General features: G+C 69.9%; 62 protein-coding genes and 1 pseudogene (2 of these 63 cut by a window edge). 29 read left to right on the top strand and 34 right to left on the bottom strand.

The annotated features are described in order from the left end of the window. A protein-coding gene (rfbB, locus tag FKR81_RS29050; RefSeq protein ID WP_146356553.1) for a dTDP-glucose 4,6-dehydratase crosses the window boundary here: on the bottom strand, nt 1-521 show its 5' portion. It extends 472 nt beyond the left edge of the window; only the first 521 of its 993 coding nucleotides appear in the window; it begins with the start codon at nt 519-521; its stop codon lies beyond the left edge, outside the window. A 200-nt stretch (nt 522-721) separates the two neighbouring features. On the opposite strand from rfbB, the gene FKR81_RS29045 reads away from it, so the two are divergent. From FKR81_RS29045 to FKR81_RS29035, 3 genes are all read left to right on the top strand, one after another. Further along, a complete protein-coding gene (locus FKR81_RS29045) occupies nt 722-2,197 on the top strand; it encodes an LCP family protein (protein ID WP_235921832.1) in 1,476 nt (491 codons plus the stop codon). A gap of 70 nt (nt 2,198-2,267) precedes the next feature. Continuing rightward, nucleotides 2,268-3,437, top strand: a complete 1,170-nt coding sequence (locus FKR81_RS29040; RefSeq protein WP_146356549.1) for an LCP family protein — start codon at nt 2,268-2,270, stop codon at nt 3,435-3,437. A 10-nt stretch (nt 3,438-3,447) separates the two neighbouring features. Beyond that, nucleotides 3,448-4,140, top strand: a complete 693-nt coding sequence (locus tag FKR81_RS29035) for a TIGR03089 family protein (protein WP_146356547.1) — start codon at nt 3,448-3,450, stop codon at nt 4,138-4,140. On the opposite strand, the gene FKR81_RS29030 is transcribed toward FKR81_RS29035, so the two are convergent. Next, nucleotides 4,112-4,540, bottom strand: coding sequence for a DoxX family protein (locus FKR81_RS29030; RefSeq protein WP_146356545.1), 429 nt, complete (start codon nt 4,538-4,540; stop codon nt 4,112-4,114). The two genes, FKR81_RS29035 and FKR81_RS29030, sit on opposite strands and share 29 nt — an antisense overlap. Before the next feature lie 131 nt (nt 4,541-4,671). Between FKR81_RS29030 and FKR81_RS29025 the strand changes: the two genes are divergently transcribed. The 5 genes from FKR81_RS29025 to FKR81_RS29005 are packed head-to-tail and all read left to right on the top strand — an operon-like array spanning nt 4,672 to nt 6,802. Beyond that, on the top strand, nt 4,672-5,007 hold the full coding sequence (locus tag FKR81_RS29025) for an ArsR/SmtB family transcription factor (RefSeq protein ID WP_146356543.1): 336 nt from the start codon (nt 4,672-4,674) through the stop codon (nt 5,005-5,007). Next, entirely contained in the window at nt 5,000-5,473 is a 474-nt protein-coding gene (locus tag FKR81_RS29020; protein ID WP_146356541.1) for an SRPBCC family protein, read from the top strand. The genes FKR81_RS29025 and FKR81_RS29020 overlap by 8 nt, the downstream gene beginning before the upstream one ends. Nucleotides 5,474-5,497: 24 nt before the next feature. Beyond that, complete coding sequence (locus FKR81_RS29015; RefSeq protein WP_146356539.1) at nt 5,498-5,686, top strand: hypothetical protein; 189 nt, start codon at nt 5,498-5,500, stop codon at nt 5,684-5,686. A gap of 37 nt (nt 5,687-5,723) precedes the next feature. Beyond that, a complete protein-coding gene (locus tag FKR81_RS29010) occupies nt 5,724-6,428 on the top strand; it encodes an arsenate reductase/protein-tyrosine-phosphatase family protein (protein WP_146356537.1) in 705 nt (234 codons plus the stop codon). Further along, the gene (locus tag FKR81_RS29005) at nt 6,425-6,802 is read left to right on the top strand and encodes a VOC family protein (protein ID WP_146356535.1); all 378 of its coding nucleotides are present in this window, start codon (nt 6,425-6,427) and stop codon (nt 6,800-6,802) included. The genes FKR81_RS29010 and FKR81_RS29005 overlap by 4 nt, the downstream gene beginning before the upstream one ends. A 4-nt stretch (nt 6,803-6,806) precedes the next feature. Here the strand turns inward: FKR81_RS29005 and FKR81_RS29000 are convergent, their stop codons facing one another. The 6 genes from FKR81_RS29000 to FKR81_RS28975 all read right to left on the bottom strand — a co-directional run bounded on the left by FKR81_RS29000 (nt 6,807) and on the right by FKR81_RS28975 (nt 13,073). Further along, entirely contained in the window at nt 6,807-7,625 is an 819-nt protein-coding gene (locus FKR81_RS29000) for a hypothetical protein (protein WP_146356533.1), read from the bottom strand. 98 nt (nt 7,626-7,723) lie between these two features. After that, nucleotides 7,724-8,887 (bottom strand): acyl-CoA dehydrogenase, encoded by a 1,164-nt coding sequence (locus FKR81_RS28995; RefSeq protein WP_146356531.1) that lies wholly within the window; start codon nt 8,885-8,887, stop codon nt 7,724-7,726. A 78-nt stretch (nt 8,888-8,965) separates the two neighbouring features. After that, a complete protein-coding gene (purE, locus tag FKR81_RS28990; protein WP_146356530.1) occupies nt 8,966-9,490 on the bottom strand; it encodes a 5-(carboxyamino)imidazole ribonucleotide mutase in 525 nt (174 codons plus the stop codon). After that, the gene (locus FKR81_RS28985; protein ID WP_146356527.1) at nt 9,451-10,638 is read right to left on the bottom strand and encodes a 5-(carboxyamino)imidazole ribonucleotide synthase; all 1,188 of its coding nucleotides are present in this window, start codon (nt 10,636-10,638) and stop codon (nt 9,451-9,453) included. The genes purE and FKR81_RS28985 overlap by 40 nt, the downstream gene beginning before the upstream one ends. Before the next feature lie 205 nt (nt 10,639-10,843). Further along, complete coding sequence (locus FKR81_RS28980; RefSeq protein WP_146356525.1) at nt 10,844-12,010, bottom strand: HNH endonuclease signature motif containing protein; 1,167 nt, start codon at nt 12,008-12,010, stop codon at nt 10,844-10,846. Between the two features lie 247 nt (nt 12,011-12,257). Continuing rightward, nucleotides 12,258-13,073, bottom strand: coding sequence for a helix-turn-helix transcriptional regulator (locus FKR81_RS28975; RefSeq protein WP_146356523.1), 816 nt, complete (start codon nt 13,071-13,073; stop codon nt 12,258-12,260). A gap of 67 nt (nt 13,074-13,140) precedes the next feature. Here FKR81_RS28975 and FKR81_RS45240 point away from each other — a divergent pair. Continuing rightward, nucleotides 13,141-13,725: pseudogene (locus FKR81_RS45240) on the top strand (NAD-dependent epimerase/dehydratase family protein); the annotation flags it as partial. Between the two features lie 55 nt (nt 13,726-13,780). Here the strand turns inward: FKR81_RS45240 and FKR81_RS44445 are convergent. From FKR81_RS44445 to FKR81_RS28935, 7 genes are all read right to left on the bottom strand, one after another. Next, a complete protein-coding gene (locus tag FKR81_RS44445; RefSeq protein WP_146356519.1) occupies nt 13,781-14,704 on the bottom strand; it encodes an ABC transporter permease in 924 nt (307 codons plus the stop codon). Further along, a complete protein-coding gene (locus tag FKR81_RS28960; RefSeq protein ID WP_146356517.1) occupies nt 14,701-15,498 on the bottom strand; it encodes an ATP-binding cassette domain-containing protein in 798 nt (265 codons plus the stop codon). Before FKR81_RS28960 ends, FKR81_RS44445 begins: the two co-directional genes overlap by 4 nt. Continuing rightward, the gene (locus tag FKR81_RS28955) at nt 15,499-16,044 is read right to left on the bottom strand and encodes a hypothetical protein (RefSeq protein WP_146356515.1); all 546 of its coding nucleotides are present in this window, start codon (nt 16,042-16,044) and stop codon (nt 15,499-15,501) included. It abuts the gene before it with no gap. Next, entirely contained in the window at nt 16,041-16,919 is an 879-nt protein-coding gene (locus FKR81_RS28950) for an ABC transporter permease subunit (protein ID WP_146356513.1), read from the bottom strand. Before FKR81_RS28950 ends, FKR81_RS28955 begins: the two co-directional genes overlap by 4 nt. After that, on the bottom strand, nt 16,916-17,713 hold the full coding sequence (locus tag FKR81_RS28945; protein ID WP_146356511.1) for an ABC transporter ATP-binding protein: 798 nt from the start codon (nt 17,711-17,713) through the stop codon (nt 16,916-16,918). The genes FKR81_RS28950 and FKR81_RS28945 overlap by 4 nt, the downstream gene beginning before the upstream one ends. A gap of 33 nt (nt 17,714-17,746) precedes the next feature. Further along, nucleotides 17,747-18,139: a GntR family transcriptional regulator gene (locus tag FKR81_RS28940; RefSeq protein WP_146356509.1), complete on the bottom strand. Its 393-nt coding sequence runs from the start codon at nt 18,137-18,139 to the stop codon at nt 17,747-17,749. Between the two features lie 87 nt (nt 18,140-18,226). Then, nucleotides 18,227-18,994 (bottom strand): GGDEF domain-containing protein, encoded by a 768-nt coding sequence (locus tag FKR81_RS28935; RefSeq protein WP_222598435.1) that lies wholly within the window; start codon nt 18,992-18,994, stop codon nt 18,227-18,229. Nucleotides 18,995-19,136: 142 nt separating this feature from the next. Between FKR81_RS28935 and FKR81_RS28930 the strand changes: the two genes are divergently transcribed. From FKR81_RS28930 to FKR81_RS28915, 4 genes are all read left to right on the top strand, one after another. Then, nucleotides 19,137-21,341, top strand: coding sequence for a sigma-70 family RNA polymerase sigma factor (locus FKR81_RS28930; RefSeq protein ID WP_222598434.1), 2,205 nt, complete (start codon nt 19,137-19,139; stop codon nt 21,339-21,341). A 33-nt stretch (nt 21,342-21,374) separates the two neighbouring features. Next, a complete protein-coding gene (locus FKR81_RS28925) occupies nt 21,375-21,974 on the top strand; it encodes a GtrA family protein (RefSeq protein WP_186763227.1) in 600 nt (199 codons plus the stop codon). Beyond that, the gene (locus FKR81_RS28920; protein ID WP_146356507.1) at nt 21,904-22,440 is read left to right on the top strand and encodes a GtrA family protein; all 537 of its coding nucleotides are present in this window, start codon (nt 21,904-21,906) and stop codon (nt 22,438-22,440) included. Before FKR81_RS28925 ends, FKR81_RS28920 begins: the two co-directional genes overlap by 71 nt. Before the next feature lie 319 nt (nt 22,441-22,759). Next, a complete protein-coding gene (locus FKR81_RS28915; protein WP_146356505.1) occupies nt 22,760-23,848 on the top strand; it encodes a hypothetical protein in 1,089 nt (362 codons plus the stop codon). On the opposite strand, the gene FKR81_RS28910 is transcribed toward FKR81_RS28915, so the two are convergent. Both FKR81_RS28910 and FKR81_RS28905 read right to left on the bottom strand, forming a co-directional pair. After that, complete coding sequence (locus tag FKR81_RS28910) at nt 23,845-25,119, bottom strand: ATP-binding protein (protein ID WP_146356503.1); 1,275 nt, start codon at nt 25,117-25,119, stop codon at nt 23,845-23,847. The genes FKR81_RS28915 and FKR81_RS28910 overlap by 4 nt on opposite strands. Nucleotide 25,120: 1 nt before the next feature. Then, nucleotides 25,121-25,795 (bottom strand): response regulator transcription factor, encoded by a 675-nt coding sequence (locus tag FKR81_RS28905; RefSeq protein WP_146356502.1) that lies wholly within the window; start codon nt 25,793-25,795, stop codon nt 25,121-25,123. Between the two features lie 32 nt (nt 25,796-25,827). Here FKR81_RS28905 and hisN point away from each other — a divergent pair, with 32 nt between their 5' ends. Beyond that, nucleotides 25,828-26,607: a histidinol-phosphatase gene (hisN, locus tag FKR81_RS28900; protein ID WP_146356500.1), complete on the top strand. Its 780-nt coding sequence runs from the start codon at nt 25,828-25,830 to the stop codon at nt 26,605-26,607. A gap of 4 nt (nt 26,608-26,611) precedes the next feature. Here the strand turns inward: hisN and FKR81_RS28895 are convergent, their stop codons facing one another. Genes FKR81_RS28895 through FKR81_RS28880 form a run of 4 tightly spaced genes read right to left on the bottom strand, consistent with a single transcriptional unit; the run spans nt 26,612 to nt 30,171 of the window. Continuing rightward, entirely contained in the window at nt 26,612-26,878 is a 267-nt protein-coding gene (locus FKR81_RS28895; RefSeq protein ID WP_146356497.1) for a hypothetical protein, read from the bottom strand. Continuing rightward, nucleotides 26,875-29,373, bottom strand: a complete 2,499-nt coding sequence (locus FKR81_RS28890) for a TNT domain-containing protein (protein WP_146356495.1) — start codon at nt 29,371-29,373, stop codon at nt 26,875-26,877. Before FKR81_RS28890 ends, FKR81_RS28895 begins: the two co-directional genes overlap by 4 nt. Before the next feature lies 1 nt (nt 29,374). Next, on the bottom strand, nt 29,375-29,689 hold the full coding sequence (locus FKR81_RS28885; RefSeq protein ID WP_146356493.1) for a WXG100 family type VII secretion target: 315 nt from the start codon (nt 29,687-29,689) through the stop codon (nt 29,375-29,377). Next, nucleotides 29,686-30,171 (bottom strand): YbaB/EbfC family nucleoid-associated protein, encoded by a 486-nt coding sequence (locus FKR81_RS28880; RefSeq protein WP_146356491.1) that lies wholly within the window; start codon nt 30,169-30,171, stop codon nt 29,686-29,688. The genes FKR81_RS28885 and FKR81_RS28880 overlap by 4 nt, the downstream gene beginning before the upstream one ends. Before the next feature lie 102 nt (nt 30,172-30,273). Between FKR81_RS28880 and FKR81_RS28875 the strand changes: the two genes are divergently transcribed. Then, nucleotides 30,274-30,711: a MaoC family dehydratase gene (locus FKR81_RS28875; protein ID WP_235921831.1), complete on the top strand. Its 438-nt coding sequence runs from the start codon at nt 30,274-30,276 to the stop codon at nt 30,709-30,711. On the opposite strand, the gene FKR81_RS28870 is transcribed toward FKR81_RS28875, so the two are convergent. From FKR81_RS28870 to FKR81_RS28855, 4 genes are read right to left on the bottom strand one after another with little or no spacing between them, the layout of a single operon-like run. Continuing rightward, nucleotides 30,695-31,240, bottom strand: coding sequence for a GNAT family N-acetyltransferase (locus FKR81_RS28870; RefSeq protein ID WP_235921830.1), 546 nt, complete (start codon nt 31,238-31,240; stop codon nt 30,695-30,697). The genes FKR81_RS28875 and FKR81_RS28870 overlap by 17 nt on opposite strands. Then, a complete protein-coding gene (locus tag FKR81_RS28865) occupies nt 31,237-32,163 on the bottom strand; it encodes a hydroxymethylglutaryl-CoA lyase (protein WP_146356489.1) in 927 nt (308 codons plus the stop codon). The genes FKR81_RS28870 and FKR81_RS28865 overlap by 4 nt, the downstream gene beginning before the upstream one ends. Beyond that, the gene (locus FKR81_RS28860) at nt 32,150-32,674 is read right to left on the bottom strand and encodes a PH domain-containing protein (protein ID WP_146356487.1); all 525 of its coding nucleotides are present in this window, start codon (nt 32,672-32,674) and stop codon (nt 32,150-32,152) included. The genes FKR81_RS28865 and FKR81_RS28860 overlap by 14 nt, the downstream gene beginning before the upstream one ends. 14 nt (nt 32,675-32,688) lie before the next feature. Continuing rightward, on the bottom strand, nt 32,689-33,504 hold the full coding sequence (locus tag FKR81_RS28855) for a biotin--[acetyl-CoA-carboxylase] ligase (RefSeq protein WP_235921829.1): 816 nt from the start codon (nt 33,502-33,504) through the stop codon (nt 32,689-32,691). A 117-nt stretch (nt 33,505-33,621) separates the two neighbouring features. On the opposite strand from FKR81_RS28855, the gene FKR81_RS28850 reads away from it, so the two are divergent. Together FKR81_RS28850 and FKR81_RS28845 are read left to right on the top strand one after the other, a co-directional pair. After that, nucleotides 33,622-35,259 carry an acyl-CoA carboxylase subunit beta gene (locus FKR81_RS28850; RefSeq protein WP_146356485.1) on the top strand — a complete coding sequence of 546 codons (1,638 nt, stop codon included), beginning with the start codon at nt 33,622-33,624 and terminating at the stop codon, nt 35,257-35,259. Further along, nucleotides 35,256-35,477: an acyl-CoA carboxylase subunit epsilon gene (locus FKR81_RS28845; protein ID WP_146356484.1), complete on the top strand. Its 222-nt coding sequence runs from the start codon at nt 35,256-35,258 to the stop codon at nt 35,475-35,477. Before FKR81_RS28850 ends, FKR81_RS28845 begins: the two co-directional genes overlap by 4 nt. A gap of 43 nt (nt 35,478-35,520) precedes the next feature. Here FKR81_RS28845 and FKR81_RS28840 read toward each other — a convergent pair whose 3' ends face one another. The 5 genes from FKR81_RS28840 to FKR81_RS28820 form a co-directional block, all read right to left on the bottom strand. Further along, nucleotides 35,521-37,911, bottom strand: a complete 2,391-nt coding sequence (locus FKR81_RS28840; RefSeq protein WP_146356482.1) for an ATP-binding cassette domain-containing protein — start codon at nt 37,909-37,911, stop codon at nt 35,521-35,523. Nucleotides 37,912-37,920: 9 nt separating this feature from the next. After that, complete coding sequence (locus tag FKR81_RS28835; RefSeq protein WP_146356481.1) at nt 37,921-38,331, bottom strand: VOC family protein; 411 nt, start codon at nt 38,329-38,331, stop codon at nt 37,921-37,923. A gap of 10 nt (nt 38,332-38,341) precedes the next feature. Then, the gene (locus FKR81_RS28830) at nt 38,342-38,785 is read right to left on the bottom strand and encodes a helix-turn-helix transcriptional regulator (RefSeq protein ID WP_146356480.1); all 444 of its coding nucleotides are present in this window, start codon (nt 38,783-38,785) and stop codon (nt 38,342-38,344) included. A 171-nt stretch (nt 38,786-38,956) separates the two neighbouring features. Continuing rightward, nucleotides 38,957-40,249 carry a dicarboxylate/amino acid:cation symporter gene (locus tag FKR81_RS28825; protein WP_146356478.1) on the bottom strand — a complete coding sequence of 431 codons (1,293 nt, stop codon included), beginning with the start codon at nt 40,247-40,249 and terminating at the stop codon, nt 38,957-38,959. A 178-nt stretch (nt 40,250-40,427) separates the two neighbouring features. Next, a complete protein-coding gene (locus FKR81_RS28820) occupies nt 40,428-41,033 on the bottom strand; it encodes a Maf family protein (RefSeq protein WP_146356476.1) in 606 nt (201 codons plus the stop codon). A gap of 69 nt (nt 41,034-41,102) precedes the next feature. Between FKR81_RS28820 and FKR81_RS28815 the strand changes: the two genes are divergently transcribed. After that, the gene (locus FKR81_RS28815) at nt 41,103-41,498 is read left to right on the top strand and encodes a hypothetical protein (RefSeq protein WP_146356474.1); all 396 of its coding nucleotides are present in this window, start codon (nt 41,103-41,105) and stop codon (nt 41,496-41,498) included. On the opposite strand, the gene FKR81_RS28810 is transcribed toward FKR81_RS28815, so the two are convergent. Further along, a complete protein-coding gene (locus FKR81_RS28810; protein WP_146356472.1) occupies nt 41,495-42,136 on the bottom strand; it encodes a hypothetical protein in 642 nt (213 codons plus the stop codon). The two genes, FKR81_RS28815 and FKR81_RS28810, sit on opposite strands and share 4 nt — an antisense overlap. Nucleotides 42,137-42,255: 119 nt before the next feature. Here FKR81_RS28810 and FKR81_RS28805 point away from each other — a divergent pair, with 119 nt between their 5' ends. The 8 genes from FKR81_RS28805 to FKR81_RS28770 all read left to right on the top strand — a co-directional run bounded on the left by FKR81_RS28805 (nt 42,256) and on the right by FKR81_RS28770 (nt 48,894). Then, entirely contained in the window at nt 42,256-44,025 is a 1,770-nt protein-coding gene (locus FKR81_RS28805) for an acetyl/propionyl/methylcrotonyl-CoA carboxylase subunit alpha (RefSeq protein WP_146356470.1), read from the top strand. A 40-nt stretch (nt 44,026-44,065) separates the two neighbouring features. Then, entirely contained in the window at nt 44,066-44,461 is a 396-nt protein-coding gene (locus FKR81_RS28800) for a DUF1707 SHOCT-like domain-containing protein (RefSeq protein WP_146356468.1), read from the top strand. 5 nt (nt 44,462-44,466) lie between these two features. After that, on the top strand, nt 44,467-45,237 hold the full coding sequence (locus FKR81_RS28795; protein WP_186763224.1) for an HAD-IA family hydrolase: 771 nt from the start codon (nt 44,467-44,469) through the stop codon (nt 45,235-45,237). Between the two features lie 10 nt (nt 45,238-45,247). Further along, complete coding sequence (locus FKR81_RS28790) at nt 45,248-45,814, top strand: GNAT family N-acetyltransferase (RefSeq protein ID WP_186763223.1); 567 nt, start codon at nt 45,248-45,250, stop codon at nt 45,812-45,814. A gap of 6 nt (nt 45,815-45,820) precedes the next feature. Further along, entirely contained in the window at nt 45,821-46,405 is a 585-nt protein-coding gene (locus tag FKR81_RS28785; RefSeq protein WP_146356462.1) for a DUF3558 domain-containing protein, read from the top strand. 97 nt (nt 46,406-46,502) lie between these two features. Next, nucleotides 46,503-46,868, top strand: a complete 366-nt coding sequence (locus FKR81_RS28780; RefSeq protein WP_146356460.1) for a transcriptional regulator — start codon at nt 46,503-46,505, stop codon at nt 46,866-46,868. Then, nucleotides 46,868-48,055, top strand: coding sequence for a PPE domain-containing protein (locus FKR81_RS28775; RefSeq protein WP_235921828.1), 1,188 nt, complete (start codon nt 46,868-46,870; stop codon nt 48,053-48,055). Before FKR81_RS28780 ends, FKR81_RS28775 begins: the two co-directional genes overlap by 1 nt. Beyond that, nucleotides 48,055-48,894 carry an ESX secretion-associated protein EspG gene (locus FKR81_RS28770; protein ID WP_146356456.1) on the top strand — a complete coding sequence of 280 codons (840 nt, stop codon included), beginning with the start codon at nt 48,055-48,057 and terminating at the stop codon, nt 48,892-48,894. Before FKR81_RS28775 ends, FKR81_RS28770 begins: the two co-directional genes overlap by 1 nt. 35 nt (nt 48,895-48,929) lie before the next feature. On the opposite strand, the gene glpD is transcribed toward FKR81_RS28770, so the two are convergent. After that, a complete protein-coding gene (glpD, locus tag FKR81_RS28765; protein WP_146356632.1) occupies nt 48,930-50,639 on the bottom strand; it encodes a glycerol-3-phosphate dehydrogenase in 1,710 nt (569 codons plus the stop codon). Between the two features lie 286 nt (nt 50,640-50,925). Here glpD and FKR81_RS28760 point away from each other — a divergent pair, with 286 nt between their 5' ends. Together FKR81_RS28760 and glpK are read left to right on the top strand one after the other, a co-directional pair. Further along, the gene (locus tag FKR81_RS28760; RefSeq protein WP_146356454.1) at nt 50,926-51,666 is read left to right on the top strand and encodes an MIP/aquaporin family protein; all 741 of its coding nucleotides are present in this window, start codon (nt 50,926-50,928) and stop codon (nt 51,664-51,666) included. 28 nt (nt 51,667-51,694) lie between these two features. After that, nucleotides 51,695-53,200: a glycerol kinase GlpK gene (gene glpK / locus FKR81_RS28755; protein ID WP_146356452.1), complete on the top strand. Its 1,506-nt coding sequence runs from the start codon at nt 51,695-51,697 to the stop codon at nt 53,198-53,200. 3 nt (nt 53,201-53,203) lie between these two features. Here glpK and FKR81_RS28750 read toward each other — a convergent pair whose 3' ends face one another. After that, nucleotides 53,204-54,607 carry an NAD(P)H-quinone dehydrogenase gene (locus FKR81_RS28750; protein WP_146356450.1) on the bottom strand — a complete coding sequence of 468 codons (1,404 nt, stop codon included), beginning with the start codon at nt 54,605-54,607 and terminating at the stop codon, nt 53,204-53,206. A gap of 120 nt (nt 54,608-54,727) precedes the next feature. Here FKR81_RS28750 and FKR81_RS28745 point away from each other — a divergent pair, with 120 nt between their 5' ends. Then, entirely contained in the window at nt 54,728-55,177 is a 450-nt protein-coding gene (locus tag FKR81_RS28745; protein ID WP_146356449.1) for a gamma-glutamylcyclotransferase, read from the top strand. Between the two features lie 63 nt (nt 55,178-55,240). Here FKR81_RS28745 and FKR81_RS28740 read toward each other — a convergent pair whose 3' ends face one another. After that, a protein-coding gene (locus FKR81_RS28740) for a M20 family metallopeptidase (RefSeq protein ID WP_146356448.1) crosses the window boundary here: on the bottom strand, nt 55,241-56,523 show its 3' portion. 22 nt of this gene lie beyond the right edge of the window; only the last 1,283 of its 1,305 coding nucleotides appear in the window; the start codon falls outside the window, past its right edge — the gene reads right to left on this strand; it ends in the stop codon at nt 55,241-55,243.

Raw genomic sequence — 56,523 nt, 5'->3', positions numbered from 1 at the left:
CTGACCGGCAGCCCGTGCGTGCGGTGGAACGCGCGCGCCAGCAGATCCGACGACGCCTTGGACGCCGAGTACGGGGAGTTCGGCTCGAGGATGTGGTCCTCGGTCCACGATCCCTCTTCGATGGAGCCGTACACCTCGTCCGTCGAGACGTGCACGAACTTCGAGACGCCCGCGTCGAACGCGCCCTGCAGCAGCGTCTGCGTGCCCAGCACGTTGGTCAGCACGAAGTCCGCGGAGCCGGTGATCGACCGGTCCACGTGCGACTCCGCGGCGAAGTGGACGACCGTGTCGACGCCCGCCATCAGTTCCTTGACCAGCGCACCGTCGCAGATGTCACCGCGCACGAAGCGCAGGGTGGGACTGTCCGCGACCGGGGCGAGGTTCTCCTCGCTGCCCGCGTAGGTGAGCTTGTCCAGTACGACGACCTCGGCGTCGGCGAGCGAGCTGTAAGCACCGCTCACCAACTGCCGCACGTAGTGCGAGCCGATGAAGCCGGCCCCGCCCGTCACCAGTACGCGCATACCCGTGTCCTCCTGTGTGGGTCGGTCGTCGCAGTCTGTCACGTGCACCATCGGTGCAACCCACCGCGACGTCACATCGTCTGTCATATAAAAGAGGTGCGACTAAGCTGAGGTATATGGGGGAGGAACGAAAGGTGGAAGACAGGAGTGGTCCTGTTCGCATCACAGCGACGCCGACCACTGCTTCGTTCCGCGCGTTCATGATCACGGCTCGCACCTTCGTGGCACTGCTGGCGACGGCAGTGCTCTTGGTCACGTGGTACGGGTGGGCGTTCCAGCGCGACCTGAACGCCGGCGTCGTGACGACGGACGTCTTCGGTTCGGACCAGGGCGCGGCCGGGCCCGCCCGCAAGCCGCTCGACGGCGCGGTCGACATCCTGCTCGTCGGCGTGGACAGCCGCACGGACGCGCAGGGCAACCCGCTGTCCCGAGAGGTGCTCGCGATGCTGAACGGCGGCATCGCGGACGGCGAGATGAACACCGACACGATGATCCTGGTGCACATCCCGGTCGACGGGACGCGTGCCGTCGCGATCTCCTTCCCCCGCGACGCGTACGTCGACATCGCCGACGGGTTCGGCAAACACAAGATCAACTCCGCGTTCGCGCGGCAGAAGAACCAGACGGACACCGACCTGCGCAACAAGGGCGTCACCGACGAGGCGCGGCTGCGCACCGAGTCGATGACCGCCGGGCGCAAGACGTTGATCAAGACGATCGAGAAGATGACCGGCGACGCCGTGAAGATCGACCGGTACGCCGAGGTCAACCTCGCCTCGTTCTACGAGGTCACCACCGCCATCGGCGGCGTCGACGTCTGCCTCAAGGAGGCGACCAGCGACTCCGACTCGGGCGCGAACTTCCAGGCGGGCAAGCAGACGATCGCGGGCGCGCAGGCGCTGTCGTTCGTGCGGCAGCGCAAGAACCTGCCGAACGGCGACCTCGACCGGATCGTGCGCCAGCAGGTGTTCATCGGCGCGCTGGCCAAGAAGGTGCTGTCGTCGGGCACGCTGACCGACACGGACAAGCTGAGCGGGCTGGTCGACGCGGTCAAGAAGTCGGTCGTGCTGAGCCAGGGCTGGGACATCGCCACGTTCGCCGAGCAGATGCAGGGCCTGGTGAGCGGCAACATCCAGTTCCGCACCATCCCGGTCGGCCCGCCGACCGACACCTACGGCGACGGCAACGTGCTTCCGGTCAACCCGGCGCAGGTGAAGAAGTTCATCACCGAGCTCGCGACCGACAAGCCGACCGGCAGCTCGTCGCCCGCGCCGACGTCGTCCTCCGTGCCCGCACCGCCGAACTCGTCGATCACGGTCGGCGTGAACAACGCGTCGGGCATCCAGGGCCTCGCGGCGCAAGTGCTGAACACGTTGACCGCCAAGGGTTTCGTCCGCGGTGCGGCCCGCACGGTCGCCGTCGCGGACACGACGGTCGTGCGGTACGGCGAGGGCGACGAGGCGAGCGCGCGCAAGGTCGCCGCCGAGGTCGGGCCGGACGTCCAGATCGAGGTCGACCCCGACGTGACCAAGGGGACCGTGCAGGTCGACATCGGCACGGACTACTCCGCTCCCAGCTCCGAGGACGTCGAGACCCAGAACGCGCCGGGATCGACGACACCCCCGTCGAGCTCCACCCCTCCCATCACCGCCGATGGTGTGGCCTGCATCAACTGACGCGGAAATGCCGGTGTGCGGCGTCCGCACTGGATAGCCTGGTCGCACACACCGTTCGTTGGAGGAACCGTTGAGCGCTGCCGCACGTGCGAAGAAGGCTCTGCTGATCACCAGCAGGGTGTTCGTCGCGCTGCTCGCGGTCGTCACGCTCGCGGTCTCCGGCTACAGCTGGACGACGCTGCGGCGGGTGCAGGAGAGCGTCAACACGACGAACATCCTGAACGTGCTGGAGGACATCCCGAACTCACCGTCCGCAGAGGACGGTGCGACGGACATCCTGCTGGTCGGCAGCGACAGCAGGCACGACGCGCAGGGCAGGCTGCTGCCCGCCGACGTGCTGAAGGCGTTGCGCACCGAGGCGACCGACGGCGTCAGCACGGACACGCTCATCCTGATCCGCATCCCGCACAACGGCGGCAAGGCGAACGCGATCTCCATCCCGCGCGACACCTACGTGCCGATCGCGGGCTTCCGCGAGGACAAGATCAACTCTGCGTACGGCGCGGTGAAGTTCCTGACCGCGGAACGCCTGCAGGCCGAGGGCGTCTCGGACCTGGCCGAGCGGGAGAAGAAGTCGGACGAGGCGGGCCGCAAGGCGCTGGTGCAGGCCGTCCAGGAGCTGACGGGCCTGCGCGTCGACCACTACGCCGAGGTCAACCTGTACGGCTTCTACCTGCTGACCGAGGTGATCGGCGGCGTGCCGGTGTGCCTCAAGGCCGCGACGTCGGACCCGAACTCGGGCGCGAACTTCCGCGCCGGTGAGCAGCTGGTGCAGGGCGCCGACGCGCTGTCGTTCGTGCGGCAGCGCAACATGCCGAACGGCGACCTCGGCCGCATCGCGCGGCAGCAGGCGTTCATGTCGGCGGCGGTGAAGCAGCTGCTGTCCGCGGGTACCTTCACCGACCAGTCGAAGATGAGCGGGCTGCTGGACGCGGTGTCGAAGTCCGTCGTGATCGACGAGGACCTGAACATCGCGACGCTGGCGCAGCAGGCGCAGTCGCTGGCGTCCGGCAACGTCGAGTTCGCGACGATCCCGGTCACGAACATCGACTTCCGCAACGAACGCGGTCAGTCGGTGGTGACCGTCGACCGCGAGGCCGTGAAGGCGTTCGTGGCGCAGCTGGTCGGCGCGACTTCACCGGCCCCGACCCCGTCGTCGCGGTTCGGCGGTGGCAAGCTGGTGCAGCTGGACGGCACGTTCCCCTCCGCCGCCCAGGCCGGTGTGCCCTGCGTCGACTAGGAGTTCCGTGGTGAGCGTGACCGAGATCCTGTTCGGACCGCTGGTCGCCGCGGACCCCGGACGTCCGCTCATCACCCACTACGACGACGCCGCTGTCACCCGGATCGAGCTCTCGCGCGCGACCGTGCGGAACTGGGCGGCCAAGACGGCGAACTGGTTGCGCGACGAGCACGACGTGCAGCCCGGTGATCCCGTCGCGGTGCTGCTGCCCGCGCACTGGCAGACCGTGGGCGTCCTGCTGGGCGCGTGGTGGTGCGGGGCGCACGTGGTGACCACCGATGTCGCCGCGGCCGTTGCCGTTGTGCCGCCTGGTGGTTCGGCCGCGGCGGACGTGGTGGCCGTGGCGTCGCTGCACCCGATGGGCGCGGGGTCCGGCGCACCGGTCGACTACAACGACGACGTGCGGGTGCACGGTGACGACTTCTCGCCGTGGGCCGCTCTCGACGGCTCGGCACCCGCGCTCGACTCGTCCGATGTGGACTCACTGGTGGCTGCGGCCCGCACCCGTGCTGCCGCATTGGGAATCGGTCTCGACTCGCGCGTGATGTCCACTGTGGAGTGGCCCGGCGGCCTGCTGGACGGTTTCCTGGCCGTACTGGCGGGTGGCGGCACGCTGGTGCAGGTGAGCAGTCCCGACGCGGAGCGGATGCCCGCGCGCCGGGACAGCGAGAAGATCACACTCGAGCTGGGGACTTCTTCCTGAACAGCACCCGGTCGAGCGCGTACGCGCCACCGTTGAACCCGAGCGCGAGCGCCGCCACACCCAGCACCAGCACGAGCTCGTAGCCGCCCTGGCCGAGCAGCCCGTTGGGCAGGTGGACGATCGCCAGCGCGCCGGCCATGTCGACGGCGAGCAGGAGACCGGCGATCGGCAGCGCGACGCCCAGGACGAGCGCGAGCCCGCCACCGACCTCGACGACGGCCGCGAACCAGGCCGACAGCGTGGGCAGCGGCACGCCCATCTTCTCGAACGAAGCGGCCGTGCCATCGAGTCCCCACTCGGAGATCTTCTGCCAGCCGTGCGCGATGAAGACGACCCCGACCCCGATGCGGGCGATCAGCGCGGTCACGTCCTTCAGCCGTTCCATGACACTCCCCGACATAGTTCGAATTTTAACTACATTGTACCGATTTCAACCAGTTGCGGACTGTCGGGACCCTGTCGATTGCCTCTTGACTTCCTGTCCAGCGCGTCTAACCTAGTAGTTAATTAACCGAGCGGTTAGGCACTCTCATGGCAACGGACCCACTGAGCCTCGTGTTCGCGGCACTGGCCGACCCGACCCGCCGCGCGATCCTCGCGCGACTGGCTGAGGGTGAGGCCACCGTGAAGGAGCTCTCGGCACCGTTCGCGATGAGCGGGCCTGCGATCACCAAGCACCTGCACGTGCTGGAGCGGGCCGGGTTGATCACCCGAGGCCGGGAGGCGCAGTGGCGTCCCTGCCTGCTGTCGGCCGCGCCGTTGCGGGAGGTCTCCGCGTGGGCGGAGAACTTCCGCCAGTTCTGGGACGCGTCCTACACGCGTCTCGACGCACTCCTCGAAGAGATGAAGGAGCAATCCGATGACTGAAACCCTCGTCACGCTGCCCTCGGACACCGAGATCACGATGACCCGCGTGTTCAACGCCCCGGCTTCCCTGGTGTGGAAGGCGTTCACCACGCCGGCGCTGGTGCAGCGGTGGCTGCTGGGCCCCGACGGCTGGACCATGCCGATCTGCGAGATCGATCTCCAGGTGGGCGGCAAGTGGCGCTACGGCTGGGCACCGTCCGACGCCGAAGGCGCCCCGTTCGAGATGTACGGCTCGTACGAGGAGCTCACGCCCCACTCGCGCATCGTCCACACCGAACACTTCGAGGACAACCCGCCCGCGCAGGTGACCACGACCTTCGTCGAGTCCGACGGCGTGACCACCATGACGGCGACGATGCAGCTGCCGTCGCTGGAAGTCCGCGACGCCGTGCTGGCGACGGGGATGTCCGACGGCGCGGGCCGTTCGTACGACCGCCTCGCTGAGCTGCTCCCGACGTTCGAGTGACGCCCTTTCTGCTTCGATGGGTGCATGACCTTCGACCTGAGCACCCTGTCCGGGCGGCCCGTGGCTGACGCCGTGGGCCGCCTCGAGTCCGACGGGTACGACGTCCAGGTGCTGGACCTGGACACGAACCCGATGGTGACGATGGACTTCCGCGAGGACCGCATGCGCGTGTGGCACCGCGGAGGCGTCGTCGATCACGTCACGAACGGCTGACAGGTCCATCAAACCAGTTTGATGTATTGTCGGGGGCGTGGAGCCTCCGGCGTTCGTACGGCTGGCCGCACACCCCCTGCGGTGGCGGTTGCTGACGTCGCTGGCCGCGGGCGACCACCGGGTCCGCGAGCTGACGGACCTGGTCGGCGAACCGCAGAACCTGGTCTCCTACCACCTGCGCCTGCTGCGCGAGGAGGGCCTGGTCGCGTCCCGCCGCAGCGACTTCGACGGCCGCGACAGCTACTACCACCTGGACCTGGACCGCTGCTCCTCGGCGCTGGCCTCGGTCGGCGCCGCACTCCACCCGGCGCTGCGTCCCTCTCCGTCGACGACGTTCGCACCGCGCCACGTGCTCTTCACGTGCACGGGCAACAGCGCCCGTTCCCCCGTCGCCGAGGCGTTGCTGCGCCACCACACCCGCGGCCAGGTGTCGGTCACCAGCGCGGGCAGCCATCCGAAGCCGCACATCAACCCGCACGCGGTGCTCGCGTTGCGCTCGGGCTACGGCATCGACATCGCCGCGCACCCGCGTTCTCTGGACGAGGTGGCAGGCCACCGGTTCGACCACGTGATCAGCCTGTGCGACAGGGTCCGCGAGGTCCTGCCCGCGTTCCCCGGCTCAGTGCGGACCCACTGGAGCCTGGCCGAGCCCGACACCTATCCCGTGTTCCAGCGCATCACCGCGGAGATCGACACCCGCGTCCGCCACCTGCTGCCCTCACTCCAGGAGGTACCGGCATGACCGCTCCCCAGTTGGCCAGCGTTCGCTACCTGGTCGACGACGTGCAGGCCGCCGTCGACTTCTACACGACCCACCTCGGCTTCACCGCCCACACCAACGCCGCACCCGCGTTCGCCGACGTGGTCCGCGGCCCGCTGCGCCTGCTGCTGTCCGGCCCGGCGAGCTCCGGGGCCCGCGCCACCCCCGCCGACTCCGGTGCCGCGGGCCGCAACCGCATCCACCTCGTCGTCAGCGACCTCGACGCCGAGATCTCCCGGCTGCAGGCCGCCGGGCTGCAGTTCCGCAGCGACCTCGTCTCGGGGCCCGGCGGTCGTCAGATCCTGATCGCCGACCCGGCGGGCAACCTGGTCGAGCTGTTCGAGCCCCGGAGTTGATCATTTACGAGGCCCTGTCCAACTCCTGTCGCAGCCGGTGGACGAGCTTGGCCGCGTAGTCGCGTTCGTGTTCCTGCCAAAAGATTCCGCGTTCGGAAATCTTGGTGAGGACGATCTCCTGGAACACGAGGTCCGTCCCGTACGCGGGTTCGTCTTTGAAGAACATGATGACGTTCGCTGGCGTGAACAAGCCGGGATCGCTGATCGCGACGAACCTGACCTGCACTGTGTCGCCTCCGACGTTGCGCCGCAACCTCCGCACCTTGCTTTCCACATCAGGAAGGTCGGCGGGGTGAAAATAGACGTAGCGCGTTCCCGTGGCCACGTTCTTCTTCACCATGGCTGTTGTCTTGGCCGCACTGAGGTCCGGCTCGAGGTCGTGGGTCAGCAACCACACCTCGCGCACCTCTCGCGAGGACTCCAGCCTGCCGAGCCAGTCGGTGGTCCAGATGATCCGGCGATCGATCAAGGTCCCGATCTCGGTGTTCCGGTAGCCGACCTGGACCTCGACGTACTTCGCCGTCAACGTCCGAATGGCCATGACCTGACCGTGCGCGCGTTCCATCTGACTGAGTCGCGTGGACTCATCGCCCGCATTGACGAAATGCGTGTTCCACACGACGGATTCAGCGATGCCGTGCACGGTCTGCAATGCGGCTGACAGTTCGAGAACCTTGATGTCGGACTTGAGCCACACCCAGATCGCGAACACAAAGGCGATGATCGAGATCACGCCGCTCACCACGGCAAGCCAACTCATCAGGTCCATGTCCACTCCCCCGCCATCGTCGGCAAATTCGACGATGGCAGGTTCGGCGAACACAGGACATACGCCAGTAGGGCTGTGTGCCTACTGACTCGCCCTTCAACGCGAAGAGGCTCCTGATCACGTGGACCAGGAGCCTCTCGACTGGGGCGTGCTCAGCCCTTGAGCAGGGCGCGGGACATGACGACCCGCTGAATCTGGTTGGTGCCCTCGTAGATCTGCGTGATCTTCGCGTCGCGCATCATGCGCTCGACGGGGAAGTCGCGCGTGTAGCCGGCGCCACCGAAGAGCTGCACGGCGTCGGTGGTGACCTCCATGGCCACGTCGGACGCGAAGCACTTGGCGGCGGCGGTGATGAAGCCGATGTTCTGCTCGCCGCGCTCGGCCTTGGCGGCGGCCGCGTACACCATGTGGCGGGCGGCCTCGATCTTCATCGCCATGTCGGCGAGCATGAACTGGACGCCCTGGAAGTCGGCGATCGACTTGCCGAACTGCTTGCGGTCCTTGACGTAGTCGACCGCTGCCTCGAGTGCGCCCTGCGCGATGCCGACGGCCTGGGCGCCGATGGTCGGGCGGGTGTGGTCGAGGGTCGCGAGTGCCGTCTTCAGGCCGGTGCCGGGGTCGCCGATGGTGCGGTCGGCCGGGATCGTGCAGTTCTCGAAGTAGATCTCGCGGGTCGGTGAGCCCTTGATGCCGAGCTTGCGCTCCTTCGGGCCCACCGAGAAGCCGGGGTCGTCCTTGTGGACGACGAACGCCGAGATGCCCGCGGACTTCTTGGCTGCCTTGGGGTCCGTCACGGCCATGACGGTGTACCAGGAGGACTCGCCGGCGTTGGTGATCCAGCACTTGGTGCCGTTGAGCACCCAGTGGTCACCGTCCAGCAGGGCCCGCGTGCGCATGGACGCCGTGTCGGAGCCCGCCTCGCGCTCGGACAGCGCGTAGGACGCCATGGCCTCGCCGGACGCGATGGACGGCAGGACCTGCTGCTTCAGCGACTCGGACGCCGAGAGCAGGATCGGCATGGTGCCGAGCTTGTTCACGGCCGGGATCAGGGACGACGACGCGCAGACGCGCGCGATCTCCTCGATCACGATGCACGTCGCGACGGAGTCCGCGCCCTGGCCGTCGTAGGCCTCGGGGATGTGGACGCCCGCGAAACCCGACTTGACGAGGGCGTTGTGCGCCTCGGACGGGTAGCGCTCCTGCTCGTCGACGTCGGCGGCGAAGGGCTTGATCTCCTTCTCGGCGAGCGAGCGCACGGCCTCTCGCAGCGCCTCGTGCTCCTCGGCGAGCTGGTAGGTGCCGAAGCTCGGGTTCACCGGTGTTACCTCCCAGTAGGATTATCTGAGAGGAATGTTAGCGAACGTTCACCTGGCACGTCGTGTGCCGTTGCGCACTTATAGGGATTTCTGCAGAGCTGCGTCCTTGTCCAGCACCAACTGCTCCAGCGACGCCTGGAACGCGGCCATGCGTTCCTGCAGTGCGGGATCGGACGCGGCCAGGATGCGCACGGCCAGCAGGCCCGCGTTGCGCGCGCCGCCGACGGAGACGGTCGCCACCGGCACGCCCGCGGGCATTTGGACGATCGACAGCAGCGAGTCCATGCCGTCCAGGTACTTCAGCGGCACCGGCACGCCGATGACCGGCAGCACCGTCGCGGAGGCGACCATGCCCGGCAGGTGCGCCGCGCCGCCCGCGCCCGCGATGATCACGCGCAGGCCGCGCTCGGCGGCCGTCGTCGCGTAGTCGAGCATGCGCTGCGGCGTGCGGTGCGCGGAGACCACGCTGACCTCGAACGGCACGTCGAACTCGGCCAGCGCCTCGGTGGCGGCCTTCATCACCGGCCAGTCCGAGTCGCTGCCCATGATCACGCCGACCTGCGTCACTCCGTGCCTCCGTGAATGTCGTATCCGTCGAGCCATTCGCCCGTGGAAAGCCAATGCGCGGACAGCTTGGCCCTTGAGCGAACGGCTTCCATCTCGGCGCCGAGGAAGGTCACGTGCCCGATCTTGCGACCCGGCCGCTCCTCCTTGCCGTACAGGTGCACGTGGGCGTCCGGGAACCGCGCGAACAGGTGGTGCAGGCGCTCGTCCGGGCCCATCGCGACCGGCGTCATCGCGCCCAGCACGTTCGCCATGACGACCGCGGGTGCCATGAGGTCGGTCGCGCCGAGCGGGTAGTCGAGCACCGCGCGCAGGTGCTGTTCGAACTGGGACGTCCGCGCGCCCTCGATCGTCCAGTGGCCCGAGTTGTGCGGACGCATCGCGAGCTCGTTCACGACCACACCGGACGCGGTCTCGAACAGTTCGACCGCCAACACACCGACGACGCCGAGCGCGTCCGCGACCTGGAGCGCAAGCGCTTGCGCGGCCTCACCGTCCACTCCGGGCGCGGGGGCGAGCACCTCGACGCAGATGCCGTCTCGCTGCACGGTCTCGACGACCGGCCACGCCGCGCCCTGCCCGAACGGCGAGCGCGCGACCAGCGCGGCCAGCTCGCGGCGCATCGGCACGCACTGCTCGACCATGAGCGGCGTTCCGGCGGCCAGCAGTTCCGGCACCACGCGTTCGGCGCTCGACGGCGTGTTCAGCATCCACACGCCCTTGCCGTCGTACCCGCCGCGCACCGCCTTCAGCACGCACGGCCAGCCCTCGGCGGCGCCGAAGCGCAGCACGTCCTGGACGTTCGAGACCGCCGCGTACGGCGGGACCGGCAGGCCGAGCGACGACAGCTTCTCGCGCATCTCCCACTTGTCCTGCGCGTACAGCAGCGCTTCCGGACCGGGGAACACCTTCACGCCTTCGGCGAGCAGCGCCCGCAGGTGCTCGCCGGGCACGTGCTCGTGGTCGAACGTGACGACCTCGCAGCCCTTCGCGAACGCGCGCAACGCGTCGAGGTCCGTGTGCGTGCCCAGCACGACGTCACGGGCGACCAGGGCGGCGGGGTCCGATTCGGACGCGGCGAGCACGCGCAGGGACTGGCCGAGCGGGATCGCGGCCTGGTGCGTCATGCGCGCGAGCTGGCCGCCACCGATCATGCCGACGACGGGGAGACGGGTTCGGGAGTCCACGGGTTACGCACTCTACTGGGCTAAATGGCTGGTCCATCGCGCGACCGCAGGTAAGCGGCCGGGAGCGTGGGTTGCCGGGCTTCGCCCGGACCACGCGTGATGCCTCCTCCGTCGGCGTCACGCGTACCGAGTTCTTGGGTGGCTTGGCACCGTGGTCCCGATCCGATGCTTGCCTTGCGAGATTCTCGTTGCGTTGAGTCCGTGGTTACCGGGCGGTGGCTCGCCTTTTCATTCTTTCTCTTGGTTCATAGTTGAAGCCGGGGAGGACTGGTTCGGGTTCGCGGATGTAGACGCGGCCGGTGGGGCTGACGCACCGGAATGTGCCTGGGGAGGGTTGGGTGATTTGCCAGGCTGATTCGTGCTTGAGGCGGTGGTCGTGTCCGCACCGGGGGCCGAGGTTGTGGTCGGCGGTCGGGCCTTCGGGGAACGGGACCGTGTGGTCGAGGTCGCAGCGGGTGGCTTTCGCGGTGCAGCCGTACTGGGTGCAGGTCTTGTCCCGCGCCCACATGAACCGGCGCAGATGCGCCGGGGGCCGGTAGGTGCTGGTGCCGACATCGAGCAGGGCGCCGGAGGCCGGGTCGGTGAGCAGACGGCGCCAGGTCGCGTCCCCGGCGAGTTCGCGGGCCAGGTCGGCGCTGATCGGCCCGTAGCCGTCCATCTCGCCGGGATGCTCGTCGAGACCCATCAGCGTAGTGGCCGAGACGGTGACCAGCAGCTCGACCTTGACCGGGCTGGCGTTGTCCGGGGTCGCGAGCAGCAGGTCGGCGACGACGTCGGCGCGGCGCTGGTTGAGGGTGCGGGTGTCACCGGGGAACTTCGCGGCGCGGGCGAGCTTGTCGACGCGCAGCCAGCTGACCATGGCTTTGTCGGCGGGCATGGTGACCCACAGTTTGGCCATGTCGTCCTCGAGGGACTCCATCCCGGCGGCGCGGGCGGCTTTCTTGGCTTCGGCGCGTTCGCGGGTTCCGTCGGGGTCGACGCTCATCACGATCCGCCGCCCTCGGCGCCGCATCTGCACGCTGGTCTGCTCGGGCGCCTTGGTGAGTACGCGTTGTTCGACCTCGGCCGCCTGCTCAGCACTGAGTGGCAGGGTCTGGGTGTGGATGATCTGTGCTTTGTAGAGGTCGATCTCGCCCTTCTCCAGGGCGTCGACCGTCAACGGCAGCCGCGACACGAGATCCCGGGAGACCATCATCCGGTCCTCGGTCCAGTTCCGGGTCCAGTGCATCATCGCGGCGATCTCGGAGGACGCGAACTCGTCCTGCCACGTGAGTTCGGCGTATTCACCCAATGCGCGAACCTGCTGGGCCTGCCAGTAGTCGATCTGTTTCTGGCAGTGCTGGATTGTGTCGAGAGCCCCCTCGATGTTCACAACGAACACATTACCGCACAATTGTTCGAACCGCTGTCACTCGTTAGAGTCACGTACTCATCCATAATCGTTGAGGCGGAAGGAAAAGAACGAAAAGACGAGCCACCACCCGGCGACTACGGACTCAACGCGACCAAACCACGAAACCGACCACCGGACCGGACCACGGTGCCAAGCCACCCAAGAATCCGGTACGGGTGACGCCGACGAAGGAGGCATCACCCGTGGTCCGGGCGAAGCCCGGCACTCATCCACCCGGCGACAGGACCCACAGCTGCGCGGGATCGTCAACGGCCCGTTCACGCAACAAGTCGAGCCGAGCGGCGGTGACCGAGCCGGGCGGTGCCGTGTGCAGCACCAGCCGCTGGTCCTGCTCGGGCGACAGGAGCACCTCGCAGTCGAGCTCCAGCAGCCCCACGACCGGGTGCACGATCCGCTTGCGCGCCGACCGCCGCACGGCCACCTCCTGCTCCGCCCACAGCCGCGCGAACAGAGGACTCTCCAGCAGCGAGTCGACCAGCGGCCGGACCGAGGGCCGCCTGGCCAGCGTCGCGCGCAGGTCGGCGACGTGCGAGCGAGCGACGTCGAGACGATCCGGCGCCGGGATGCGGCTCTCCAGCCCGGACAGGAAGAACAGCCGGAACAGGTTCAACCCGTCCTCGACCTCGGGAAACACCAGCGAGGCCAGCGGCGTCCACGCCAGCACGTCACCCGTGTCGGTGATCACCGTGGCGCAGTCGGACTGCAAGCGGGAGAGCAGGAGCCGCAGGCCCGGCCGGAGCGAACCGGGACCAGCGGCGGGCACCGGCACGTCGACCAGCCGGAACAGGTAGTCGCGCTCGTCGGTGGACAGCTCCAGAGCACGTGCGAGCCCGGCCACCACGGAGGCCGACGGGTGCGGACCGCGGGCCTGTTCGAGACGCGTGTAGTAGTCGGTCGACATCCCGGCCAGCGAGGCGACCTCCTCGCGACGCAGCCCAGGTGTCCGTCGGCGGCCATCGGCCAACGGCGTCATCCGCTCCCGGCGAGCGCGCAGGAAGCGGGCCAGCTCCTGTCGGTCCACGACCACGAGGTTAGCCGGGGATCAACAGTCCCTGGTTGGCCGAGACGAAGAACAACAGGCTGGACGCATGACACGAATCGCACTGACCGGCGCGACCGGGCGGGTCGGCAGCAGGCTGCTGCCGCGGCTCCTGGCCAGGGGGTACGAGGTGACCGCGCTGGTCCGCACCGGAACGGTCCCCGGCGCCACGGTCGTCAACGGCGACCTGAACGACGACAACGCGCTCAAGGAGCTCGTCCACGGAGCGGACGCCGTGCTGCACCTCGCCGCCGGCCTCCGCACGGACACCGACCACGAGGCGACCAACGTCGGCGGCACCAGGAAGCTCGTGGAGGCGGCGAGGGAGGTACCCAGGTTCGTCCACGTCAGCACGAACCTGGTGTACCCGGAAGGACTCGGCCGTCCGTCCACTGAGGACGATCCGGCGGAACCTCCCGTGCAGTGGGGCGAGTACGCGAGAACCAAGGCGCTGGGTGAGAAGGCGACGAACGGGACGATCGTGCGGCTCGCGTTCGTCTACGGCGACGGCGACCCGCACCTGCGCGAGGCGCTGCGGTGGGCGAGCACCTGGCCCGCCCACCACCGGCTGCACCTGATCCACCACGCGGACGTCGCGCAGGCGTTGTTCCTCGCGCTCGACGCGCCGCACACCGGGATCTACAACGCCGCCGACGACAGTCCGATGACGGCCGCGGAACTGCACCAGATCAACGGGGTTCCTCTTCCGGCCGAACCGACGCAGCATCCGGATCCGTGGCACGGGATCGTGTCGACGAACCGGATCCAGCGGGAACTGGGGTTCCGGCCGCGCTTCCCGTCGGCCTGGAGCGCGTACCACGCCGGAGCGCTCTGAACGCCACGAACAGCAGCAGGGCGGCCAGCACCACGAAGATCGCGAACTCGATCAGCTGGAACGTGACCAAGCGGGAACCTGGCTGGTAGTCGACGAAGTGCCCGATCTGACCGTTCGCCTTGAGGCACGTGTCGTCGCCGTTGCACTGCAGCGGTGGCGGCATCGGGTCACCGTTGCGGTCGGCGTAGCCGCTGTCGATCCAGAGGCCGTCGCGCGGCAGCTGCGGCACGTAGTCGACGCCAGGCGGCGGGTCGGGGCGCCAGGTGTGGACCGGAGGAAGGTAGTGCTCGCGCCCCCAGCGCGCGAGCACCACCCTGGTCACCGTGAACACGAAGAGCGACAACCCCATCGCGACCAGAGTCCGCCTGGTCAGCGCACTTGCCGCGAGCCCGAGCGCGAAACCGAACCAGGCGTAGCCGAGCAACGGGAACAGCCCCAGCTCGAAGCTGTCCCACGGGTACCTCGAGGTCGTGGTCCCCAGGCCGGCCAGCCACAGCACCACCGCGAACAACGTCAGCGCGGCCCCCAGCGCGAGCACCTTGCCCGCCAGCCACCGCCCCTGGCTGACGTCCTGCGACCACGCGAAGACGTGCGTGCGCTCCTCGTACTCCCGCGCGAGCAGCGGCGCGCCCCAGAACACCGCGGCGATCGCACCGAAGGCCCCGTAGGAGATGTAGTCCGGCATCCTCGGCAGCACGCGGACGAGCGCCATCAGCGCGACGGCCAGCGCCGTGCCCGCCACGAGCCAGCGGTGCTGGCGGTAGGTCACCCAGATCATTCGGCCACCTCCAGGTGAGCCAGTACGAGGTCTTCCAGCGACACGGGACGCGAAACCCACGGCTCCGCAACGGAAACAGGTGACGGCGTGCGCACCAGGAACTGCGACTGCGCGGCCGTGTGCCGCGCGAGCACGACGTCACCGGGCCCAGGCGCCGCGGTGGACACCGGCCCCACGTACGAGACGTGCGACCCGAGCAGGTCGTCCACCTCACCCGAGACGAGCAGCTCCCCCTGCGCCAGCAACAACAACCGGTCGGCGACACCGGACAGCTCCGACACCACGTGCGTCGACAGCACCAGAGTCGTGCCCTCGTCGGCCACGAAACCGAGCAGAGCGGCGGTGACCTCCTTGCGCACCAGCGGATCCAGCTCGGACAGCGGCTCGTCGAGCAGCAGCACATCCGGCCGGGAACCCAGAGCCACGGCGAACGAGATGTGCGCTCGTTGGCCTCCGGACAACCTGCCGGACGCGCGCTTCAACGGAACCCCGAACCGCGAGAGCCACCCGACCGCCCGCTCCTGGTCCCACACCTTGTTGGTGTGCTTGCCGAAGCTCAGCGCGTCCGTCGCGGTGAAGTGCTTGTACAGCGGCTTGTCCTGCGCGACGAACGCCACGCGCCCGTCGGCGCGCACCTGGCCGGAGTCAGCGGAGAGCAGACCGGCCAGCAACGACAGCAGCGTCGTCTTGCCCGCGCCGTTCGCACCGACCAGCGCGGTCACGCTCCCGGACGGCAACTCGAACGAGCAGTCGCGCAACACCCATTTCGACACACCTTCGACGTGAATCCCCATTCACGCCACCCCCATCCGAAAGGCGTTCGTCCGCCACGAGAGCAGCACGAACGCGACCGGGATCAACACGGCGCCGAACACTCCACAAAGGACGCTCGACTCGAACAGCCACACGCTGGTCTCACCGGCGAACAGCCAGCGCACCAGCACGTACCCGACCAGCGTGAACGCGATCGCGGGCACCGTCCGCCGCGTCACGAAGCCCGCTACGACACCGAGCGCGAACCCGAACAGCGTGAAGCCGATCTGCCGCACGTCGAGCAACGCGGCCAGCACCACGGCCGCGGATCCCAGCAGGCCGCACTTCACGGCCAGCCACCGCGCGGGCGAGACGTCCTGGCCCCACGCCACGAGGTACGTGCGCTCCTCGAACTCCCGCGCGACCAGCGGCGCACCCCAGAACACCGCCACCACAGCACCGAACGCGTTGCGGAACGCCCAGTCGATCAGATCCGGTGAGAACAGCACCACGACCAGGACGAGCACCGTCGTCCAGCTCACCACCGCGCGGTGCTGGCGCCAGGTGACCCACAGCAGCCCGGTCACGCGGCGATCCTCCGATGCGATCGCGACGGCCGCCATCCCCTGCGCAGCCGCAGAAAAGCGAGGAAGAACAGCCCGGCGGCGAACGCCGTGAACGCGAAGAACTCGGCGACCTGGAAGCCGGGCAGGCGGTCGATCGGCTGGAAGTCGACGAAGCTGTGCGCGCCGCCGTGCGTCCGGATGCAGTTCTGCGGGTTCACGAACGCCGTGCACTCGGACGGCATGCCCATCACGTGACCGTCGCCGTCCAGGTACCCGGTCTCGACGATCTGCACGCCTTCCGGCAGCTGCCTGGCCTCACCCACCTCTGACAACACGCGCTCGGTCGGCAGGTAGTGGTCGCGGGCGCCGAGCGACATCACCATCCGGACGGCGACGTACAGCGCGAGCGTCAGCCCCATCGAGGTCAGCGTGTGCCGCACGAGCGCGCTCATCAGCACGCCGGCGGCGAGCCCGAAGAGCACGTACCCGGCCTGCACCAGCGGGCTCACCTCGAACACGTCCCACGACACGTCCTGGTGGCCGCGGTACCCGTCACCGAGGCCGATCGGCACGGCCAGCAGCACCGCGACGAGCCCCAGCAGCGCGACCTTGCCCGCGAGCCACCGCTCCGGCGAGACGTCCTGGCCCCACGCGACGAGGTACGTGCGCTCCTCGAACTCGCGGGCGACCAGCGGTGCGCCCCAGAACATCCCGACCAGACCACCGAACGCCGTCTGCACCAGCTGCGCGTAGAAGCCGGACAGCGGAACGGCATCGCCCGGCGTGTTCGCGAGGTCCAGCTCGATCAGCAGCCACGACGCGAGCAGCACGACCACCGCGGTCGAGCACAGCACCCACCGGTGCTGACGCCACGTCAGCCACAACAGGCCTCTCACGCCACGGCCTCCAGGTGCGCGACGACCAGCTCCTCGAGCGTGACCGGGCGCGCCGACCACGGCTCCTCGGCGACCGCTTCCCCTTGGCAGCGCACGAGAAACGTCGACTGGCGGTCGTAGTGCCTCGCCAGCACGACGTCACCGCGCACCGGAGGCTGGTCGGCCGCCGGACCGGTGATCTCCACGTGCTGGCCGAGCAGTTCGTCGGTGTCGCCGTCGACGATCAGCTTCCCGTTCGACAGCAACAACAACCGGTCGGCGACACCACCCAGCTCGGCGACCACGTGCGTCGAGTACAGCAGCGTCATCCCTGTGTCCGCGACCTCCGCGAGCAGGTCGCGCACCACCCTGCGGCGCGCCAGCGGGTCCAGTTCGGACAGCGGCTCGTCGAGCAGCAGCACGTCCGGCCGCGAGCCGAGCGCCAGCGCGAACGCGACGTGCGCGCGTTGCCCGGCGGAGAGCTCACCGCAGCGCCGCTTCAGCGGCACCTTGTAGCGGTGCAGCCAGCTGTGCGCCTTGTACTCGTCCCACACCTTGTTCATGTGACCGCCGAACCGGAGCACGTCCAGCGGCGTGAAACCCTTGTACATCGGCTTGTCCTGCGCCACGAACGCCACCCGCCCGGCGACCGCGACGTGACCCGAGTCCGCGGTCAGGTGGCCCGCCAGCACGTTCAGCAGGGTGGTCTTGCCCGCACCGTTGGCACCGACCAGCGCGGTGACCCCGCCGCCGGGCAGCTCGAACGTGCAGTTCCGGAGCACCCGCTTCGACACGCCAGCGACTCGCACGGTCATGCCGCAGCTCCTGTCCAACTACCAAGGACAGCTTCAGCCAGCACCGTCATCGGATCCCCCGCTCAGCACCGCGCGCACCAGCGCGTCGATGTCCTCGTCCTCCAACCCGGCGGAGCGCGCCTCGCGCACCCAGGCCGCGAACTTCGCCCGGAGGTCGTCCAGCGCTTCGGGCGCGGCGGAACCCAGCGACGACTTCACGTAGGTGCCGGAGCCCTGGCGCGCCTCGACGAGGCCGGCCAGCTCCAGTTCGCGATAGGCCTTGAGCACGGTGTTCGCGTTCACGCCGCTGGTCGCGACGACGTCGCGGACGGTCGGCAACCGATCGCCCGGCTGGAGCCACCCCAGGCGCAGCGCCTCCCTGACCTGCCTGCCCAACTGCAGGTAGGCCGGTAGGCCGCTGGCCCGGTCGACCCTGAACTCGACCACCACGTGCTCCCCAGATTGTTCTAGTGAACTAGAACAATAGAACACTTCCGGTGGGGACGGGAAGAGTTCGGACGCGGGACAGGGGAGTCAGCGTCCGAGAGCGGTGATGAGCGTGCAGGCTTCCGCGTGCGTGGCGGGCAGCCGTTCGATCCAGACGTCGGCCGGTCCGGTCGGGCGGACGTGCGGGTCGACGGCCAGGCTGTCGGCGGCGAGAACCCGCAGGTTGGAGATCTGTCTGGCGAGCACGTCGTCGCGTCTGGTGAGCACGGCGGCGACACCGGGACCGATGGTCGCGAGCGTCTCGCCACCGTCGAAGACCGTGCGCATGGCGTCCGAGAGGAGCGTCATCGCGACCACGCGGGACCAGCCGGTCGCCTGCGACAGGTCGAGCCGCAGCAGCACCAGCAGGTAGACCGCCGAGGGAACGGACAGCTCGCGGTACACCTCGCCGAGCCGGGTCCGCAGGTACGCCGCCGTGGCGAGACCGGTGAGCGGGTCCTCCGACGCGCAGCTGCCGACCTGCTTGGTGATGACGTCCGCCCAGCCGAGCGCGGTCATCCGCAGCATCCGCGCGGGCAACGCGTCGACATCAGCGCCCACCATCGCCGTGCCCTCGGTCAGCACCGCGTGCAACGCCGCGAGGTCCAGCAACGTCTCGCTGAGCCCGGCTCCGGCCTCGGCGCGAGCCCTCCCGAGCCGGACGAGCGCGTCACCGGGGTCGGCGGCGCCGAGCATCACAGCGCACACCTCGTCCACCTCGGCGAGCTGCCAGTCGGCCGGAAACGCCCATCCCGCTGCCATCGTGGCGGTCCGCCACCTGGACCTCAGCAGGCGTTCCTCCTGTGCAACACCCACCCGGACACCTCTTCCTTCCCGGTCGCATCCAGCAAGGAGACGCGGGCGCTCCACGTTCGTGACGCAATCCGGTCGGGGGGTTCGACGTGACTGTGTGCGATGCCGTACGTCACACTGAGCCCCGCGAGGAGGGACACAAGACTTGGCGACCGTTCCTGCAGACGTCCAAGGGCCCAGCGACGCGGAGCTGATCGAGTCCGTGCGCGGCGGGACGATCGACGCGTACGGCCAGCTGTACGAACGGCACGTCGCTGCGGCCTACAACCTCGCCCGCCAACTGGCCCGCTCGACCGCCGAGGCGGACGACCTGGTGTCGGACGCGTTCGCCAAGGTGCTGGACACGCTGCGTGCCGGTCGCGGCCCCGACTCGGCGTTCCGCGCCTACCTGCTGACCGCGCTGCGGCACACCGCGTACGACAAGACGCGCAGGGACAAGAAGCTCGACCTCACCGAGGACATGACGGACGTCGCGCCGCCGGTCCAGTTCAGCGACACCGCCGTGGCCGGGCTCGAGCGCTCGCTCGCCGCACGGGCGTTCGCCGCGCTGCCGGAGCGCTGGCAGATGGTCCTCTGGCACACCGAGATCGAGGGCCAGTCGCCCGCCGAGGTGGCGCCGCTGCTCGGGCTCACCGCGAACGGCGTGTCCGCGCTGGCCTACCGCGCCCGTGAGGGCCTGCGGCAGCAGTACCTCCAGATGCACCTCGCCCAGGTCACGGCGGAACGCTGCAAGGCGACCGTCGACCGGCTCGGCGCGTGGACGCGGGCCGGGCTGTCCAAGCGGGAGACGTCGCAGGTCGAGGCGCACCTCGACGAGTGCGGGCAGTGCCGTGCGCTGGCCGCCGAGCTGGCGGACGTCAACGGCGCGCTGCGGGGCTTCGTCGCTCCGCTGGTGCTCGGTGCCGGTGCCACGGGCTACATCGCGCTCGCCGGGACGGCCACGACCGTCACCGGTGTCGCGGCGGCCGGCGCTGGTGCGGCGGGTGCCGCCAGTGCGTTGCCGCGTCAGCTGGCCGGTGTCGGTGCCTCCACGGCCGCGCTGGCCGCGGCCGTCGCGATCACGCTGGCCTCGGGCGGGCCCGCGCCGGTCATCCCGTCGGTGCAGGCGCAGACGCCGCCCGCGGTGACCCAGCCGTCGCCCGTCCAGCCACCGGTGCAGCCGCCGCAGCCCCAGCCGCCGACACCACAGCCTCCTCAGCCGACGGTGCCGTCGCCTCCCGCCCCGGTTCCGCCGCAGCCGGCTCCCGCGCCGCCCGCTCCGTCACCACAGCCGCAGCCTCAGCCGACGCCGCCCTCGCTCGTGCCGACCGTGCCGAGCGGCTTCTCGCTGACGCCCGGTGAGGCCGCGAAGGACCTGCCGATCACGGTGCGCAACAGCGGCCAGACGGCCGCGCCGCCGGCGAGCGTGACGCTGAACCTGCCGCCCGGTGTGCAGTCGGTCGGCGGGGCCGTGTCGTTCGCATCGGCCCGGCTGGTGCAGGTCGACGGGGCCGCGGACCAGAGCGTCACGTGCCCGGCGGGCACCGGGACGCTCACCTGCACATCTGTCGGGGCGCTGGCGCCCGGCGGGTCGGCGACGTTCGTGTTCCGGCTGCGCGCGACACCCGACGCCACCGGTGGCGTGATCACCGGCACCGTCAACGCGGGCACGTCGCTGTCGGTGAACATCAACGTCGCCGTCGAGGTGCAGCCGGTCAAGGACGACATCGAGCTGACCGTGTCGACGTGGCACCAGGTGCACTGGGACCCGCGGGTCGACGTGACCGCCCGCAACCGGGGCCCGCGCGCCGGGACGCTCAAGCTGACCGCGACGTCCACCGAGAACATCGTGATCTTCACGCCGTGCCGCGAGTGCTCACGGGTCGGCAAGAACATCATCCAGTGCCTCGACGAGCTGGAGCCCGGCGAGCGGTTCCGGATGTCGTTCTGGGCGTTCGGGCTGCCGCACCGCGGCGGGACCGTGACCGTGACGGCGACGCTCGGCAACGCGACCAAGACGGTCACCGTGCCGATCAAGCCGCACCCGTGGGAGCCGGTCGACCCACCCGTCGACCCACCCGTGGACCCGACGTCCAGCGTGCCGCCGACCACTACGACCACGACCACACCGCCCAAGCAGACGACCACGACCACTGAGCCCGCCAAGCCGGCGCCTCCGGTCGTGGCACCTGTCGTGCCACCTGTCGTGCCGCCGACGCTCGTGCCGCCTCAGCCCACGGTGCCACCGACGACACCCGCACCGACCACGCCTTCGGAGCCGTCGCTGCCGCCGTGCCTGCCCGCGCCGCCGTGGCGTCCGCCGCTCATCCCCGACCTGCTGCCCTGGCCGTGCCTGCCACCCCACCAATGAGGCCTCGGCGGTGATCCGTAAGCTGCCCCGGTGCTGCCAGTCGTCCGCCGTGCCCTGAGCCGCTTCCCGGAACCCGTTCAGTTCCTGCTCAACTCCCACCGCGAGCTCATCAGATTCGCTCTGGTCGGTGGCACGACGTGCCTCATCGACAACGGCATCTGGTACGGGCTGAAGCTGACGATCCTGTCCGACAAGGTCGTCACCGCGAAGGCCATCGGCGTGCTGGTCGCGATCATCGTGTCGTACGTGATGTCGCGCGAGTGGTCGTTCCACACGCGCGGCGGGCGTGAGCGACACCACGAGGCCGCGTTGTTCTTCCTCGTGAGCGGCATCGGCGTCGCGATCAACCTGCTGCCGCTGTACGCGTCGCGACACCTGTTCGGCCTGCAGACGCCCCTGGTCAGCCCGCTGGTCGAGGAGATCGCGGACTTCGCGAGCGGCTCGGTGATCGGCATGCTGCTGGCGACGGGCTTCAAGTTCTGGGCGACTCGGAAGTGGGTCTTCCCGGACGCCGGCGCGCGACCGGATCGGCGCGTTCACCCGATCTCCGTAGACTGCGCGAGTGTCCCTGGGCGAAACAGTGATCTCGCGGTTTCCGGAACCGATCCGGTCGATCGCGCTGAAGCATCGTGAGCTGGTCAAGTTCGCCCTGGTGGGCGGCACCTGCTTCATAATCGACACGGCCGTCTTCATCGGCTTGAAGACGACGGTCCTGGTCGAGAAGCCGGTCACCGCGAAGATCATCGCGACGCTGATCGCCACGATCGTGTCGTACGTGCTGAACCGCGAGTGGTCGTTCCGCACGCGCGGTGGCCGTGAGCGACACCACGAGGCCGCCCTGTTCTTCCTGGTCAACGGCATCGGCATCGTGCTGAACTCGTTGCCGCTGTGGGTGTCGCGGTACGTGTTCGACCTCGAGGAACCCTTTGTCACGCGCGCGGTTCAGGAGATCGCCGACTTCGCCAGCGCGCAGATCATCGGCACGCTGGTCGCGATGGCTTTCCGGTGGTACGGGTACAAGAAGTGGGTCTTCCCCGAGGAGAACGCGCGCGGCAAGGGCCGTCCGCTCGAGGAAGAGGAACAGCTCGGCCACTCCTGAGTGGAAACGCGGAGCGCGACTCTGACGACAGCCCCATGTGACGTCTGCGCGGCGGGATCGCTGTCGACTTCCGATCGGCCAACGCGGGTGCCAGGGCTCGGCTGTGGCCGCTCAGAGGTGCCTCCGCCACGCTGATCCTGACCAGCGCCGGGAGTATCTGGAGTCGGCTCGGAGCGCGCGCCTGGTGGATGCGCGGGGAGTCATGTTCACCCAGGAACTGGTGCAAGAGCTGATCTCTGAGGCTCCGCCTGATGAAGACGCCGCGTGGAAGATCCTTTGCAACGAAGCCATCTTTCCGAACGGCACGTCGTTCAACCGCATGAGGTTCGGGGACGGCAGCAGCTTCGAGCGAGCGGAGTTCGGCGACCACCTGGTCTTCGGAACGGTCCGGTTCGAAGGCAGCGTCGCGCTGAGAGACGCGACATTCGGCGTGCGCGCAACGCTGGACATCCTCTGCCGGGATCGAGCTGACTTCACACGCGCCAGCTTCGGGCCGCTCGTCGAGATCCAGTTTGTGGGCCCGAAGTTGCACCTGCAGGGTGTTGACTTCTCCGAAGGCGGCAGCGTCCGGGTGTTGGGCGCGGCGGTGAACCTCAGCGAGGCGAAGTTCGACGCACCGTTCCTGGTCACCTCCCGCCACCCTGACCTCACCGGTTTCACAGAGGCGACCAGCGAGCCGCGCGTGTTGTCGCTCGACGAAGCCAACGTCGGCAACCTCGTGCTCGAGCAGGTGGATCTGAGCAGGTGCGAGTTCGGGCGTGCGCACAACCTCGATGAACTGCGGATCGGCCGAAGCGACCAGTTCCTGCTGCCACCGCGGAAACGGCGCAGAGTCCTGTACGAGGAATACCGCTGGGAGACCAGAGGCACCACGGACATCGACCAGAAGAGGCGCGACGCACGGCAGATCGAACGGATCTACCGGTCGCTGCGCAAAGGTTTCGAGGACCGCAAGAACGCTCCCGGAGCCGCCGACTTCTACTACGGCGAGATGGAGATGCGCAGACGCGGCACGGAGTCCAAGGCCGAGCGGTACCTCCTCTACTGGTACTGGCTGCTCGCCGGCTACGGCCTGCGCGCCTGGCGGGCGCTGACCACCCTGGCCGTGGTGTTCCTGACGGCAACGCTGCTGTTCGGCACCGTCGGGTTCGCCAGTACGACGACAACCGAGTACGTCCCGACCAACACTTCGCCGCCGACATACGTGCCGCACACCGTGCAGGGCCCGAAGCCCGGCTGGTCCGAAGCGGTCTACACGGCGGCGCAGAGCTCGATGTCGCTCGTCAGACCCGCCACGAACCTCCCGCTGACATCGGCCGGACGAGTCACGGACATGGTGCTGCGGATCATCTGCCCGCTGCTGCTGGCGCTGGCCCTGCTGGCGATCCGGGCGCGCGTGAAGCGCTAACGCGGGGTTGCGCGCGAGCGCCACGAGACGCCGACGACGTCCTCCGCCTTGGGCACGGGCAGGAAGACGGCGAACGTCGCGGGCCGGGCGGTCGACAGCTCCAGGCGGCCGCCGTCCGCGTCCACGAGTGCACGCGCCAGCGCGAGGCCGACACCGGTAGAGCCGCCGCCGGAGACGCCGCGTTCGAAGATGTGGGCGGCGAGCTCGTCGGGTACGCCGGTGCCGCCGTCGCTGACCTCGACGACGACGGTGCCCTCTTCACCGCGCGCGGAGACCACGACCTGGCCCTCGCCGTGGCGCAGGGCGTTGTCGAGCAGCACGCCGATCGCCTCGCGCAGGCGGGCGGGTGTGGCGCGCACCATCAGGCCCTCGGGGACGCGCACCCGCAGGCTGCGGCCCTGACCGCGCAGCGGCTCGCGCCACTCCTCCGAGATCGCGCTGAGCGCCCCGTTCAGGTCGACCGGCTCGGCGCCGACGGCGCGCGCGGCTCGGGCGGCTGCCAGGAGTTCGTCGAGCACGGCGTTGAGGCGTTCGGCCTGTTCCAGTGCGGCGCCCGCCTCGGCGGCGGTTTCGGGTTCGGGGTGGTCGGCCAGAGCTTCCAGGCGGAGTTGCAGCGCGGTCATGCGCGAGCGGAGCTGGTGTGACACGTCGCCGACGAGGTCGCGTTCGCGTTGTACGAGGCGGGCCAGTGCGGTGGCGGAGGTGTCCAGCGCTTCCAGCACCAGGTCCAGTTCGGACACGCCGTGTCTGGTCTCCTCGGCGCGGAAGTCGCCCGCGCCCAGCCTCGCCGCGCGGGCTGCGACATCGCGCAGCGGGCGGGACAGCTTCTGCGCGGTCACCGTCGCGACGATCGTGCCGGTGGCGACGGACACCACCAGCAGCAGGACCACCAGCAGCGCGACCTGTGCCTGCGACGTGCGCATCGGGCCGGACGGGACCTCGAGCCGGACGTTGCCCTGCTGCGCGATCGACAGGTCGACCACGAGCACCGCGTCGCCCAGTTCGGGGCCGATGCTCTGGGTGCCCGCGGCGGACTGCACGGTCAGCCTGCCCTCCTCGGGCACGACGATGCGCACGGCTTCGAGGTCGATGCGCTGGCCGTTGGCGATCTGGTCGTCGAGTGCGGTCGCGATGCGCTGGGCGCGGCTGAGCAGGTCGCCGCGGGCGTTGTCCTCGACGAGCTGCAGCGCCGAGTAGCCGAGCGGGAGGCCCAGCACGAAGGACGTGACGGCGACGGCGAGCAGGATGGCTCGCAGGATTCGGCGGCGCACGTCAGTCCGAGTTGAAGCGGAAGCCCTTGCCGCGGACGGTCGCGATGCGCCGTTCCGCGGAGTTGGGCGTGCCGTCGCCGAGTTTCCGGCGCAACCAGGACATGTGCATGTCCAGCGTCTTGCTGCCCTTCAGGTCCGGGTCGTTCCATACCTCGGAGAGGATCTCGTCGCGGTTCACGACCTGACCCGCGCGCTGGATGAGCACGCGCAACAGCTCGAACTCCTTGTTCGCGAGCTGCACCTCGCGGCCCTCGACGGTGACGCGGCGGGCTGCCAGGTCCATGCGCACGCCGTTGACCTCCAGCGTGCCGGGGGCGCGGCGGCGCAGCAGGGCGCGGATGCGGGCCATCAGCTCGGCGAGCCGGAACGGCTTGGCGACGTAGTCGTCCGCGCCCGCGTCGAGTCCCACGACGAAGTCGACCTCGTCCGCGCGCGCGGTGAGCATCAGCACCGGGATGCCGCGCCCGCCCGCGCGGAGTCTGCGGCACACCTCGAGGCCGTCCATCCCCGGCAGGCCGAGGTCCAGCACCAGCAGGTCGACTCCCCCGGCCGCCGCGGCATCCAGCGCACTCGGGCCGTCGCCGACGACCTGCACCGAGTAGCCCTCCCGTTGCAGGGCACGCGACAGCGGATCCGCGATCGCCGGGTCGTCCTCGGCCAGCAACACCACGCTCACGGCACTCAGCGTAGGCGTGCAACGATCTCGCCGTGTCAACCCACGGTGCTGATCTCGAACTCGCCCTGCGACTGGCCGACGCCGCGGACGCGATCACCGCGACCCGCTTCCGCGCCCACGACCTCTCGGTGTCGAAGAAACCGGACCGCACACCGGTGACCGACGCCGACATGGCCGTCGAGGACGCCGTGCGGGAACTGCTGGCCGAGGCCCGTCCCGCCGACTCGATCGTGGGCGAGGAGCGCGGCGGCACCGCGTCCGGGCGCGCGTGGGTGATCGACCCGATCGACGGCACCAAGAACTTCCTGCGCGGCGTGCCCGTGTGGGCGACGCTGATCGCGCTCGTGGTGGACGGCACGCCCGTCGTGGGTGTCGTCAGCGCGCCCGCTCTCGCGCGGCGCTGGTGGGCCTCCGCCGGTGCCGGTGCGTTCATGTCGGACTCGTCCGGTGAGCGCCCGATCTCGGTGTCCGGGGTGTCGTCCCTCGAGGACGCCTACCTGTCCACGACGCACCTGGGTTCGTGGGTGGAGCACCACTCGCGCGAGTCGTACCTGCGGCTCGTCGACGCGTGCTGGGAGAACCGGGCGTTCGGCGACTTCTACCAGCACTGCCTGGTCGCCGAGGGCGCCATCGACATCGCCGCCGAGGCGATCGTGAACCCGTGGGACGTCGCGCCGTTCCAGGTGCTGGTGACAGAGGCGGGCGGCACGTTCACCGACCTGGCCGGCGTGGCCGCGTACGACCGGGGCAGCGTGCTGACGTCGAACGGCTTGATCCATTCGGCCGCGCTGGAACTGCTCGAACTGTCGTAGTGCCTCAGGGCTGAGGCGTGACCTCCTGGACGCTCAGGGCGCCCCGTGCGACCTGGGCCCAGGCGAGTCGCCCGAAGAGGTAGTGGCACGCCACGTACTCGCTGGTGAACCGGGCCCAGTCGTACCGGTTGCCCTGCTCGCGCCAGAACACCTCGTAGCCCTCGTCGTCGGTCAGGACGCACCAGCTGTTGTCCGCCTCGGCACCGATGGACACGACGTTCTCGGGGACGCCGATCCGGTCCAGCCAGCCGGTGAGCTCTTCGAGGTTCATGCGGTGATCTCCATGAGGTAGCCGAGCGCGACGAGGTCCGCGACGGGGTACGTGGTGCGGTAGCGCGCGCCACCGCCCGGCTGACCGAACCAGGGTGCACTGACCGTGCGCCACACCGGGAGCGCGCGCAACACCTTGTACTGGTGGTAGCCCTCGTCCAGCGCGTGCGGCGGCAGGCTCCGCTGCGCGAACGGCGTGCCCGCCTGCGACAGCACCCGGCCCTCGGCGGACCCGAACCGGTCGAGCACGGCGCCCTCGTCGAGCACCTCGGGCCTGCCCTCCTCGTACCCGCCCTCGGGGAACAGCTCGGCAGGCGGCCACGCGTACTCCACCGGCTCCGCGCGGACCAGGAACCTGCGCTCCCAGTCGTGCTCGTGCGCGCCGCCGAGCGGGTCGTAGCCGTCGAGCAGCGCCTGGACCGCCGGGTGCTCCTGCGCGAGGCCCTCGGTCTGCTCAGGACGGTCGGCGAACGACGTGTCCACCAGGCCGGACTCCGGGTGGTCCTGCGGTGCGAAGCGCTGGCCCGCCGCGAAGTCCACCTCCTCCGGCGGGGGCGGGAGCTGGCGGACCGGCCTCCTGCTGAGCTTCGGGACCTGGCCGAGCGGATACACCAGTGCCAGGAACCACGTGCCCAGCGCGCTGGCCGACTGGACCTGCTGGACCGGGTTGCCCAGTGCGGCGGCGATCGCCTCCTGGCGCTCGTGGTCCGTGGGGATCAGGTGCGAGAGCGGGGACGCGGCGCCCAGGTCCTGGGCGACCACGCCGAACTCGGCGGTGGAACGGTGCGCTCCCGCGCCATCGGCCTTGAGGTCCGCCTTGGGGTCGGCCTTCGGATCCACCTTCGGGTCGGTCACGGCGGAACCCTGGGCAGCTGCGTTCGCACCGACGCCCTTGGCATCGGTCTTGCCACCCGAGCCGTCGATCCCGGCGGCCGCGTGGGCCACCGCGCCCTTGGCATCAACGACCGCGCCCTTGCCCGCACCGGGCTGGCCGTCACCGAGCTTGGCGTCGACGTGGGCGCCGGCCGCCGCGGCCTTGGCGTCCGTCTTGGCCCCAGGCGTGCCGGAACTCGGCCCGCCGGAACCCGTGCCGGGCACCGCCTGCTTGGCCTGGTCGGCGGTCTTGGCGGCGGCGTCGGCCGCACGGCCGGTCGCCTGCTGAGCGGCCTGACCCGCCTGCGCGGCAGAGCCCTGGGCCTGGCCGACCACACCGCCGACAGCACCAGCCGCAGCAGCCGGGGCCGCCGCGGGGCCACCCATGGTGGGGGCGTTGCCGAGCGAAGGAGCGTTGAGACCGGGACCGCCCTGGGCGGCCGGGGCCTGCGGCGTGGCGGCCGCCGGAGCCTGCGGGCCCGCCGCGGGAGCGGCCTCGGGGGTGAGCAGCGGGCGGTCGAGCAGTGCCGCGGCCGATGCCGCGGTCGTGCCCTCCGCGACCGGCGGGATCAGGGTGCCGGACAGGCTCTGCCGTCCCTCGCCCACGCCGGGAACAGCGTCGCCCACCGGCCCGGCGTCGCCGAGGCGGTCGACGACCGACGGCAGGATGTTCGTGTCGCCGTGGCCGCGGGACGGGCCGTCACCGACGCCGGGAACCGCGTCCACCACCGGCTGGACGGCGGCACCGAGCTTGTCCACGACCTGCGGCACGATGCCGCCCTGGTCCCTGCCCGGCGCGCTGTCCGGGCCGCGACCGTCCGCACCGGGTGCGTGGTCGGGCTTGCCGACGACCGGGTCCACCACCGGGTGCACGCCAGGCACGGCATCGGCCACCGGGGCGACGACCGGCGCGGCGACCTGGGCCACCGGGCGCACGGCGTCGGCGACCGGGGCCACCACGGGAGCGACGGTGTCCGTCACCGGAGCGACGACGGGCGCCACTACCTGCGTCACGGGCGCGACCACCTGAGCCACCGGGGCGAGCAGGCCGCCGGGCGAGCCACCGCCGGGACCGTGCGCGCCGGGGCTGGTGTTGACGGGCGGCGACGCCTGGCCCATGTCGACACCGCTGTCCAGCCGGACGGCGGAGGACAGCGTGTTGGAGAGGTTGGCGACGTTGGCCGCCGTGCCGCGCACCGCGGTGTCCAGCCCGAGCAGGGCGGTCGGGTGCCCGGCGGACGCGGCCTGGTTGGCGGCGTCGTTGTTCTTGGCGAGCGTGACCAGCTCGCGCACGATCTCGACCTTGGCCTGACCCACCTGCTGCGCGGCGTGGTCGAGGCGGTCGGCGGCGGCGTGGCAACCGCGGGCCGCCTGGTTGAACTGCCCGTCCGGGGCGACCATCTTCGCCCAGTGGCCGCGCGCGGCGTCGCCGGTCGCGCCCTTCATCGACTCCATCGCGCGGCCCGCGGAACCGTCGGTGTCGGTGCTCAGCGTCTTGATCTTGTCGCCGGTGTCCCGCCAGGCGGTGGCACTGGCGCGCATGGCGTCCTCGTCGGCCTGAGGCCACTGGACGCCTGCCCGAGACGCGACGTCCGCGAGCTCGGCGGGCAGCTCGATCCCCATGTCAGCCTTCCAGTCTCTTCATGGCCGACGCGTTGCTCTCCTCGACGTGGCGGTACGTCTCCGCCGTCGCGGCGAACTTCTCGCCGATGCCCCCCAGTTGCTCGGACAGCGAACCGAGCACCCCGAACGTGTCGCCGGTCGGCTTCTCGTGCCCGGCGGCGAAGCTCTGGCCCACCGAGTCGTTGCCCCAGCAGGCGCCGAAGCCCGACAGCAAGCCCTGCAGCCCGGACGCGATCTCCCCCGCGGTCTGGGCGAACCCGTTGAACTCGGTGGCCCCGCTGGTGAGCCGTTCGAGATCAGCCTCGTAGCCGCTCACCGCGACCTCCTGTTGATCAGCTCGGAGTCGAGCCAGCTCTCCCGCTGCTCGTAGTCCTCGTCGTCGTCGATGTGGTCACGACGACGACGCGGCGCGGCAGCGGCCAAGGCGGCCTCCGGCGGTGCGATCTCGTCGGGACGCAGGTCCGCGGTGCCCTCGACCAGCGAGGAGGGGTCCGTGCTCGCGGGCAGGATGGCGCTGAGCGCCTTGTTCGTGCCCTCGGCGGCCTTCGCGGCGGCGGCGTTGGTGGTGCGGACGATCAGCTCGGCCAGCTGCTCCGGCCGGTACTTCCGGTAGGCCTGGTCGGTCAGCTCCAGCGCGGTCAGCGTGCCCTTCGGACCGACGGTGGCGGTGACCGTCCCATCCGGACTGGACGCCGACCCCGTGACCGCCTTCAGCTCGCGCTGAACCGTCGCGAGCTGCTCCCTGCTCCGCCGGTAGTCAGCGAGGAGCTCCTCGACCTGCGCTCGGTGGTCGTCCACCGGTCCCCCTCACCCACGCATAGCCCTGTGCTGTCTTTGGACGTCGTTGCCAGTAGATCGGTTCCAGGCCGATTCAGTTACGTCTTTCGCTACGTTTTAGCGGTGATCGCATTCGAAGACCTCCCGGCAGGCCGAATCATCCCGCTGGGCGAGGTGGTCGTCGACCGGGACGAGATGCTGGACTTCGCGAAGCGCTTCGACCCGCAGCCGTTCCACCTCGACGAGGAAGCGGGCCGCGCGTCCATCTTCGGCGGTTTGTCCGCCTCCGGCTGGTACACCGCGTCGCTGTGGATGCGCGCCTACGCGGACGCGATCCTGGTCGACTCGACGTCGCAGGGCTCGCCGGGCGGCCGCGAGCTGTCCTGGCTGGCGCCCGTCTTCCCCGGCGACACGCTCGCCTTCGGTTTCGAGGTGCTCAGCGCACGCGTGTCGAAGAGCAAGCCGGGGCTCGGGCTCGTGGAGTTCCGGGGCACCGCTCACCGGGGCGACGAATGCGTGTTCCGCTTCGTCTGCACCGGGTTGTTCAGCACGCGCGACTGACCAGCGCCCGCTTCGTCCCGCGCCGCTCGACCAGGCTGAAGCCCGCGTCGAGGAACACCGACAGCGTGCCGTGGTAGAGGTCCCCCGGCTGGGCCTTCTTCCCGCCGGTGTCGACCGGATAGCCCTCGACGGCCCGCGCGCCGCGTTCCTTCGCGTACTCCACGGCGGCGTTCAGCAGTGTCTTCGTCACGCCCTTGCGCCTGCCGGTGCGGTGCACGAAGAAGCACGTCACCGACCAGACGTCCGAGATGTCCGGCTCGACCGGCGCGGTGATCTTCGACTTCGCCAGCCGCGAGTAGGCGGCGCGCGGTGCGACGGCCACCCAGCCGACGGGCGTGCCGTCGTCGACGGCCAGCAGTCCGATCGGCTGGCCCAGCTTCGACCGGAGCACCGCCTTGTTGTCGTTGTCGTGCAGCTCCCTGGACGTCTGCATGAACCACGTGCAGTAGCACCACGTCACGGTCTTGCTGGAGGCGAACAACTCCTCCAGCAACGGCCATGAGCCGGGAGTCAGCTCGACGACGTTCACGTGAGCGCGCGCACCACCCGTGACGGTGACGGACGGCCGAGCTGCTCGGCCATCCACGCGCTGGTGGCGACCAGCTGGTCCAGGTCGACGCCGTGCTTCACGCCCAGCCCGTCGAGCATCCACACGAGGTCCTCGGTCGCGAGGTTGCCCGTCGCCGACTCCGCGTAGGGACAGCCGCCGAGCCCGCCCGCGGACGAGTCCACAGTGGTCACCCCGCGGCGCAGCGCGGCCAGCGTGTTCGACAGCGCCTGGCCGTAGGTGTCGTGGAAGTGGACGGCCAAAGAGGACACGTCGCCGAACGCGTCCAGCAGCGCCTCGACCTGACCGGGCGTCGCGACGCCGATGGTGTCGCCGAGCGACAGCTGCGAGCAGCCCATGTCCAGCAGCCTGCGGCCGACCGCGACGACCTGCTCGCGCGGCACCGCGCCCTCCCACGGGTCACCGAAGCACATCGACACGTAGCCGCGCACGTCCAGACCCTCGGCGCGGGCACGCGACACGACCGGCTCGAACATCTCGAACTGGGAGTCGAGCGTGCGGTTCAGGTTGCGGGACGCGAAGGTCTCCGTCGCCGACGCGAAGATCGCGATGTGCGTGACGCCGGCCTCCAGCGCCCGGTCGAGCCCGCGTTCGTTCGGCACCAGCACGGGGTAGCTCACGCCCGGCCGCTGCTCCAGTCCCGCCAGCAGCTCGGCCGCGTCGGCCAGCTGCGGCACCCACTTCGGGTGCACGAACGACGTGGCCTCCAAAACGGACAGACCGGAGGAGGCCATGCGGTCGAGGAACTCCAGCTTCACGCCGACCGGCACGACGTTCGACTCGTTCTGCAGGCCGTCGCGCGCGCCGACCTCCCAGATCGTCACCTCGGACGGCAGCTCACCGGACGCGACGACCTCGGGCAGACCGGCTTCACGCGCGCTCATCGAGCGTCCTCGGGCGGTAGTCGTCGTCGGGGTTGTCGTTGACCTCGCGGTAGAGCAGCGTGTGCACCTTCTCCACCTGCGGGATGTCGTCGAACTCGAGCGGCTCGTCGGACGCCGACTCGATGATCAGCGTGCCGCAGCCGAGCACCCGGTCGAGCAGGCTGTGCTGGAACCGGACGCTGTTGATGCGCGACAACGGGATGTCCAGGCCGGTGCGGTTGAAGACGCCCTCGCGGTACATCACGCGCTCCGACGTCACGATGAAGTGCGTGGTGCGCCAGCGCAGCAGCGGCGTGATCGTCAGCCACAGCGCCAGCACCACGGCGACGACGGCGAGCGCGATCCACGCGATCGTCGCCCAGGACTGCTCGTTCACCAGTCCGGCGAGGAACGTGGCCGCGGCGACCACCACGAGCAACCAGAACACCGGCAGCAGGAGCATCTTCCAGTGCGGGTGCTTGTGGATCACGACGTGCTCGCCGGAGCTCAGCAGATCGTCGGGGTAGGCCATGGGGCCAACCCTAATCACGCACGGCGCAGATGCACCACGTCACCGGCTGACACGCCGTGGTCCGTCCCGTCCTGCGCGCGCACGACGAGCGTGCCGTCCGCCTCGATGCGCTGCGCGGTGCCGTGCAGCTGGACGCCGCCCGCCAGCTCGACGCGCACGCGTTCACCGACCGTCGCGGAGTGCTGCTGGTACTCCTCGTGCAGCCCGGACGCGAACGGGTCGCCGCCCGTCTCGCGCCACTTCGCCTCCAGCGCGCCGAGCTCGCGGAGCAGGCTGATCGCGATGGCGTTGCGGTCCGCGGTGGCGCCCTCGTCGGCGAGCGACGTCGGCTCCAGTCCACCCGGCGCGGGTTGCACGTCCGACGGCAGCGGCGCGACGTTCAGCCCGATGCCGACGACGACGGCCTGCGCGACGCCCGCGGTGATCTCGGAGAGGATGCCCGCGCCCTTGCGCTGCGCGGAGCCGAGCAGCAGGTCGTTGGGCCACTTCAGCGCCGCCGGAACTTCCAACGATCGGGCGACACGCACCAGGGCGACACCGGCGAGCAGGTTCAGCCAGGGGAGGCGCTGCGCGGGCACGTCGGTCGGCCGGAACAGCACACTCAGGTACAGCCCGCCGCGTGGCGACGACCACGTGCGGCCGCGGCGTCCCTGCCCCGCGGTCTGCTCCTCGGAGAGCAGCACGGTGCGGTCGGCCGCACCCGCTACGGCGGCCTTGGCCAGGTCGGCGTTGGTCGACCGGGTGGTCGGCACGACGTCCAGCGCGGAGTACGGGCCGTGCGGTGCGACGAGCTCAGCGCGCAGGGCGTCGGCGTCGAGTGCGGAGGTCACCGGGCAAGGCTATTGGACTCGGCGCGAGCCGGCCCAAAAGAGATGAGGGGCTCGCATCCCGTGACCTGGACAACTGATCCGGTGCGGAACGCGCCCGGCTCGTTAGGCTGCCCGGTCATGAGCAGTGCCACCGAGCCGATCGGGCACGTTCCCAGCGACGTGCCGGACGTTCACACCACCGCCGGGAAGCTTGTCGACCTGTACCGCCGCAATGACGAGGCGGTTCACGCCGGCTCCGCGCGGGCGGTCGAGAAGCAGCACGCCAAGGGCAAGAAGACCGCCCGTGAGCGCATCGACCTCCTGCTGGATCCCGGTTCGTTCGTCGAGCTCGACGAGCTGGCCAGGCACCGCTCGACGATGTTCGGGCAGGAGAAGAACCGTCCGTACGGCGATGGCGTGGTGACCGGGTACGGCACCGTCGACGGCCGTCCGGTGTGCGTGTTCAGCCAGGACGTCACCGTGTTCGGCGGCTCGCTGGGCGAGGTCTACGGCGAGAAGATCGTCAAGATCATGGACCTGGCGATCAAGACGGGCCGCCCGATCGTCGGCATCAACGAGGGCGGTGGCGCGCGCATCCAGGAGGGCGTCGTCTCGCTCGGTCTGTACGGCGAGATCTTCACCCGCAACGTCCGCGCGTCCGGCGTGGTCCCCCAGATCTCGCTGATCATGGGCTCCAACGCCGGTGGCCACGTCTACTCGCCCGCGCTGACCGACTTCGTCGTGATGGTCGACCAGACCTCGCACATGTTCATCACCGGCCCGGACGTCATCAAGACCGTCACCGGCGAGGACGTGACGTTCGAGGAGCTGGGCGGCGGCCGCACCCACAACACGAAGTCCGGCAACGCCCACTACCTGGGCTCCGACGAGGACGACGCCATCTCCTACGTCAAGGAGCTGCTGTCGTACCTGCCGTCGAACAACCTGTCCGACGCGCCGGTGTTCGACGCGCCGGACGACCTGATCCACGGCTCGGTCACGGACACGCTGACCGACACGGACCGCGAGCTGGACACGCTGATCCCGGACTCCGCGAACCAGCCCTACGACATGCACGAGGTCATCTCGCGCGTGCTCGACGAGGGCGAGTTCCTCGAGGTCCAGCCGCTGTTCGCGCCGAACATCATCGTCGGCTTGGGCCGCGTGGACGGCCACTCCGTCGGTGTCGTGGCGAACCAGCCGACCCAGTTCGCCGGCTGCCTGGACATCGACGCCTCGGAGAAGGCCGCGCGCTTCGTCCGGACCTGCGACGCGTTCAACATCCCGGTGCTGACGTTCGTCGACGTGCCCGGCTTCCTGCCCGGCACGGACCAGGAGTGGAACGGCATCATCCGGCGCGGCGCGAAGCTCATCTACGCCTACGCCGAGGCGACCGTCCCGCTGGTCACCGTGATCACGCGCAAGGCGTACGGCGGCGCGTACGACGTCATGGGGTCCAAGCACCTCGGTGCGGACATCAACCTCGCCTGGCCGACCGCGCAGATCGCCGTCATGGGCGCTTCGGGTGCGGCGAACATCGTGCACCGCAAGACTCTCGCGGCCGCTGACCCGGCTGACGTGGACGCGCTGCGGGCGCAGTTGCAGCAGGAGTACGAGGACGCGCTGTGCAACCCGTACGTGGCCGCCGAGCGCGGGTACGTCGACTCGGTGATCCCGCCGTCCTACACGCGCGGGTACGTCGCGCGGTCGCTGGCGATCCTGCGGGACAAGCGGGAGACGTTGCCGCCCAAGAAGCACGGGAACATCCCGCTGTGAGCGGCGAAGCGGAGCGGCCTCTGCTGCGGCTGGTGCGCGGCACGCCGGACGACCACGAGCTGGCGGCGCTGACCGCCGTGGTGGCCGGGCTGGCCTCGGCCGCCCCGGCCGCCGACGCACCCGCGCGCCGGTCCGCGTGGGCGGATCGGTCGCGGCTGGTGCGGCGGCCCGTGCAGCACGGACCGGGCGCCTGGCGCGCCTCGGGTTTCCCAGGCTGACGACGACGGGGGCACCTGCACGCAGGTGCCCCCGTCGGTTCGGTCAGGCGCTGACGTAGTCCGCCAGGTGCTCACCGGTGAGGGTGGAGCGCTTGGCGACGAGGTCGGCGGGCGTGCCCTCGAAGACGACCTTGCCGCCGTCGTGGCCCGCACCGGGACCGAGGTCGATGATCCAGTCGGCGTGCGCCATGACCGCCTGGTGGTGCTCGATGACGATGACCGACTTGCCCGCGTCGACGAGCCGGTCGAGCAGGGCGAGCAGGTGCTCGACGTCGGCGAGGTGCAGGCCGGTGGTCGGTTCGTCGAGCACGTAGACGCCGCCCTTGTCGCCCATGTGGGTGGCCATCTTGAGCCGCTGCCGCTCGCCGCCGGACAGCGTGGTCAGCGGCTGGCCGATGGTGAGGTAGCCGAGCCCGACGTCGACGAGCCGTTCGAGCACGGCGTGCGCGGCGGGCGTGCGCGCCTCGCCGGTGCCGAAGAACTTCTCGGCCTCGGTCGCCGACATCGCGAGCACCTCGCTGATGTCGCGGCCGCCGAGGTGGTACTCCAGCACGTCCGCGTCGAACCGCTTGCCCTCGCACACGTCGCAGGTGGCGGCGACACCAGCCATGATCCCCAGGTCGGTGTAGATGACGCCGGCACCGTTGCAGGCGGGGCAGGCGCCCTCGGAGTTCGCGCTGAACAACGCGGGCTTCACGCCGTTGGCCTTGGCGAACGCCTTGCGGATCGGCTCGAGCAGGCCGGTGTAGGTCGCCGGGTTGCTCCGCCGGGAGCCGCGGATCGGGGTCTGGTCGACCAGCACCACGCCGTCCCGTTTGGACACCGAGCCGTGGATCAGCGAGCTCTTGCCGGAGCCCGCCACCCCGGTGATCACGGTCAGCACGCCGAGCGGGATGTCCACGTCGACGTTCCGCAGGTTGTGGGTGTCGGCGCCGCGCACCTCCAGCGCACCCGACGGCGTCCGCACCGACTCCTTCAGCGAGGCGCGGTCGTCCAGGTGCCGCCCGGTGAGCGTGCCGCTCGCCCGCAGTCCCTCGACGGTGCCCTCGAACACCACCTGGCCGCCCTCGGTACCCGCCCGCGGGCCGAGGTCGACGACGTGGTCGGCGATCGCGATCGCCTCCGGCTTGTGCTCCACGACCAGCACGGTGTTCCCCTTGTCGCGCAACTGCCGCAGCAGGGCGTTCATCCGCTGGATGTCGTGCGGGTGCATGCCGATCGTCGGCTCGTCGAAGACGTAGGTGACGTCGGTGAGCGCCGACCCGAGGTGGCGGATCATCTTGGTGCGCTGCGCCTCACCCCCGGACAGCGTGCCCGTCGCGCGGTTCAGGCTGAGGTAGCCGAGCCCGATCTCGACGAACGAGTCGAGCGTGCGCACGAGCGTCGTCAGCAGCGGCGCGACGGACGGCTCCTTCAGCCCGCGCACCCACTCGGCGAGGTCGCTGATCTGCATCGCGCAGGCGTCGGCGATGCTGATCTTCTTGATCTTCGACGACCGGGCCAGCTCGCTGAGCCGGGTGCCGTCGCACTCAGGACACGTCTGGAACGTCACCACCCGCTCCACGAAGGCGCGGATGTGCGGCTGCAGCGCGTCGACCTCCTTGGAGAGGAACGACTTCTGGATCTGCGGGACCAGCCCCGCGTAGGTCAGGTTGATGCCGTCGACCTTGATCTTGGTCGGTTCCTTGTACAGCAGGTCGTGCAGCTGCTTCTTGGTGAACTTGCTGATCGGCTTGTCCGGGTCGAAGAACCCGCTGCCGCGGTAGATGCGGCCGTACCAGCCGTCCATGCTGTAGCCGGGGATCGTGACCGCGCCGTCGTTGAGCGACTTGCTGTCGTCGTAGATCTGGGTCAGGTCGATGTCGTTCACCGACCCCCGGCCCTCGCAGCGCGTGCACATGCCGCCGGTGATGCTGAAGCTGCGCCGCTCCTTCACCTTCTGCCCGGCCTTCTCGATCGTGACCGCACCCGCTCCGCTGATCGAGGCGACGTTGAACGAGAACGCCTGCTGCGTACCGATGTGCGGCTTGCCGAGCCGGCTGAAGAGGATGCGCAGCATCGCGTTCGCATCGGTCGCGGTGCCGACGGTGGAACGGGGGTCGGACCCGATCCGCTGCTGGTCCACGATGATCGCGGTGGTCAACCCGTCGAGCACGTCGACCTCGGGCCGCGCCAGCGTCGGCATGAAACCCTGCACGAACGTGCTGTACGTCTCGTTGATCAGCCGCTGCGACTCGGCGGCGATCGTGTCGAACACCAGCGAGCTCTTGCCCGAGCCCGAGACCCCGGTGAACACCGTGAGCCGGCGCTTCGGGATCTCGATGCTGACGTCCTTGAGGTTGTTCTCACGCGCGCCGTGCACGCGAATCAGGTCGTGACTGTCGGCGTCGTGCTGCTCAGTCGTCTTCTTGGGCTTGCTCACCGGTGTCTCCATCTGTCCGCGTCAGCTCAGTCCCTGGATGCGGATGAGGTTTCCCGCGGGGTCGCGGAATGCGCAGTCGCGCACGCCGTACGGCTGGTCGGTCGGTTCCTGGACGACCTCGGCACCCTTGGCCTGCAGCTGGTCGAAGTAGCCGTCGAGGTCCTTGGTCGCCAGGCTGACGTTGCCGAAGGTGCCCTTGGCCATCATCTCGGTGATGAGCCTGCGCTCGTCGTCGGTGAGACCGGGCGTGGCCTCCGGCGGGTACAACACGATGTTCGTGTCGGGCTGGTTCGCGGGACCGACGGTGATCCAGTGCATCCCGTTGTAGCCGACGTCGTTGCGGATCTCGAAGCCGAGAGTGTCGCGGTAGAAGGCGATCGCGGCGGCCGGGTCGTTGTGCGGGAGGAAGCTCGCGTGAATGTTGACGTCCATGGCGGAAACACTAAGTCGGGGTCGAAGCCCGCGCTTCTTGATTCCTGACCGGTCTGGTGACCTGCTTGGCGACGCACGGCGCCATGCCCTCGGTCTCCAGCGCCGCCTCCTGCCGGTAGGCACTGGGCGGCATGCCGACGAGCTCGGTGAAGCGCGTGCTGAAAGTACCCAGCGACTGGCAGCCGACCGCGAAGCAGACCTCGGTGACACTCAGGTCGCCACGACGCAACAGCGCCATCGCACGCTCGATGCGCCGCGTCATCAGGTAGCTGTACGGCGACTCTCCGTAAGCCAGCTTGAACTGGCGGCTGAGGTGACCCGCCGACATGTTCACGCCACGTGCGAGCGCCTCGACATCCAGCGGCTGCGCGTACTCCCGATCCATCCGGTCGCGGACCCGGCGCAGCAGGGCGAGGTCACGCAGACGCTGCGCCTCGGCAGGTGTGCTGGTCACGTGCGTGATCGTGCCATGTCACACGAGAAGAACCCAGAGCGCCGAAGGCGCACAAACCACCAAGCAACCATCTACGAAAAGCAAGCACAGGCCTCCGGTGGTGCCGGGGTCCGGGGCGGAGCCCCGGCCGGGGGCAAGGGGCGGGAGCCCCAACCACCCCGCACCAGGAGGTCAGGCAGCCACGGGGACGGCCACCGGCGCGTCCTCAGGGGCACCGTCGGAGATCAGACCTTCGCTCCGCGCCACCAGCACCGGCACGGTGATCTGCCCGGCGACGTTGGTAGCAGTCCGGATCATGTCCAAGATCGGGTCGATCGCGTACACGACAGCAACACCGGTGGCGATCACCTGAGGCGGCAACCCAACCACACTCAACGTCAGCGTGAGCATGGTGAACCACCCGGTGGTCCCGGCAGTGGCAAGAGCCCCGAACACCGCGACAGCCACAATCCCCACGTACTGCCAAACCCCGAGCTGAACCCCGAACAGGTTGGCGATGAAGACAGTCGCAATAGCGGGGTAAACGGCAGCGCAACCGTCCATCTTGGTCGTAGTCCCCAACGGCACGGCGAACGACGCGTAGTTGGAAGGCACCCCGAGGTCCACAGCAGCCTGACGGCTCAACGGCAACGTAGCGCCGGAGGACCGAGACACGAACGCGAACTGGATGGCGTTCCAAGCCTTGCGGAAGAACTCAACGGGACTGACACGCCCGACGAACTTGAGCAGCAACGGGTACACGACGAACAACACGAGCAACGTCCCGCCGTACACCGCGGCGATCAACGAGAACAGCGGTCGCACGAACGCGTTGCCGTAGGTGGCGAAGGCGTTGCCGATCAACCCGAACACACCGAGCGGCGCCAGCAGGATGATCCACCCGACGACCTTCTGCACCAGGTCGAACACCGACTGGTTCAACGCGACGAACGGCGCGGCCTTCTCACCCAGAGCGTAGGCGGCGAACCCGACCAGCACGGCGATGAACACGACCTGCAGCACCTCGCCCTCGGTGAAGGCGGCGAACAGGTTGGACGGGATCAGGCTGTCCAGAAGTCCGCTCCACGACCCGGAAGCACGAGCGGCGAGCTTGTCGACCGCGGCCTGGCTGGGCGTCACCTGCACTCCGAGCCCAGGCTTGAAGATCAACGCGATCGCGAGCCCGATGAGCACGGCGATGAAGGACGTGATCCCGAACCAGAGGAAGGTCTTCCCGCCGAGCCGGGCGGCGGTGCGCCCGCCACCGAGGCCGCGCAGCGACGTGATGCCGACGATGATCGCGGTGAAGACGAGCGGGATGACGGTGAGCTGCAACAGGCTGGTGAAGACGTCACCGATGCGGTCGAGCGCGGACGCGACCCAGGTGTTCTTGCCGAGCCAGCCGGCGAGTGCGCCCAGTACGAGGGCGGCGAGGACGGCGGTGCCGAATACCTTCGGCTTGCGGTAGGTGCTGACGAGCGACACAGGATCTCCTGCAGGGGATGAGCGAACGAGGGCTGGGGGCGGTTCAGCCCGTACAGCCCGCGGTCGTCCTGCGACCCAGGTCGATGTGACGGCGACGCGTCAGCAACTCGTTCATCGCCAGGCTCAACACCCGAGCAACGACGAGACCTTCCCTGATCAGGGGAAATGTGACGAGGATCTACCAGAGGTCGGCGATCGAGACCCCGACGGACGCCAGCAGGCGGCGGGTCAGCGGGAGGCTGATGCCGATGACGCTGGAGTGGTCGCCGTCGAGGCCGTCGACGAACCAGCCGCCGCGGCCGTCGATCGTGAACGCGCCCGCCACGTGCATCGGTTCGCCGGACGCCAGGTAGGCCTCCAGCTCGCGGTCGGTCGGGGTGCCGAAGCGGACGGTCGTCGGCTCGGCGGACGAGGCGCGCGCGGTGATCTCGCCCGCGGACACGCGCAGCACGGTGTGGCCGGTGATCAGGACGCCGGTCTTGCCAGCCATGCGCTGCCAGCGGTCGCGGGCGACCTCGACGGTGGCGGGCTTGCCGACGACCTCGCCGTCGAACTCCAGCATGGAGTCGCAGCCGATCACCACCGCGTCACCCTCGACGGAAGTCGCGACGACCTCGGCCTTCGCGTTCGACAGGGCGACCACGATCTCGGCCGGGGTCGGGTTGTCGAGTGACGCCTGCAGCTCCTCCTCGTCCACGCCGGACACCCGCACCTCGGGGTCGACCCCGGCGGAGCGCAGGACGTTGAGACGGGCGGGCGACTGGGAAGCGAGGACTACGCGCACGGCGTGAGTTTGTCAGAGCACGTAGTACTACCGATGCGGGTGTGGCGGTTGCGCGGGCAAGCTCTTGTTGTGAATCGCCGGGTACTCGTACTGACCGAACGCGGATCGGGACGCGAAGGCCGGCGTCGGCGGATCCTCGCCGTGCTCGCGGTGCTCGGGGCTGTCGCCGGGTCGTGGGGCGTGGGGCAGGTGCTCGCCAGCGACCCCATCGCGTACGGCGTGCCGTTCTGGCCGTTCGCCGACCACGTGGACCGGGCCGAGCAGCGCCTCCTCTCCGACGTCGCCGCCGCCGCGCGCGCCGGGCAGTTCGTCGGCAGCGATGAGGTCGAGGTCGTCGACCGGACGAGCAAGGACGACGGCGTCGTCTACCTCCGGATGCGGATGCACGTGGACGGCGAGACCCGCTGCCGCGAAGCCATCATCCGAGGGCTCTCGGGCCTGAGCAGCCGACGCGTGGACTGCTAAGCCTCGGCACAGGGGCGCAACTGCGACAGCTCCGGCGTGCGGTTGGCCTGCTCCGCCGTGTCGACGGGCGGCGTGCAGCCCAGGTCGTCGCCGACCACCCGGAAGACCTGCGTGAACGCGCACTTCCCCTCGCAGCCGCGCTGAACGGCGACGACGTCGACCACGCCGTCCTTGTCGACGTCGTGCAGCGCCAGGTAGGCACCGGTCGACAGGTACGTGGCGGACACCCTGCTCCACACGCCGCCGCGCCGCACCAGCGCCTCGCCGAGCACGTCGGCGCCCTTCGTGCCGCGCACCAGGCACACGTCGACCGACGGCGCCGTCGCGCACTCCAGCGCCTTGTCGCCCTCCACCTTCGCGCCGGCCTCGGCGATCGTCATCTCGAAGATGAAGAACGCCCCGGACGAGTTGGTCACCCTGATCCGGCCGCCGCCGGCACCGGTCAGCGCCTCGACCATGTCGCCGTCGACGCCGCGACCGATGACGGACTGGCAGACGGTCGTCCCGCACCGCAGGTTGGCGTCGCCACCCGCCTCGTCCTGGGCTGACGGACGCTGGGCGTACGCGTACGCCATGCCCGCTGCCGTCACGAGAGCAGCGGCGATCGCGGTGACCAGCACGGGCTTGGAGGTGCGCACGGCGTGATTGTTCCCGATCCGCGTCCGGAGTGAGGTGGCTCTCCCTGGTGCGGCGGGCGAACGTCCGTAAACTTCGAACCCAGCTCAAGTTACTCGCGAGTTCAGGGAGGTAGGACGTCGTGTCGCTGCGCAAGGTCCTCGTCGCCAACCGCGGTGAGATCGCCGTCCGGGTCATCCGCGCCTGTCGGGACGCCGGGCTGGCCAGTGTCGCGGTCTACGCGGACCCGGACAGGGACGCACCTTTCGTCCGGCTGGCCGACGAGGCGTTCGCGCTCGGCGGCAACACGCCCGGCGAGAGCTACCTCTCCGTCGACAAGCTGCTGGACGTCGCCAAGCGCTCCGGCGCGGACTCGGTGCACCCCGGCTACGGCTTCCTCTCCGAGAACGCCGAGTTCGCCCAGGCCGTGATGGACGCGGGCCTCATCTGGATCGGCCCGACGCCGCAGGCGATCCGCGACCTGGGTGACAAGGTCACCGCGCGGCACATCGCGATGCGCGCGGGCGCGCCGCTCGTCCCCGGCACCAAGGACCCCGTGTCCGGGCCGGACGAGATCATCGCCTTCGCGCAGGAACACGGTCTCCCGGTCGCCATCAAGGCGGCGTTCGGTGGTGGCGGTCGCGGACTCAAGGTCGCCCGCACGCTGGAGGAGATCCCCGAGCTGTTCGACAGCGCCGTCCGCGAGGCGGTCACCGCCTTCGGCCGCGGCGAGTGCTTCGTCGAGCGCTACCTGGACAAGCCGCGCCACGTCGAGGCCCAGGTCCTCGCGGACACGCACGGCAACGTGATCGTCGTCGGCACCCGCGACTGCTCGCTGCAGCGCCGCCACCAGAAGCTGGTCGAGGAGGCGCCCGCGCCGTTCCTCACCGACGAGCAGCGCGCGTCCATCCACACCTCCGCGCGCGCCATCTGCAAGGAGGCCGGCTACCACGGTGCCGGCACCGTCGAGTACCTCGTCGCCGTCGACGGCACCATCTCGTTCCTCGAGGTGAACACGCGACTGCAGGTCGAGCACCCGGTCTCCGAGGAGACCACCGGCATCGACCTGGTGCGCGAGCAGTTCCGCATCGCCGCCGGCGAGCGGCTGCGCTTCACCGAGGACCCCGCGCCGCGTGCGCACTCCATCGAGTTCCGCATCAACGGCGAGGACGCCGGCCGCGGCTTCCTGCCCGCACCGGGCACCGTCACGACGTTCACCGCCCCGTCCGGCCCCGGCGTCCGGGTGGACGCCGGTGTCGAGAGCGGCACGGTGATCGGCGGCCAGTTCGACTCGCTGCTCGCCAAGCTGATCGTCACCGGTGAGGACCGCGACCAGGCGCTCGCCCGCGCGCGCCGCGCGCTGGACGAGATGGTCGTCGACGGCATGGCGACCGTGCTGCCGTTCCACCGCGCGATCGTGCGCGACCCGGCGTTCACCGCCGAGAAGTCCGAGGGCTTCACCGTGCACACCCGGTGGATCGAGACCGAGTGGGACAACACGGTCGAGCCGTTCAGCGGTGGCGCCGCCGAGTCCGACGAGGAGACGCCGCGCCAGACCGTCGTGGTCGAGGTCGGTGGCCGTCGCCTCGAGGTGTCGCTGCCCGGTGACCTCGCGATCGGTGGTGGCGGTGGCGGCGCGAAGAGCGCCAAGGCCAAGCCGCGCAAGCGGGCGGGCAAGGCCACGGCCGCCGTCTCCGGTGACGCGGTGGCCGCGCCGATGCAGGGCACGATCGTGAAGGTCGCCGTCGAGGACGGCCAGCAGGTCGAGGCGGGCGAGCTGATCGTCGTGCTGGAGGCCATGAAGATGGAGAACCCGGTGACGGCCCACAAGGCGGGCACCGTGACGGGTCTGGCGGCCGCGCCCGGCGATCCGATCACCCAGGGCACCGTCATCTGTGAGATCAAGGACTGAGTGACCGGCCCCGCGGCGGGACGCGCCTAGGATTGACGGTGTGAGCGAGATCCCGCCGCGGGACATCCGGATCGGTGACGACGAGCGAAGCCAGGCCCTGCAGGTGCTCGGTGAGCACATGTCGGCCGGGCGCATCGACGTGGAGGAGTACGGCGAGCGCTCCGCGAAGATCACCACGGCCAAGACGCGCGGTGAGCTGCTCGCGTTGTTCACCGACCTCCCCGACCCGCGGCCGACGTTCGGCATGCCCATGCCGTTGTACCCGCAGGACAGCGGCGCCGTCTCCCCCGTGCCGAGGTGGCAGGGCGCGGTGATCCCGGCGATCGGGCTCGCTGTCGTCGCGCTCGTGTTCTTCACGAAGCTGTGGTTGCTGCTGCTGATCATCCCCATCGCGGCGATGCTGTTCGGCGCGGCGCAGGGCAGGCGGCCGCGCTGAAACCGTTGCTGTTGCTGGACCTCGACGGGGTCCTGCGCCGGTTCACCGCGACCGACCCGGCGATTCTCGAGGTCGCGTTCGAGCCTGCGCTGCTGCACGCGGCCGTCACCGGCGCGATCACCGACGAGCAGTGGCGGGCCGCGGTCGCCGAGCGCGTTCCGCGGGCCGCCTCGTGGAACGACGCGGGCGAGGTGATCGGTGAAGCGGTCGCGCTGGTGCGCGCCGCGCGGCAGCGGTGCCACGTGGCGCTGCTGAGCAACGCCACCACGCGGCTGGAGTCCGATCTGCGGCTGCTCGGGCTGGACCGGGAGGTCGACGCGGTCGTGTCGTCGGCCCGCATGGGTGTGGCGAAACCGGCTCCCGAGGCGTTCCAGCGCGCACTCGACGTGCTGGGCTACCGACCAGAGCACACGGTCTTCTGCGACGACAGCGCCAAGAACGTCGACGCGGCACGGGCGTTGGGCATCGATGCCGTGCACGTCCCGGACACCGAGGCGCTGCGGGACGCGTTGCTGGCGCGGGAGCTCGTGCCCGCGATGGTGCTGCTGGTGCTGCCGGACCGCGACGACGCGGAGGAACTGGCGCGGGAGCTGGCAGGCGAGGGCTGGTCGCCGTGCGCGGTGCACCGCGACATGCTGGCCGGCGAGGACGACGCCGAGGCCGTGGACTGGGTCGTCGAGCTGACGACCGCGCCGGACGGTTCGCCCGCTGCCGCGCACCGGGTGACGCTCGACGAGCTGGCGGAACGGTACGACGGGTTCACCAGCGACCATTAGCCTGCTCGGCGTGGAACCAGTTGAGATCAACGCGGGTGAGTTCTACCTGCGCGCACTGCGGTCGGACGACCGGATCGAGGACGCGTTCGCCATCGCCGAGGCGTTCGCCGATCCCGAGACCCAGCGCTGGCTGCCGAGCTTCGGCATCGACAGCCCGGAGGCCGCTCGGGCGTACATCGGGTTCCGCGGCCGCCAGTGGGAGCGCGACGTGGCTTTCTCCTGGGCGATCTGCGACGCGGTCACCGCCGAGCTGCTCGGCGACGTGACGCTGCGGGACGTCTACGCGCGGGACGGCCTCGCCGAGGTGACGCTGTGGACCCACCCCCGGCACCGGGGGCGCGGCGTCGCGGTCACGGCGCTGAACGCGGTGCTGCCGTGGGCGTTCCAGGCGGCCGAGCTGCACCGCGTCACGTACCGGTGCGGGGTGAACAACAAGCCGTCGCAGCGCGTCGCGGAGAAGTGCGGATTCACCCTGGAGGGGCGTCTTCGCGAAGAGAAGATCATCGATGACCAGCGCGAAGACATGTTGCTGTGGTCGCGGCTGGCCACCGACCCGACACCAGAACAGCTACGGTGACCGGCCATGCGGACGACGGCGACCTTGCTCGTGCTGACCGCTCTGCTCTCGTCGGCCTGCACCGCGCTCCCCGAGCAGCGGGCTGACAAGGGTGATCCGCCTCCCCCGCCGACGACGACGTCGAGCACCGTGACGCTGCCGCCGCGGCCGCAGGAGGTGCCGCTGGACGCCGTCGACCCGTGCGCGGTGCTCAACGCCGACCAGCTCACCCAGCTCGGACTGGACAGCAAGCCGACCGCGTACGTGGAGCCGAGCTTCGGCAACGCGCGGGCGTGCACGATCCGCGGCCTGCGGGGCGGCAACGTGGCGCGGCTGGCGCTCGTGACGGCGTCCGGGGTGGACGTCTGGCTCAGCGACAACGCCCAGGTCGACGCTCAGGTGGGTGTCGTCAGCGGCTTCCCGGCCGTCACTGTCCGCACACCCGGCATGGAGCAGCTGTGCAACGTCGAGATCGACGTGGCCGAAGGACAGTTCCTCGACGTCATGTTCCGTGACGGCGGCAATTCCACGCCCACGCAGCAAGATCATCTGTGTCTGGGTGCGACGCGAGTGGCCGAGGCGGCGCTCGCCGGTTTGCTGCACACGCGCTGACCCACACGGGCGGATGTCACGCAGGCCACTCCACAGCGTCACGCCCTGTGGTTAGAGTGTCGAAACGTTCGTGCACTCACCCGCCGGAGGTCGCGCCATGCCGCCTGGAGGAACCAGCGGAGCGGATGCCCTGCCTCCCGTTCAGCACGCGCTGAACGTCGAGCCGGGTTCGATCCCCACGCTGCGCAACGCGTTCTCGACGGCGCTGACGAAACTCGACAAGCAGATCGAGCTCGCGGTGACCGAGTTCAGGGTGCGGCCGTGGGCAGGCGACCCGGTGTCCGCCGAGGCGGCCGAGATCTTCAACGAGCGCTCGGTGTCCTCGGGCGACTCCGCCCTGGAGGCGCTGCAGAACTACCAGAAGCAGCTCAAGCAGGCCATGGACTCGCTCGACGAGGTCGAACGCCAGTACCGGGTCATCGAGGGTGACAACACCGGGCTGATGAACAAGGGCGGCTGCTGATGGTCGAACACCGCTGGCAGGGCTACAGCCACGAGGAGCTGTACAAGAGCATCAACGCCGGACCGGGCCCGTCGGCGTCGCACGCGTCGATGGAGCGCTGGGCCGGGGTGTCGGCCGCGCTGACGGAGATCAACGGCGATCTGCACGCCGGCATCACGGGCTCCGGCGCGTCCTGGGAGGGCAAGGCCGCGGACGTCGCGCGGGCCGGGCTGAACCCGCTCGCCACGTGGGCCGACGACGCGCGGACCGGCTCCGAGGTCATGCGGATCTCCGCCGAGCTGCAGGCCGACCACATCAGCAAGGCGCGCTCGGACATGCCGCCGCCGGTGGCGGTGACGGCCGAGCAGCCGAACGCGCTGGTCAGCGGACTGACGCACCTGTTCGGCGGGCAGACCGACCACGAGAAGCAGGAACAGGCGGCCGACGCGGCGGAGAACCGCGCGCGCGAGGTGATGTCGACCTATGCGTCCAGCACCACCGCCAACACCTCGACCCTCGGGCAGTTCCACCAGCCGCCGCAGCTGGTGATCAACGCTTCCGGCCCCGTGCGGGCCGACGGGCCCGGTGTCATGGGCGCCGCCCCGGTGTTCGGACTCGGGTCGCACGGCACCGCCGGTGTGCCCGCCCGGCGCGCGGGTTCTGCTGCCGGCCGCGGTGCCGCGGTGCCACCGGCTCGCTCCGCGTCCGGTCCCGGTTCCACTTCCACGAGCGGCTCGACGACGCGCACGTCCGGTGCGCCCGCCGTGCACACGTCCGGCGGGTCGACCTCGGTCAGCTCGGCCTCCGGCGGTGCCGGCTCCGTCGGCACGTCCGGTGCGGTCGTGCCCGGTCAGGCGCAGCGCAAGGTCGCCAAGAAGGACCAGCTGGCCCCGGACTCGACCGCCGCGAGCTCATCGGCCGCGGGCGCGGTCGTGGCCGGGCAGCAGGCGGCTGTCGCGCAGAACTCCGCCGCACCGCTGATGGGCGGGGCGGGGACGATCGGTGGCGGCTCGTCGGACACGGTCCACAAGCGGACCGTCGCTCCGGCACCACCGGCGTTCGACCCGTTCGGCGGGATGGGCGCGCGGCGCGACGAGGAGGAAGAGGAGACGGTCCACCAGGCCGCCGACTACCTCCGGGAGACCGACGACATCTACGGTGTCGGCAGCTACACGTTGCCCGTGATCGGGGAGAGCACGACCGACTGATGACCATGTTCGGCTTGGACCTCGGGACGAACGACCTGCGTGACCCGGTGAGCGTGTCGACGCTCGAGTTCGACGTGCTCTGGGAGCACCTGAGGCTCGAGATGATGCCGCTGGTGCTGAAGGTGCCGTCACCGGGCAAGACCCGCGAGGAACGGCGCGCGCTGGAGGACAAGGCGTGGGCCGCGCTGGAATCGCGCGGTCTCGGCGGCCGACGCTCGCTCGACCCGATGCTGGAAGACCTGCTGCACATCCTCAACCGCCCGCAGCAGGAGGTGGACGGGCGACTGTGGCTGGGCCGCAGCGTGCGCGTCCTGGCGGCGGCCAAGGGCCAGTCAGCCGTGCTGGCGGTGCTCGACAACGACCAGATCTCCCTGCGGCCCGCGGCCTACGAGGGCCTGCCCCGCGAGGCGCTGTCCGTGCTGCCGGCGCAACCGGCGGGCGAGGGCCACTCGGTGACCCTGCCGTCGGCGGACCTGGACGCCTCCGCCGCGAAGGCCCAGTCCCCCGAGCAGCTGGAGTCCGAGCTGCGTTCGCGCGGCGTGCGGCAGGACGACGCCCACACGCTCTCCGAGATGGTGCGCGAGGTGACCTCACGCGGCCAGTTCGGCGCCGCCGCCCGCGACAAGTGGGGCAAGCGGGTCCGCCCCGACCGCGTGATCAGCTTCTTCGACACCCCCAAGGGCCGCTACCTCCAGATGCGGCGCAGCACGCCGGGGCAGCAGCCGTGGAGCACGATGTCGCCCATCGACGCCCGGCGGCTGCACCACCACCTCACCGAGCTGCTCGCCGAGGCCTCGGCGCACTTGTCTACAGGGGTCGTGAGTGATCAGGAGTGCTAGAGGCCTCCTGATCACTCACGACCAACTCACTGCGGTCAGCTCACCGGCTCGATCAACTGCGCCCTCGCCTCAGGTGCCGCCGCGCGCACCGCGTCCGCAGCCGAGTCGTCCGGCTCCGTCTGCGAAGCACGCTCCGCGTCCACCCGCGCGTTGTACACCTCGACCTCGCGCTTGATCGCGTCCTCGTCCCACCCGAGCACCGGCGCGACGAGCCGCGCCACCGCCTCCGCCGAGTCGACGCCGCGGTGCGGGTACTCGATGGAGATGCGGGTGCGCCGGGTCAGCACGTCCTCGAGGTGCATGGCGCCCTCGTGCGACGCGGCGTAGACGGCCTCGACCTGGAGGTAGTCCGGTGCGGCCGGGATCGGCTTGAGCAGCTCGGGGTTGCCCGACGCCATGCCGAGCACCTCGTGCACCAGCGAGCCGTAGCGGTCCAGCAGGTGCCGCACGCGGTACGGGTGCAGGCCGTGCTTGGTCGCCAGCTGGTCCGCCTGGTTCACCAGCGCGTGGTAGCCGTCCGCGCCGACGAGCGGGACCTTGTCCGTGATGGACGGCTGGATGCGGCCGGGCACGTCGACCGACGCGGCGTCCACGGCGTCCGCGCCCATCACGCGGTACGTCGTGTACTTGCCGCCCGCGATCGCGACCAGGCCCGGCGAGACGCGCGCGACAGCGTGCTCGCGCGAGAGCTTCGACGTCGACTCGGACTCACCGGCCAGCAGCGGCCGCAGTCCCGCGTAGACGCCCTCGATGTCGTCGACCGTCAACGGTGTCGCGAGCACGGAGTTCACGTGTTCCAGCAGGTAGTCGATGTCCTTCTTGGTCGCGGCCGGGTGCGCGAGGTCGAGGTTCCAGTCCGTGTCGGTGGTGCCGATGATCCAGTGGTTGCGCCACGGGATGACGAACAGGACGGACTTCTCGGTGCGCAGGATCATCCCGGACTCGGCGACGATGCGGTCGCGCGGCACGACGATGTGCACGCCCTTCGACGCGCGCACCCGGAACCTGCCGCGAGAACCCGAAAGCCGTTGCAGCTCGTCGGTCCACACGCCGGTCGCGTTGATCACCGCGTGCGCGCGCACCTCGGTCTCGCGGCCGTCCTCGACGTCGCGCACGCGCACACCGGACACCCGGTCCGCCTCGCGCAGGAAACCGACGACCTGGGTCGAGGTTCGCACGACGGCGCCGTAGTGCGCGGCGGTGCGGCCGACCATCATCGTGTGCCGCGCGTCGTCGGCTTGTGCGTCGTAGTACTGGATCCCGCCGATGAGCACGTCGCGTTTCAACGCGGGCACGAGGCGTAGCGCGCCTGCCCGCGTGAAGTGCTTCTGGCCCGGCACGGACCGCGCGCCGCCCATGGAGTCGTAGAGGAACAGGCCGGCCGCGGTGTACGGCCGCTCCCAGATCCGGTTGGTCAGCGGGTACAGGAACGCCACCGGCTTCACCAGGTGCGGCGCGATGCGGTTGAGCAGGAGTTCCCGCTCCCGCAACGCTTCCCGCACCAGACCGAACTCCAGCTGCTCCAGGTAGCGCAGTCCGCCGTGGAACAACTTGCTCGACCGGCTCGACGTGCCGGACGCGAGGTCGCGCGCCTCGACGAGCGCGACCCGCAGGCCGCGCGTCGCGGCGTCGAGCGCGGCGCCCACACCGACCACACCACCGCCGATGACCACCAGGTCGAACGTCTCCGACCCCAGACGCGACCACGCCTCCTCCCGCTCCGACGGGCCGAGCCTGCCGGTGATCGGAGGGGCTGATGGGGTTTGCGGTGCTGCAGCTGCGTTCTTGCGCGTTGCCACGACAGACGCCTCCCTGGGAACGACTCGCGCCTCACGTTACCTGCAGCAACACGGGTTCGCCCACGGGTGAGGACGACAGGTCCCAATGGCCCAAAAACGACCCCTACTCATGTACTTGACGTAGACAACTGATCAGCGGGGGAAGTAGCGTCCGAGCACATTGTTGGGTGGGCAGCGCGGCCCGGACCGGACAGTGCGCTCCTGCCTTGAACAGGCACAAGGAGGTCGGCGGATGAGCTTGGGCGCGATCTTCGTATGGGAGACGCTGGGCACGGCGATTCTCATCCTGATGGGTGCCGGTGTGGTCGCGAACGTGGTCCTGAAGGACACGCTCGGCACCGGCGGCGGATGGTTGCTCATCAACTTCGGCTGGGGTTTCGCGGTCTTCGCGGGCGCCAGCGTGGCCGCACCGAGCGGCGCGCACATCAACCCGGCCGTCACGTTCGGCCTCGCGATCGCGGACAAGCTCGACTGGAGCAAGGTTCCCGTCTACTGGGCGGGACAGATGCTCGGAGCCTTCCTCGGCGCGGTGCTCGCGTGGCTGACCTACAAGATGCAGTTCGACACGCACGAAGAACCGCAGAACACCCGCGGGATCTTCTGCACCGGACCGACGGTGCCGAGCGTGCCGTGGAACCTCGTTTCGGAGATCATCGGTACGTTCGTGCTGCTGCTGTGGATCCTCCTCAGCCCCGGCGCCAAGGAAGCCACTGAAGGCGTGCCGCAGTTCGGCAACTCGGCGCTGGGTTACGCGGCCGTGGCGTTCCTCGTCATCGGCATCGGCAACTCGCTGGGTGGTCCCACGGGCTACGCGATCAACCCGGCACGTGACCTCGGTCCGCGCATCGCGTACGCGGTGCTCCCCATCAGCGGCAAGGGTTCCGCCGAGTGGGGCTACTCGTGGATCCCGGTCGTCGGGCCGTTGATCGGTGGCGCCCTCGCCGCGCTGCTCTACCTGGTTCTCCCGGTCTGACCCGGTTCGTTTCGAAAGGAAGTCGGTAATGCCCCAGTACGTGGCCGCCATCGACCAGGGCACGACGTCGACCCGCTGCATGATCTTCGACCACTCCGGCCGGGTGGTTTCGGTCGACCAGAAGGAACACGAGCAGATCTTCCCGAAGGCGGGCTGGGTCGAGCACGACCCGATGGAGGTCTGGCAGAACACCAGGCAGGTCGCCGCGGGCGCACTGGCCAAGGCAGACCTGACCACCGGCGACATCGTCGCCGTCGGCATCACGAACCAGCGCGAGACCGCGGTGGTGTGGGACAAGAACACCGGGCAGCCGGTGTACAACGCGATCGTCTGGCAGGACACGCGCACCGACAAGATCGTCGAGGAGCTGGGTGCGCTCGGTGGCGGGCAGGACCGCTACCGGGCGAAGGTCGGCCTGCCGCTGGCGACCTACTTCTCCGGCCCCAAGATCCGCTGGATCCTCGACAACGTCGAGGGTGCGCGGGAGAAGGCCGAAGCGGGCGACCTGGTGTTCGGCAACATGGACACCTGGGTCCTGTGGAACATGACCGGTGGCCCGGACGGTGGCGTGCACGCCACCGACCCGACCAACGCGTCGCGCACCATGCTCATGGACCTGGACACGCTGGCGTGGGACTCCTCGATCGCCGCCGACATGGGCATCCCGATGTCCATGCTGCCGGAGATCCGCTCGTCGTCGGAGATCTACGGCAACGTCCGCGAACGCGGCGCGCTCGCCGGTGTGCCGATCTCCGGCATCCTCGGCGACCAGCAGGCCGCGACGTTCGGCCAGGCCTGCCTGTCGCCCGGTGAAGCCAAGAACACCTACGGCACCGGCAACTTCGTCCTGCTCAACACCGGCACCGAGAAGGTGATGAGCGAGAACGGCCTGCTGACGACGGTCTGCTACAAGATCGGCGACAACGCGGCGGTCTACGCGCTCGAAGGCTCCATCGCGGTGACCGGCTCGCTCGTCCAGTGGCTGCGCGACAACCTCAACATGATCGGCACGGCAGCCGAGATCGAGGAGCACGCGCGGTCCGTCGAGGACAACGGCGGCGCGTACTTCGTGCCCGCGTTCTCCGGCCTGTTCGCGCCGTACTGGCGTTCCGACGCGCGCGGCGCGATCGTCGGCCTCACCCGGTTCGTCAACAAGGGACACCTGGCGCGTGCCGTACTGGAGGCCACGGCCTTCCAGTCGCGCGAGGTGATCGACGCGATGAACGCGGACTCCGGTGTCGCGCTGACGTCGTTGAAGGTCGACGGCGGCATGGTCGTCAACGAGCTGCTGATGCAGTTCCAGGCGGACATCCTCGGCGTGCCGGTGATCCGTCCCGTCGTCGCGGAGACGACCGCACTCGGCGCGGCCTACGCGGCCGGGCTCGCGGTCGACTTCTGGAAGGGCGAGGACGACATCCGCGAGAACTGGGCGCAGGACAAGCAGTGGGAGCCGTCGATGGACGACACCCGCCGCGCGGCCGAGTACGCCAACTGGAAGAAGGCCGTGACCAAGACCTTCGACTGGGTCGAGTAGGTCCTAGTCCAGGTCGTCGTGCCGCATGAGCTGGCGGCCCGCCTCGGTGAGCGAACCCGACAGTGACGGGTACACCGAGAACGTGGTCGCCAAGTGCTCGACAGTGAGCTGGTTCTGCACAGCGAGAGCGATGGGCAGGATCAGCTCACTGGCGTTCGGCGCCACGACGACGCCACCGATCACCACACCGGTGGCCGGGCGGCAGAACAGCTTCACGAAGCCGCGGCGCAGACCCTCCATCTTGGCGCGGGGGTTCGTCGCCAGCGGCAGCATGATCGTGCGCGCGGGCACCTCACCCGAGTCGATCACCTGCTGGCTGATGCCGACCGTGGCGATCTCGGGGTTGGTGAAGACGTTCGCGGCGACGGTCTTGAGCCTGATCGGGTTCACGCCCTCGCCGAGCGCGTGCCACATCGCGATGCGGCCCTGCATGGCCGCGACACTGGCGAGCAGCAGCAGACCGGTGCAGTCGCCCGCCGCGTAGACGCCGCTGACGTTCGTGCGGCTGACCCGGTCGACCGGGATGTAGCCGCCGCGCCCGAGCTCGATGCCGATCTTGTCCAGGCCGATGTCGCCGGTGTTCGGGACGGAACCGACCGTCATCAGCGCGTGGCTGGCCTCGATCGTGCGGCCGTCCTCGAGGTAGATCTTGACGCCCTCGCCGGTGTTCTCGACCCGGTCCGCGCGGGCGTGCTTGACGACCTCGGTGCCGCGCTCGGCGAACACGTCCTCCAGCACGGCGGCCGCGTCGGCGTCCTCGTGCGGCAGGACGCGGTCGCGGCTGGACACCATGGTGACCTTGACGCCCATCTCGGTGTACGCGCTGGCGAACTCGACACCCGTCACACCGGAGCCGATGACGGCCAGGTGCTCGGGGAGCTCGGGCAGGTCGTAGATCTGGCGCCAGGTGAGGATGCGCTCGCCGTCCGGCTCGGCGCCCTCGATGATCCGCGGCGTGGCGCCGGTGGCGATCAGCACGACGTCCGCGCTGAGGATCTCGTCGGTGCCGTCGGACTTGGTCGCGACGACCCGGTGCTGGGCGAGGCCGCGGCTGTCGTCGCAGAACTTCGCCCGGCCGTTGATCAGGCGGACGCCCTCGCGCTGGAGCCGCGCCCGGACGTCGGCGGACTGGGCGAGCGCGAGGCCCTTCACCCGTCCGTGCACGACCGGCAGGTCCACGTTCGCGAGGTCGTTGTTGGTCTGAATGCCCAGCTCACCGGCGTTGCGGAACGCGCTGCGCGCACCGGCGGAGGCGATGAAGGTCTTGCTCGGGACGCAGTCGTAGAGGACGCACGCGCCACCCGCGCCGTCGTTCTCCACCACGGTCACGTCCGCGCCGTGCTGCGCGGCGACCAGAGCTGCCTCGTAACCTGCGGGTCCGCCGCCCATGATGACGATGCGGGTCACGATCAGTCCCCTCTTTCGGTGCTTGACGAGCCGTGCTCACGGTACGCGGTGAGGTGTTGGTCCGTGTCGCCCGGTCTTCCAGTACCAAAAGCTGATCGTTGGGTCGCTACGCTGTCGGACGTGCCGCTCTATGCCGCGTACGGGTCGAACATGGATCCGAACCAGATGATGGAGCGAGCCCCGTACTCCCCCATGGCGGGGACCGGCTGGCTCGTCGGTTGGCGTCTGACGTTCGGTGGCGAGGACCTCGGCTGGGAGGGCGCGCTCGCCACCATCGTCGAAGATCCGGACGCCCAAACATTCGCCGTCCTGTACGACGTGTCCCCACGGGACGAGTCGCGCCTGGACCGCTGGGAAGGTGCACTGGGCCTCTACAAGAAGATCCGCCTGAGGGTGCAGACCCTCGAAGGCTCGGTGGTGGCCTGGCTGTACGTCCTGGACGCCTACGAGGGCGGCCTGCCGTCGGCGCGCTACATCGGCGTGGTCGCGGACGCCGCCGAGTCAGCGGGAGCGCCGGACGACTACGTCGCCGACCTGCGCACTCGTCCGTGCCGGGGAATCGGCCCCTAAAGACCCCCAGAACGGCCTCAGGGCCACCTCCGCGGCGCGGAGGTGGCCCTGAGCACTAGAACGTCAGGCCAGCGCGGCCAGGGCGGCGTGCACCATCACGCGGACACCGACGAGCAGCGCGCGCTCATCGAGGTCGAACGTCGGCTGGTGCAGGTCGCGCTGCTTCTCCACGCCGTTCCACACGCCGAGGCGGGCGAACGAGCCGGGCACGTGCTCCAGGTACCACCCGAAGTCCTCGCCACCCGACGACTGCTCCGTGCCGGCCAGCGCGTCGTCGCCGAGAGCAGCCTCGATGCCCGCCCGCAGCAGCATGGTCGACTCGCGGTCGTTGACGACCGGAGGCACGCCACGCCGGTGGTGCAGGTCGAACCCGACGCCGGTGGGCAGCAGCAGACCCGTCACCAGGTCCTTGACCAGCGGCTCCAGCTCGGCCCAGATGTCGCGGTCGCCGGTGCGCAGCGTCCCGGACAGCACGCCGTCCTGCGGCACCGCGTTCGGCGCCTGACCGGCGTGCACGGCACCCCAGACGAGCACCGTGGCAGACCTCGGGTCGACCCGGCGGGACAGCATGGTCGGCAGGCCCGTGATCACGGTGCCCAGCGCGTGCACGAGGTCCGCGGTCAGGTGCGGGCGCGACGTGTGCCCGCCCGGCGAGGTCAGCCGCAGCTCCAGCAGGTCGGACGCCGAGGTGATGGCGCCGATGCGGGTGCCGATCCGGCCGACCTGCAGGCGCGGGTCGCAGTGCAGGCCGAAGATCCGCTCCACGCCGTCGAGGCCGCCCGCGGCGAGCACGTCCAGCGCGCCGCCCGGCATGACCTCCTCGGCGGGCTGGAAGATCAGGCGCACACGGCCGGGCAGCTCGGTCGCCGCGGCCAGGGCCAGTGCGGCACCGATCAGCACCGTCGTGTGCGCGTCATGACCGCACGCGTGCGACACACCGTCCACTGTGGACGCGAAGTCCAGTCCGGTGTTCTCCGACAACGGCAGCGCGTCCATGTCCGCGCGCAGCGCGACGCAACGGGGGCCGGAGCCGACGTCGCAGATCAGGCCCGTTCCGCCGGGGAGGACGCGTGGCTTCAGCCCGACGGAGCGGAGCAGACCCGCGACCAGCTCGGTGGTGTTGTACTCGCGTCGGGAGAGCTCGGGGTTGGCGTGGAGGTGCCTGCGCCACGCGACGACGTCGGCCGCGTTCGCGGTCAGCCAGTCGTCGAGCCACGAAGGCCCTCGCCCTTCCCCGAGGTCGTCCACAGGGGACATGCTGACCCCACGCTCGGTCACCAGCACCTTGGCAGCCCCCTCAGCCACAGCCGAAGGAAGCGCATCCCCAGGTCCTCCGGGCAGATCGG

Source organism: Lentzea tibetensis (assembly GCF_007845675.1).
In the GTDB taxonomy this organism is placed as follows: Bacteria; Actinomycetota; Actinomycetes; order Mycobacteriales; family Pseudonocardiaceae; genus Lentzea; species Lentzea tibetensis.
Note: the sequence above shows the minus strand (reverse complement) of the source record. Positions and strands in the feature narration are given on the sequence as shown.

Coding starts and splice junctions, on each gene's coding strand:
- FKR81_RS29045 (WP_235921832.1), top strand. CDS start 722: ATGATCACGGCTCGCACCTTCGTGGCACTGCTGGCGACGGCAGTGCTC.
- FKR81_RS29030 (WP_146356545.1), bottom strand. CDS start 4,540: ATGTCGGGGAGTGTCATGGAACGGCTGAAGGACGTGACCGCGCTGATC.
- FKR81_RS29025 (WP_146356543.1), top strand. CDS start 4,672: ATGGCAACGGACCCACTGAGCCTCGTGTTCGCGGCACTGGCCGACCCG.
- FKR81_RS29020 (WP_146356541.1), top strand. CDS start 5,000: ATGACTGAAACCCTCGTCACGCTGCCCTCGGACACCGAGATCACGATG.
- FKR81_RS29015 (WP_146356539.1), top strand. CDS start 5,498: ATGACCTTCGACCTGAGCACCCTGTCCGGGCGGCCCGTGGCTGACGCC.
- FKR81_RS29005 (WP_146356535.1), top strand. CDS start 6,425: ATGACCGCTCCCCAGTTGGCCAGCGTTCGCTACCTGGTCGACGACGTG.
- purE (WP_146356530.1), bottom strand. CDS start 9,490: ATGGCTCGACGGATACGACATTCACGGAGGCACGGAGTGACGCAGGTC.
- FKR81_RS44445 (WP_146356519.1), bottom strand. CDS start 14,704: ATGATCTGGGTGACCTACCGCCAGCACCGCTGGCTCGTGGCGGGCACG.
- FKR81_RS28960 (WP_146356517.1), bottom strand. CDS start 15,498: ATGGGGATTCACGTCGAAGGTGTGTCGAAATGGGTGTTGCGCGACTGC.
- FKR81_RS28945 (WP_146356511.1), bottom strand. CDS start 17,713: ATGACCGTGCGAGTCGCTGGCGTGTCGAAGCGGGTGCTCCGGAACTGC.
- FKR81_RS28915 (WP_146356505.1), top strand. CDS start 22,760: ATGAGGTTCGGGGACGGCAGCAGCTTCGAGCGAGCGGAGTTCGGCGAC.
- FKR81_RS28895 (WP_146356497.1), bottom strand. CDS start 26,878: ATGAACCTCGAAGAGCTCACCGGCTGGCTGGACCGGATCGGCGTCCCC.
- FKR81_RS28890 (WP_146356495.1), bottom strand. CDS start 29,373: ATGGGGATCGAGCTGCCCGCCGAGCTCGCGGACGTCGCGTCTCGGGCA.
- FKR81_RS28865 (WP_146356489.1), bottom strand. CDS start 32,163: ATGAGCGCGCGTGAAGCCGGTCTGCCCGAGGTCGTCGCGTCCGGTGAG.
- FKR81_RS28860 (WP_146356487.1), bottom strand. CDS start 32,674: ATGGCCTACCCCGACGATCTGCTGAGCTCCGGCGAGCACGTCGTGATC.
- FKR81_RS28850 (WP_146356485.1), top strand. CDS start 33,622: ATGAGCAGTGCCACCGAGCCGATCGGGCACGTTCCCAGCGACGTGCCG.
- FKR81_RS28840 (WP_146356482.1), bottom strand. CDS start 37,911: ATGGAGACACCGGTGAGCAAGCCCAAGAAGACGACTGAGCAGCACGAC.
- FKR81_RS28835 (WP_146356481.1), bottom strand. CDS start 38,331: ATGGACGTCAACATTCACGCGAGCTTCCTCCCGCACAACGACCCGGCC.
- FKR81_RS28785 (WP_146356462.1), top strand. CDS start 45,821: ATGCGGACGACGGCGACCTTGCTCGTGCTGACCGCTCTGCTCTCGTCG.
- FKR81_RS28780 (WP_146356460.1), top strand. CDS start 46,503: ATGCCGCCTGGAGGAACCAGCGGAGCGGATGCCCTGCCTCCCGTTCAG.
- FKR81_RS28775 (WP_235921828.1), top strand. CDS start 46,868: ATGGTCGAACACCGCTGGCAGGGCTACAGCCACGAGGAGCTGTACAAG.
- FKR81_RS28770 (WP_146356456.1), top strand. CDS start 48,055: ATGACCATGTTCGGCTTGGACCTCGGGACGAACGACCTGCGTGACCCG.
- FKR81_RS28760 (WP_146356454.1), top strand. CDS start 50,926: ATGAGCTTGGGCGCGATCTTCGTATGGGAGACGCTGGGCACGGCGATT.
- glpK (WP_146356452.1), top strand. CDS start 51,695: ATGCCCCAGTACGTGGCCGCCATCGACCAGGGCACGACGTCGACCCGC.